The sequence below is a fragment of the Hyphomonas sp. KY3 genome (genome assembly GCF_017309975.1).
GTDB lineage: Bacteria > Pseudomonadota > Alphaproteobacteria > Caulobacterales > Hyphomonadaceae > Hyphomonas.
This window is the reverse complement of record NZ_CP022271.1, coordinates 279,026-331,562: the sequence shown is the minus strand read 5'-3', so window position 1 is coordinate 331,562 and position 52,537 is coordinate 279,026. Positions and strand designations below refer to the sequence as shown.

The 52,537-nt window shown below is 60.2% G+C and carries 67 protein-coding genes and 1 riboswitch (2 of these 68 cut by a window edge); of the genes, 39 read left to right on the top strand and 28 right to left on the bottom strand.

Annotation, left to right across the window (positions count from 1 at the left end):
- From CFA77_RS01785 to CFA77_RS01775, 3 genes are all read left to right on the top strand, one after another.
- Positions 1 to 497: the 3' portion of a formate--tetrahydrofolate ligase gene (locus CFA77_RS01785; RefSeq protein ID WP_206991999.1), read on the top strand. The gene continues 1,174 nt to the left of window position 1, outside the view; only the last 497 of its 1,671 coding nucleotides appear in the window; its start codon lies beyond the left edge, outside the window; it ends in the stop codon at positions 495 to 497.
- Positions 498 to 562: 65 nt separating this feature from the next.
- Complete coding sequence (hrcA, locus tag CFA77_RS01780) at positions 563 to 1,654, top strand: heat-inducible transcriptional repressor HrcA (RefSeq protein ID WP_206991998.1); 1,092 nt, start codon at positions 563 to 565, stop codon at positions 1,652 to 1,654.
- Entirely contained in the window at positions 1,651 to 2,265 is a 615-nt protein-coding gene (locus CFA77_RS01775; RefSeq protein ID WP_206991997.1) for a nucleotide exchange factor GrpE, read from the top strand. The genes hrcA and CFA77_RS01775 overlap by 4 nt, the downstream gene beginning before the upstream one ends.
- On the opposite strand, the gene CFA77_RS01770 is transcribed toward CFA77_RS01775, so the two are convergent.
- Both CFA77_RS01770 and CFA77_RS01765 read right to left on the bottom strand, forming a co-directional pair.
- Positions 2,266 to 3,102: an SMP-30/gluconolactonase/LRE family protein gene (locus tag CFA77_RS01770; protein ID WP_206991996.1), complete on the bottom strand. Its 837-nt coding sequence runs from the start codon at positions 3,100 to 3,102 to the stop codon at positions 2,266 to 2,268.
- Between the two features lie 77 nt (positions 3,103 to 3,179).
- Positions 3,180 to 3,392, bottom strand: a complete 213-nt coding sequence (locus CFA77_RS01765) for a DUF2061 domain-containing protein (protein WP_051608005.1) — start codon at positions 3,390 to 3,392, stop codon at positions 3,180 to 3,182.
- 304 nt (positions 3,393 to 3,696) lie between these two features.
- Between CFA77_RS01765 and dnaK the strand changes: the two genes are divergently transcribed.
- Positions 3,697 to 5,610 (top strand): molecular chaperone DnaK, encoded by a 1,914-nt coding sequence (gene dnaK / locus CFA77_RS01760; protein WP_034816917.1) that lies wholly within the window; start codon positions 3,697 to 3,699, stop codon positions 5,608 to 5,610.
- 74 nt (positions 5,611 to 5,684) lie between these two features.
- Here dnaK and CFA77_RS01755 read toward each other — a convergent pair whose 3' ends face one another.
- Both CFA77_RS01755 and CFA77_RS01750 read right to left on the bottom strand, forming a co-directional pair.
- On the bottom strand, positions 5,685 to 5,993 hold the full coding sequence (locus tag CFA77_RS01755; RefSeq protein WP_206991995.1) for a PilZ domain-containing protein: 309 nt from the start codon (positions 5,991 to 5,993) through the stop codon (positions 5,685 to 5,687).
- Positions 5,994 to 6,065: 72 nt separating this feature from the next.
- Positions 6,066 to 7,055: an NADPH:quinone oxidoreductase family protein gene (locus CFA77_RS01750; RefSeq protein WP_206991994.1), complete on the bottom strand. Its 990-nt coding sequence runs from the start codon at positions 7,053 to 7,055 to the stop codon at positions 6,066 to 6,068.
- Between the two features lie 99 nt (positions 7,056 to 7,154).
- On the opposite strand from CFA77_RS01750, the gene CFA77_RS01745 reads away from it, so the two are divergent.
- From CFA77_RS01745 to CFA77_RS01735, 3 genes are read left to right on the top strand one after another with little or no spacing between them, the layout of a single operon-like run.
- The gene (locus CFA77_RS01745; RefSeq protein WP_206991993.1) at positions 7,155 to 8,027 is read left to right on the top strand and encodes an isoaspartyl peptidase/L-asparaginase family protein; all 873 of its coding nucleotides are present in this window, start codon (positions 7,155 to 7,157) and stop codon (positions 8,025 to 8,027) included.
- Entirely contained in the window at positions 8,027 to 8,347 is a 321-nt protein-coding gene (locus CFA77_RS01740; protein WP_206991992.1) for a hypothetical protein, read from the top strand. Before CFA77_RS01745 ends, CFA77_RS01740 begins: the two co-directional genes overlap by 1 nt.
- Position 8,348: 1 nt before the next feature.
- On the top strand, positions 8,349 to 8,873 hold the full coding sequence (locus CFA77_RS01735; RefSeq protein ID WP_206991991.1) for an RNA methyltransferase: 525 nt from the start codon (positions 8,349 to 8,351) through the stop codon (positions 8,871 to 8,873).
- On the opposite strand, the gene CFA77_RS01730 is transcribed toward CFA77_RS01735, so the two are convergent.
- Complete coding sequence (locus CFA77_RS01730) at positions 8,874 to 9,548, bottom strand: cupin domain-containing protein (RefSeq protein ID WP_206991990.1); 675 nt, start codon at positions 9,546 to 9,548, stop codon at positions 8,874 to 8,876.
- 3 nt (positions 9,549 to 9,551) lie between these two features.
- On the bottom strand, positions 9,552 to 10,148 hold the full coding sequence (locus CFA77_RS01725) for a sigma-70 family RNA polymerase sigma factor (protein WP_233347860.1): 597 nt from the start codon (positions 10,146 to 10,148) through the stop codon (positions 9,552 to 9,554).
- 193 nt (positions 10,149 to 10,341) lie between these two features.
- On the opposite strand from CFA77_RS01725, the gene CFA77_RS01720 reads away from it, so the two are divergent.
- A complete protein-coding gene (locus CFA77_RS01720) occupies positions 10,342 to 10,842 on the top strand; it encodes an invasion associated locus B family protein (protein ID WP_242517449.1) in 501 nt (166 codons plus the stop codon).
- On the opposite strand, the gene CFA77_RS01715 is transcribed toward CFA77_RS01720, so the two are convergent.
- Entirely contained in the window at positions 10,839 to 11,732 is an 894-nt protein-coding gene (locus CFA77_RS01715) for a 1-acyl-sn-glycerol-3-phosphate acyltransferase (RefSeq protein ID WP_242517448.1), read from the bottom strand. The genes CFA77_RS01720 and CFA77_RS01715 overlap by 4 nt on opposite strands.
- On the opposite strand from CFA77_RS01715, the gene CFA77_RS01710 reads away from it, so the two are divergent.
- Positions 11,637 to 12,293, top strand: a complete 657-nt coding sequence (locus CFA77_RS01710; protein WP_206991987.1) for a DJ-1/PfpI family protein — start codon at positions 11,637 to 11,639, stop codon at positions 12,291 to 12,293. The genes CFA77_RS01715 and CFA77_RS01710 overlap by 96 nt on opposite strands.
- On the opposite strand, the gene CFA77_RS01705 is transcribed toward CFA77_RS01710, so the two are convergent.
- Entirely contained in the window at positions 12,290 to 12,934 is a 645-nt protein-coding gene (locus tag CFA77_RS01705; protein ID WP_034816901.1) for an OmpA family protein, read from the bottom strand. The genes CFA77_RS01710 and CFA77_RS01705 overlap by 4 nt on opposite strands.
- A 175-nt stretch (positions 12,935 to 13,109) precedes the next feature.
- On the opposite strand from CFA77_RS01705, the gene rlmN reads away from it, so the two are divergent.
- Positions 13,110 to 14,270 carry a 23S rRNA (adenine(2503)-C(2))-methyltransferase RlmN gene (gene rlmN / locus CFA77_RS01700; protein WP_206991986.1) on the top strand — a complete coding sequence of 387 codons (1,161 nt, stop codon included), beginning with the start codon at positions 13,110 to 13,112 and terminating at the stop codon, positions 14,268 to 14,270.
- A gap of 51 nt (positions 14,271 to 14,321) precedes the next feature.
- Here rlmN and CFA77_RS01695 read toward each other — a convergent pair whose 3' ends face one another.
- Positions 14,322 to 14,825, bottom strand: a complete 504-nt coding sequence (locus CFA77_RS01695; protein ID WP_206991985.1) for a PadR family transcriptional regulator — start codon at positions 14,823 to 14,825, stop codon at positions 14,322 to 14,324.
- 233 nt (positions 14,826 to 15,058) lie between these two features.
- On the opposite strand from CFA77_RS01695, the gene CFA77_RS01690 reads away from it, so the two are divergent.
- The 5 genes from CFA77_RS01690 to CFA77_RS01670 all read left to right on the top strand — a co-directional run bounded on the left by CFA77_RS01690 (position 15,059) and on the right by CFA77_RS01670 (position 17,778).
- Complete coding sequence (locus tag CFA77_RS01690) at positions 15,059 to 15,814, top strand: phosphodiester glycosidase family protein (RefSeq protein ID WP_206991984.1); 756 nt, start codon at positions 15,059 to 15,061, stop codon at positions 15,812 to 15,814.
- A gap of 51 nt (positions 15,815 to 15,865) precedes the next feature.
- Positions 15,866 to 16,246, top strand: coding sequence for a hypothetical protein (locus CFA77_RS01685; RefSeq protein ID WP_206991983.1), 381 nt, complete (start codon positions 15,866 to 15,868; stop codon positions 16,244 to 16,246).
- Positions 16,247 to 16,279: 33 nt separating this feature from the next.
- The gene (locus tag CFA77_RS01680; protein ID WP_206991982.1) at positions 16,280 to 16,636 is read left to right on the top strand and encodes an ArsC/Spx/MgsR family protein; all 357 of its coding nucleotides are present in this window, start codon (positions 16,280 to 16,282) and stop codon (positions 16,634 to 16,636) included.
- Positions 16,633 to 16,995 (top strand): MmcQ/YjbR family DNA-binding protein, encoded by a 363-nt coding sequence (locus tag CFA77_RS01675; RefSeq protein ID WP_206991981.1) that lies wholly within the window; start codon positions 16,633 to 16,635, stop codon positions 16,993 to 16,995. The genes CFA77_RS01680 and CFA77_RS01675 overlap by 4 nt, the downstream gene beginning before the upstream one ends.
- A gap of 72 nt (positions 16,996 to 17,067) precedes the next feature.
- Positions 17,068 to 17,778: a hypothetical protein gene (locus tag CFA77_RS01670; protein ID WP_206991980.1), complete on the top strand. Its 711-nt coding sequence runs from the start codon at positions 17,068 to 17,070 to the stop codon at positions 17,776 to 17,778.
- A gap of 4 nt (positions 17,779 to 17,782) precedes the next feature.
- Here CFA77_RS01670 and CFA77_RS01665 read toward each other — a convergent pair whose 3' ends face one another.
- The 3 genes from CFA77_RS01665 to CFA77_RS01655 form a co-directional block, all read right to left on the bottom strand.
- The gene (locus CFA77_RS01665) at positions 17,783 to 18,586 is read right to left on the bottom strand and encodes a hypothetical protein (protein ID WP_206991979.1); all 804 of its coding nucleotides are present in this window, start codon (positions 18,584 to 18,586) and stop codon (positions 17,783 to 17,785) included.
- A gap of 126 nt (positions 18,587 to 18,712) precedes the next feature.
- Positions 18,713 to 19,174 (bottom strand): SRPBCC domain-containing protein, encoded by a 462-nt coding sequence (locus CFA77_RS01660; protein WP_206991978.1) that lies wholly within the window; start codon positions 19,172 to 19,174, stop codon positions 18,713 to 18,715.
- A gap of 1 nt (position 19,175) precedes the next feature.
- The gene (locus CFA77_RS01655; RefSeq protein ID WP_206991977.1) at positions 19,176 to 19,529 is read right to left on the bottom strand and encodes a helix-turn-helix transcriptional regulator; all 354 of its coding nucleotides are present in this window, start codon (positions 19,527 to 19,529) and stop codon (positions 19,176 to 19,178) included.
- Positions 19,530 to 19,637: 108 nt separating this feature from the next.
- Positions 19,638 to 19,806, top strand: a riboswitch (TPP riboswitch).
- Between CFA77_RS01655 and CFA77_RS01650 the strand changes: the two genes are divergently transcribed.
- On the top strand, positions 19,803 to 20,129 hold the full coding sequence (locus CFA77_RS01650; protein WP_206991976.1) for a hypothetical protein: 327 nt from the start codon (positions 19,803 to 19,805) through the stop codon (positions 20,127 to 20,129). It overlaps the preceding riboswitch by 4 nt.
- Before the next feature lie 11 nt (positions 20,130 to 20,140).
- On the top strand, positions 20,141 to 22,018 hold the full coding sequence (gene thiC, locus CFA77_RS01645) for a phosphomethylpyrimidine synthase ThiC (RefSeq protein ID WP_206991975.1): 1,878 nt from the start codon (positions 20,141 to 20,143) through the stop codon (positions 22,016 to 22,018).
- Between the two features lie 51 nt (positions 22,019 to 22,069).
- On the opposite strand, the gene CFA77_RS01640 is transcribed toward thiC, so the two are convergent.
- Entirely contained in the window at positions 22,070 to 22,969 is a 900-nt protein-coding gene (locus tag CFA77_RS01640) for an HAD family hydrolase (RefSeq protein ID WP_206991974.1), read from the bottom strand.
- The gene (locus tag CFA77_RS01635) at positions 22,966 to 23,508 is read right to left on the bottom strand and encodes a hypothetical protein (protein ID WP_206991973.1); all 543 of its coding nucleotides are present in this window, start codon (positions 23,506 to 23,508) and stop codon (positions 22,966 to 22,968) included. Before CFA77_RS01635 ends, CFA77_RS01640 begins: the two co-directional genes overlap by 4 nt.
- Before the next feature lie 196 nt (positions 23,509 to 23,704).
- Between CFA77_RS01635 and CFA77_RS01630 the strand changes: the two genes are divergently transcribed.
- From CFA77_RS01630 to CFA77_RS01570, 14 genes are all read left to right on the top strand, one after another.
- On the top strand, positions 23,705 to 23,914 hold the full coding sequence (locus tag CFA77_RS01630) for a SlyX family protein (protein ID WP_206991972.1): 210 nt from the start codon (positions 23,705 to 23,707) through the stop codon (positions 23,912 to 23,914).
- 140 nt (positions 23,915 to 24,054) lie between these two features.
- Complete coding sequence (locus CFA77_RS01625; RefSeq protein WP_206991971.1) at positions 24,055 to 24,504, top strand: hypothetical protein; 450 nt, start codon at positions 24,055 to 24,057, stop codon at positions 24,502 to 24,504.
- An 86-nt stretch (positions 24,505 to 24,590) separates the two neighbouring features.
- A complete protein-coding gene (locus tag CFA77_RS01620; RefSeq protein WP_206991970.1) occupies positions 24,591 to 25,058 on the top strand; it encodes a phage tail protein in 468 nt (155 codons plus the stop codon).
- A gap of 119 nt (positions 25,059 to 25,177) precedes the next feature.
- Complete coding sequence (locus CFA77_RS01615; protein ID WP_206991969.1) at positions 25,178 to 25,705, top strand: hypothetical protein; 528 nt, start codon at positions 25,178 to 25,180, stop codon at positions 25,703 to 25,705.
- Positions 25,706 to 25,865: 160 nt separating this feature from the next.
- Entirely contained in the window at positions 25,866 to 26,162 is a 297-nt protein-coding gene (locus tag CFA77_RS01610; RefSeq protein ID WP_206991968.1) for a hypothetical protein, read from the top strand.
- Positions 26,163 to 26,379: 217 nt separating this feature from the next.
- Positions 26,380 to 27,708, top strand: coding sequence for a JmjC domain-containing protein (locus tag CFA77_RS01605; protein WP_206991967.1), 1,329 nt, complete (start codon positions 26,380 to 26,382; stop codon positions 27,706 to 27,708).
- Between the two features lie 83 nt (positions 27,709 to 27,791).
- Positions 27,792 to 28,010 carry a hypothetical protein gene (locus CFA77_RS01600; protein ID WP_206991966.1) on the top strand — a complete coding sequence of 73 codons (219 nt, stop codon included), beginning with the start codon at positions 27,792 to 27,794 and terminating at the stop codon, positions 28,008 to 28,010.
- Between the two features lie 87 nt (positions 28,011 to 28,097).
- Positions 28,098 to 28,727, top strand: a complete 630-nt coding sequence (locus CFA77_RS01595; RefSeq protein WP_206991965.1) for a fasciclin domain-containing protein — start codon at positions 28,098 to 28,100, stop codon at positions 28,725 to 28,727.
- Positions 28,728 to 28,805: 78 nt separating this feature from the next.
- The gene (gene ruvC / locus CFA77_RS01590; RefSeq protein ID WP_206991964.1) at positions 28,806 to 29,309 is read left to right on the top strand and encodes a crossover junction endodeoxyribonuclease RuvC; all 504 of its coding nucleotides are present in this window, start codon (positions 28,806 to 28,808) and stop codon (positions 29,307 to 29,309) included.
- On the top strand, positions 29,309 to 29,929 hold the full coding sequence (ruvA, locus tag CFA77_RS01585; RefSeq protein WP_371822997.1) for a Holliday junction branch migration protein RuvA: 621 nt from the start codon (positions 29,309 to 29,311) through the stop codon (positions 29,927 to 29,929). Before ruvC ends, ruvA begins: the two co-directional genes overlap by 1 nt.
- Positions 29,926 to 30,954, top strand: a complete 1,029-nt coding sequence (gene ruvB, locus CFA77_RS01580) for a Holliday junction branch migration DNA helicase RuvB (protein WP_206991962.1) — start codon at positions 29,926 to 29,928, stop codon at positions 30,952 to 30,954. Before ruvA ends, ruvB begins: the two co-directional genes overlap by 4 nt.
- Before the next feature lie 97 nt (positions 30,955 to 31,051).
- Positions 31,052 to 31,294, top strand: a complete 243-nt coding sequence (locus CFA77_RS01575) for a YdcH family protein (RefSeq protein ID WP_206991961.1) — start codon at positions 31,052 to 31,054, stop codon at positions 31,292 to 31,294.
- Between the two features lie 22 nt (positions 31,295 to 31,316).
- Positions 31,317 to 31,445 carry a hypothetical protein gene (locus tag CFA77_RS17180; protein WP_256434945.1) on the top strand — a complete coding sequence of 43 codons (129 nt, stop codon included), beginning with the start codon at positions 31,317 to 31,319 and terminating at the stop codon, positions 31,443 to 31,445.
- Positions 31,446 to 31,557: 112 nt separating this feature from the next.
- Entirely contained in the window at positions 31,558 to 31,881 is a 324-nt protein-coding gene (locus tag CFA77_RS01570; RefSeq protein WP_206991960.1) for a hypothetical protein, read from the top strand.
- A 733-nt stretch (positions 31,882 to 32,614) separates the two neighbouring features.
- On the opposite strand, the gene CFA77_RS01565 is transcribed toward CFA77_RS01570, so the two are convergent.
- From CFA77_RS01565 to CFA77_RS01555, 3 genes are all read right to left on the bottom strand, one after another.
- On the bottom strand, positions 32,615 to 32,917 hold the full coding sequence (locus CFA77_RS01565; RefSeq protein ID WP_206991959.1) for a GIY-YIG nuclease family protein: 303 nt from the start codon (positions 32,915 to 32,917) through the stop codon (positions 32,615 to 32,617).
- A gap of 315 nt (positions 32,918 to 33,232) precedes the next feature.
- Positions 33,233 to 33,799, bottom strand: a complete 567-nt coding sequence (locus tag CFA77_RS17255) for a thermonuclease family protein (RefSeq protein WP_206991958.1) — start codon at positions 33,797 to 33,799, stop codon at positions 33,233 to 33,235.
- Between the two features lie 11 nt (positions 33,800 to 33,810).
- Positions 33,811 to 34,908, bottom strand: coding sequence for an aromatic ring-hydroxylating dioxygenase subunit alpha (locus tag CFA77_RS01555; protein WP_206991957.1), 1,098 nt, complete (start codon positions 34,906 to 34,908; stop codon positions 33,811 to 33,813).
- A gap of 150 nt (positions 34,909 to 35,058) precedes the next feature.
- Between CFA77_RS01555 and CFA77_RS01550 the strand changes: the two genes are divergently transcribed.
- Positions 35,059 to 36,654, top strand: coding sequence for an AbgT family transporter (locus CFA77_RS01550; protein ID WP_206991956.1), 1,596 nt, complete (start codon positions 35,059 to 35,061; stop codon positions 36,652 to 36,654).
- Positions 36,655 to 36,754: 100 nt separating this feature from the next.
- On the opposite strand, the gene CFA77_RS01545 is transcribed toward CFA77_RS01550, so the two are convergent.
- Positions 36,755 to 37,249: a ferritin-like domain-containing protein gene (locus CFA77_RS01545; RefSeq protein ID WP_206991955.1), complete on the bottom strand. Its 495-nt coding sequence runs from the start codon at positions 37,247 to 37,249 to the stop codon at positions 36,755 to 36,757.
- Positions 37,250 to 37,432: 183 nt separating this feature from the next.
- Between CFA77_RS01545 and lepA the strand changes: the two genes are divergently transcribed.
- Entirely contained in the window at positions 37,433 to 39,238 is a 1,806-nt protein-coding gene (gene lepA / locus CFA77_RS01540; RefSeq protein ID WP_034817695.1) for a translation elongation factor 4, read from the top strand.
- Here lepA and CFA77_RS01535 read toward each other — a convergent pair.
- Positions 39,235 to 39,663, bottom strand: coding sequence for a helix-turn-helix domain-containing protein (locus tag CFA77_RS01535; protein WP_206991954.1), 429 nt, complete (start codon positions 39,661 to 39,663; stop codon positions 39,235 to 39,237). The genes lepA and CFA77_RS01535 overlap by 4 nt on opposite strands.
- 38 nt (positions 39,664 to 39,701) lie before the next feature.
- On the opposite strand from CFA77_RS01535, the gene CFA77_RS01530 reads away from it, so the two are divergent.
- Together CFA77_RS01530 and CFA77_RS01525 are read left to right on the top strand one after the other, a co-directional pair.
- Positions 39,702 to 40,580 (top strand): class I SAM-dependent methyltransferase, encoded by an 879-nt coding sequence (locus tag CFA77_RS01530; protein WP_206991953.1) that lies wholly within the window; start codon positions 39,702 to 39,704, stop codon positions 40,578 to 40,580.
- Between the two features lie 53 nt (positions 40,581 to 40,633).
- On the top strand, positions 40,634 to 41,440 hold the full coding sequence (locus CFA77_RS01525) for an enoyl-CoA hydratase/isomerase family protein (protein WP_206991952.1): 807 nt from the start codon (positions 40,634 to 40,636) through the stop codon (positions 41,438 to 41,440).
- 12 nt (positions 41,441 to 41,452) lie between these two features.
- Here CFA77_RS01525 and CFA77_RS01520 read toward each other — a convergent pair whose 3' ends face one another.
- On the bottom strand, positions 41,453 to 41,854 hold the full coding sequence (locus tag CFA77_RS01520) for a globin (RefSeq protein WP_206991951.1): 402 nt from the start codon (positions 41,852 to 41,854) through the stop codon (positions 41,453 to 41,455).
- Positions 41,855 to 41,873: 19 nt separating this feature from the next.
- Entirely contained in the window at positions 41,874 to 42,731 is an 858-nt protein-coding gene (locus CFA77_RS01515) for a hypothetical protein (RefSeq protein ID WP_206991950.1), read from the bottom strand.
- A gap of 76 nt (positions 42,732 to 42,807) precedes the next feature.
- On the opposite strand from CFA77_RS01515, the gene tsaD reads away from it, so the two are divergent.
- Positions 42,808 to 43,917 (top strand): tRNA (adenosine(37)-N6)-threonylcarbamoyltransferase complex transferase subunit TsaD, encoded by a 1,110-nt coding sequence (tsaD, locus tag CFA77_RS01510; RefSeq protein ID WP_206991949.1) that lies wholly within the window; start codon positions 42,808 to 42,810, stop codon positions 43,915 to 43,917.
- A gap of 226 nt (positions 43,918 to 44,143) precedes the next feature.
- Here tsaD and CFA77_RS01505 read toward each other — a convergent pair whose 3' ends face one another.
- The gene (locus CFA77_RS01505; RefSeq protein ID WP_206991948.1) at positions 44,144 to 44,764 is read right to left on the bottom strand and encodes a TetR/AcrR family transcriptional regulator; all 621 of its coding nucleotides are present in this window, start codon (positions 44,762 to 44,764) and stop codon (positions 44,144 to 44,146) included.
- A gap of 137 nt (positions 44,765 to 44,901) precedes the next feature.
- Here CFA77_RS01505 and CFA77_RS01500 point away from each other — a divergent pair, with 137 nt between their 5' ends.
- Complete coding sequence (locus CFA77_RS01500; protein ID WP_206991947.1) at positions 44,902 to 45,198, top strand: YciI family protein; 297 nt, start codon at positions 44,902 to 44,904, stop codon at positions 45,196 to 45,198.
- Positions 45,195 to 45,875, top strand: coding sequence for a glutathione S-transferase family protein (locus CFA77_RS01495; RefSeq protein ID WP_206991946.1), 681 nt, complete (start codon positions 45,195 to 45,197; stop codon positions 45,873 to 45,875). Before CFA77_RS01500 ends, CFA77_RS01495 begins: the two co-directional genes overlap by 4 nt.
- On the opposite strand, the gene CFA77_RS01490 is transcribed toward CFA77_RS01495, so the two are convergent.
- From CFA77_RS01490 to CFA77_RS01465, 6 genes are all read right to left on the bottom strand, one after another.
- On the bottom strand, positions 45,859 to 46,683 hold the full coding sequence (locus CFA77_RS01490; protein ID WP_206991945.1) for a sulfotransferase family protein: 825 nt from the start codon (positions 46,681 to 46,683) through the stop codon (positions 45,859 to 45,861). The two genes, CFA77_RS01495 and CFA77_RS01490, sit on opposite strands and share 17 nt — an antisense overlap.
- Positions 46,684 to 46,743: 60 nt before the next feature.
- Positions 46,744 to 47,283: a TerB family tellurite resistance protein gene (locus CFA77_RS01485; protein ID WP_206991944.1), complete on the bottom strand. Its 540-nt coding sequence runs from the start codon at positions 47,281 to 47,283 to the stop codon at positions 46,744 to 46,746.
- A gap of 47 nt (positions 47,284 to 47,330) precedes the next feature.
- Positions 47,331 to 49,487, bottom strand: a complete 2,157-nt coding sequence (locus CFA77_RS01480) for a PQQ-dependent dehydrogenase, methanol/ethanol family (protein WP_242517445.1) — start codon at positions 49,485 to 49,487, stop codon at positions 47,331 to 47,333.
- Positions 49,488 to 49,587: 100 nt separating this feature from the next.
- Positions 49,588 to 50,487: an orotidine-5'-phosphate decarboxylase gene (pyrF, locus tag CFA77_RS01475; RefSeq protein ID WP_206991943.1), complete on the bottom strand. Its 900-nt coding sequence runs from the start codon at positions 50,485 to 50,487 to the stop codon at positions 49,588 to 49,590.
- On the bottom strand, positions 50,484 to 51,305 hold the full coding sequence (locus CFA77_RS01470; protein WP_034817667.1) for a serine protease: 822 nt from the start codon (positions 51,303 to 51,305) through the stop codon (positions 50,484 to 50,486). Before CFA77_RS01470 ends, pyrF begins: the two co-directional genes overlap by 4 nt.
- Positions 51,306 to 51,324: 19 nt before the next feature.
- Entirely contained in the window at positions 51,325 to 51,756 is a 432-nt protein-coding gene (locus CFA77_RS01465) for a DUF350 domain-containing protein (protein ID WP_206991942.1), read from the bottom strand.
- A gap of 93 nt (positions 51,757 to 51,849) precedes the next feature.
- Between CFA77_RS01465 and CFA77_RS01460 the strand changes: the two genes are divergently transcribed.
- On the top strand, positions 51,850 to 52,537 hold the 5' portion of the coding sequence (locus CFA77_RS01460) for a 3-hydroxybutyrate dehydrogenase (RefSeq protein ID WP_206991941.1). It continues 95 nt past the right edge of the window; only the first 688 of its 783 coding nucleotides appear in the window; the start codon lies at positions 51,850 to 51,852; the stop codon falls past the right edge of the window.

Sequence of the window (52,537 nt, the reverse complement as noted above, 5' to 3'; positions counted from 1 at the left end):
TTGAAGCCTACTGTGCCCAACAGGACGTACCTGTCTCCGTCTGCACGCACTGGGCTGAAGGGGGGCATGGCGCCGAACACCTTGCGCACACAGTTGCCAATCTTGCGCGAAACGCACCGGCAGATTTCGAACCGCTCTATCCGCCGGAAATGCCTCTCTTTGACAAGATCGAAACCGTGGCCCGGCGCATCTATCGTGCCAGCCATGTCGAGACGACCCCTTCGGTACGCAACCAGCTGGAACGTTGGGAAAAGGCAGGCTTCGGCCATTTCCCTGTCTGTATGGCAAAGACGCCCTACAGTTTTTCAAGCGATGCCAAACTGATTGGCGCGCCCGAAGACCATGTTCTCAAGCTTCGTGACGTGCGCCTGTCTGCGGGCGCGGAGTTCGTCGTGGGAATCTGTGGTGACATTGTCACCATGCCGGGTCTTCCCCGCCAGCCTGCTGCGGAAAACATGCACCTCAACACCCTGGGTCAAATCGAAGGCCTTTCCTGATTGGTGCTCAGCAGGCGGGATGAAACCTGTTGAACGCAGCGCGGCACACGCCTAATCAATAAGGGATGATCCAGCCACTCGACACGCAATCCCTGTTGCAGCGCCTTGACCAGCGTTCACGCGACATTTTCCGTGAGATTGTCGAAGGCTATCTGACCACAGGCGAGCCTGTCGGCTCCCGCACCTTGTCGAAAAGCGGGATAGCCCTCTCTCCTGCCTCCATCCGCAATGTGATGGCGGATCTGACTGAACTCGGCCTGCTGGAATCGCCCCACATCTCTGCCGGACGCGCGCCGACCCATACCGGCCTGCGCCTGTTCGTCGACGGCTTTCTCGAAATCGGAGAGCCCAGCCGCGCCGACCGTATGGAGATTGATGACCGCCTCAAGTCGGCGGGCACCAATATCGAAGCGGTCATGGGCGAAGCCTCGAATATCCTGTCCGGCCTGACCGGCGGTGCAGGCCTGGTCACGTCCCCAACCCGCGACGCGGTGGTCAGGCATGCCGAATTCGTACCGCTCGGCGGACGCGAAGCGCTCTGCGTTATCGTCACAGAGGATGGCGATGTCGAGAACCGTATCGTTGAAGTGCCCGAAGGGCTGCCGGCAACGACACTGATCGAGGCGGGTAATTATCTCTCAACGCGCGTGCGCGGTCGCACCCTGACGGAAGTTGCCAGCGATATCCGTCAGGAATTGCGCTCGCATCGCGCCGCGTTGGATCAGGCCGCATCCTCGCTGGTGGAACAGGGACTGGCGCAATGGAGCGGTGATGCACCCGGACGGGGACGCTCCCTGATCGTGAGAGGCCGTGCCAATTTGCTCGAAGACGCACAGGCCGCAGAAGATCTCGACCGGGTACGCCAGCTGTTCAACGAGCTTGAACGCCAGCAAAGCTTGCTCGATATCCTCGACACAACCCGAGAAGCGGACGGTGTGCGGCTGTTCATTGGTGCGGAGAACCAGCTTTTCCCGCTATCGGGTTCAAGTGTGATTGTGGCTCCCTATATGGGAGGCGGAAAACAGGTTATTGGCGCACTGGGCGTGATCGGCCCCACCCGGCTGAACTATGCCCGCGTCATACCTATGGTCGATTATACGGCGAAAGTGGTCGGGGAACTCCTCTCCACACGCCGCAAAAAGGATACGCAAGGATGAGCGACGAAACCAAACCCGGCGAAACCGCTGAAATTGATTCCAATACTTCCAAGGCTGACCTCAAAGCGGCTGCGGACGATATCCTGAAGTCTGCGCCCAAGCAGGAAGACGCACCCGAAGCGCAAGCGGACGTGGATCCTGTGCAGCGACTTGAGATCGAGAAAGAAGAGCTGCGCGAGCAATTGCTGCGAACGCTGGCCGACCTCGACAATACGCGCAAGCGCGCCGAGCGTCAGGTGTCCGACGCGCGCGTCTACGCCATCGAGAAATTTGCCGGCGACCTGCTCAGCGTTTCGGATAACCTCTCCCGCGCCCTCGCCGCCCTGACCGATGAAGATCGCGCCGCCCTGTCAGAAGCTGGCCGGAACCTGTTCGAAGGCATCGAGATGACGGAGAAGGAGCTGCACACAGCCCTCGCCCGTCATGGCGTTACGGTGATTGCCGCCCTGCCCGGCGACACATTCGACCCGAACCTGCATCAGGCCGTCGCCAACATCCCGTCCGACCAGCCAAACGGCACCATCGCCTCCTGCTTCCAGCCCGGCTGGAAGATCGGCGAGCGCACCTTGCGCGCCGCCATGGTCGCCGTCAGCGCAGGCGCGGCGAACTGATCAACGCCCCACCTTCCACATCGTAACGGTGTTCTGCCGCCAGTTCGGCACGATGACCGTATCGCCGATCACCGTCAGGTCATTCTGAGAGACCGGTTCATTAAACAGGGTGGCGACCGCGCCATCCTCGCCGACATAGTGGATCTGGCCGGGCCAGGACGAGACGAGATAGCCGCCGCCCGGCACGAGCCCGATCCCGTCGGCATTTTCCATGCCGGCGGCAATCTCGGTCAATTCGCCCTCTGCGGTCACGCTGAACAAGCTGCCGGTTGTCATGGTAGAGACCAGCATCCGGTCGCCATCGCCCAACAGGCCATTCACGCCCGCCAGCTGCTCATCCTGCAGCCAAAGCTCAGCCGTACCGTCTGATATCCGGTAGATCGCCGCATCACCGGAATCCGACACATAGATCGCGCCGTTCCAGTCGGTCGCATCATTGAGAAATTTGGCGCCCTCAATGCGGACTGAGTCCAGTCGCTCGCCGTCTTCGACGTTGAACATCACCACGCTATCAATGTCGGCGGCATACAGAGTCCCGTCCAGCACGGCCATGCCCTTGGGCGCGTCCAGTTTCGCTGTCCAGTAGCGCGTCGTGACACTGCCGTCGGCTGCAAGATGAGAAATGTAGCCATTCCCATCCTTGTCAGTCCCCTCTCCGACCACGTTCGAAATGAAGTATCCGCCATCCGGCGCAGCAGCGACACCTTCTGGACTTTCAAAGCCTTCCGCAATCCAGGCCTGCTCAATGCTCGCCACAGAGAGCGCCTTGTTGACGGGCTCTGACGTGCAGGCCGCCAATAGACAGATGGAAAAGATTGGAACGAAGGTGCGGATCATCTGGAGCCTCCCCGGCTTCTGCTTTTTTGGCACTATGCCCGGCAGGATACCCAAACGTCCAGAAGTTCCGGGATAATTCAGCCCAGCGGCTCGGGCGCGGTGCGCCCACGGCCGGGCAGGCGCTCCCACAGCCGCTCATGAAACGTGTAGGCGAGGGTCTGCACGGCCGGTTCAATCATTCCGATGGCCAGCGCCGCATGCCAGTTACGCGTCAGGGCAAACGCCACGGCAATAGCGACCGTAAAGTGCATCAGGCTGTATGTGAGTGTCTTGATGAGTTGGCGCGGCATGATATTTCCTTTCACACCAACTGACATAGTGAGACTGAGAACCATTATCAAATAAATTGCTGTTGGGGTTGCTATAGGGCTGACCTATAGCAGCAATGCACCAAAATCCTGTACAGCTACGTATTGTTCCCCCCTTGAGACGCGCTAAACCCTTCCCATATCGCAAGACGAACCGGCGCACGGATCAAAACCGTTTCCGCCGCCTCATTTGAACCCTTGGAAAGAGCCACTGGCTGTCCGGGGCTGCTGAGCAGACCGCAACAGAACACGGCCCGTGGCGGCTTGATAAAAAGAGAGATGCAACATGAGCAAAATCATTGGTATTGACCTTGGAACCACCAACTCCTGCGTCGCCGTCATGGAAGGCGGACAGGCAAAGGTCATTGAAAACGCAGAAGGCCAGCGCACAACCCCGTCCGTTGTGGCCTTCACTGAAGGCGGCGAACGCCTGATCGGCATGCCGGCCCGGCGCCAGGCTGTCACCAACCCGGATTTCACCTTCTACGCCATCAAGCGTCTGATCGGTCGCCAGTTCGACGACCCAACCGCGCAGAAGGACAAGGAAATTTCCCCGTTCGAAATCGTCAAAGGCCCGGCAGGCGACGCCTGGGTCAAAGGTCGCGACAAGGATTACGCACCACAGGAAGTGTCTGCTTTCATCCTGACCAAGATGAAGGAAACGGCTGAAGCCTATCTCGGCAGCGAAGTGACCCAGGCGGTCATCACCGTGCCTGCCTACTTCAATGATGCGCAACGCCAGGCAACCAAAGACGCCGGCAAGATCGCGGGTCTTGAAGTCCTGCGGATCATCAACGAGCCAACCGCTGCGGCCCTCGCCTACGGCCTCGACAAGGACGAACAGTCCAAGACGATCGCCGTATATGACCTTGGCGGTGGTACGTTCGACGTCTCCCTGCTCGAAATCGGCGACGGTGTGTTCGAAGTGCTGTCCACCAATGGTGACACGTTCCTCGGCGGTGAAGACTTCGACCTCCGGATCGTCGACTTCCTTGCAGAAGAGTTCAAGAAGGATCAGGGCATTGACCTGAAAGCCGACAAGCTTGCCCTTCAGCGACTCAAGGAAGAAGCCGAGAAAGCCAAGAAAGAGCTTTCCTCTGCCAGCCAGTATGAAGTGAACCTTCCCTTCATCACGGCAGATGCGACCGGCCCCAAGCACCTCAATATCAAGCTGACGCGCGCCAAGTTCGAAAGCCTTGTCGAAGACCTCGTCAAGCGCACCATCGAACCGTGCAAGAAAGCGCTCGCAGATGCTGGCAAGTCTCCTTCCGACATCGACGAAGTCGTTCTCGTGGGCGGCATGACCCGTATGCCGGCGGTTCAGGAAGCCGTGAAGAAATTCTTCGGCCGCGAGCCGCACAAGGGCGTGAACCCGGATGAAGTTGTTGCCATCGGTGCAGCGATCCAGGGCGGCGTGCTGCAAGGCGACGTGAAAGACGTGGTCCTGCTTGACGTGACCCCGCTCTCGCTCGGTATTGAAACACTGGGCGGCGTGTTCACACGCCTGATCGACCGCAACACGACGATCCCGACCAAGAAGTCCCAGGTGTTCTCGACGGCTGACGACAATCAGCCTGCCGTGACGATCAAGGTCTTCCAGGGCGAGCGCGAAATGGCCGTCGACAACAAGATGCTCGGCCAGTTCAATCTCGAAGGCATCCCGCCAGCACCGCGCGGCTTGCCTCAGATCGAAGTGACCTTTGACATCGACGCCAACGGCATCGTGTCCGTGTCCGCCAAGGACAAGGCCACGGGTAAAGAGCAGCAGATCACCATCCAGGCGGACGGTGGCCTGACGGACGAGGACATCAAGAACATGATGGCCGACGCCGAAGCCAATGCGGGCGAGGACAAGGCACGCCGCGAACTCGTCGAAGCCAAGAACCAGGCCGAAGCGCTGGTGCACCAGACCGAAAAACAGGTCGAGGAGCATGGCGACAAGGTGTCTGACGAGGTGAAAGCCGAGATCAAGACGGCGTCCGACGAGCTGAAAGAGGCCCGTGAGGGCGACAACATCGCTGACATCCAGGCCAAGCATCAGGCCCTGATGACGGCCGCCATGAAGCTCGGCGAGGCAATCTATGCCAGCCAGCAGGATGAGGCGGCCACTGCGGACGCAGCCGCCGATGCGGCAGCCGACGGCGATGATGTGGTCGATGCCGACTTCGAGGAAGTCGATGGCGACCAGAAGTCTGCCTAAGGCGGCTGACTACACCTAAAAGAAAAACCCGCCGGATCGCTCCGGCGGGTTTTTTCGTCCCGGTTCCCAAAAGGCTAAGGGCGTGGCGGGCGCACGAACTTTGCTCCGACCAGAATACCGCTCTGCCAACGCTTCTCGCATGGCACAACCAGCTCCATTGAGCCGTCAGGCTTCAGTATCTGGAGTTCAAACGTCTCCGGCACCGCCCAGATTTCGGTCAATTTGAGTTTGGCTCCTGTCGATGACAGGTCTCGGATCCCCACATCGAACGAACTGTGGCGGTGGTTTACGACAATTCTCCCACGCCGCAACATCCGCATGCGCGGATCGTCACGTCCATTCGCAGGAGGTGCGTTTGCCTGTGTTTGGCTTTTATCTGACATGACAGAACTATGCGCGACACAGGCTTTGGTTCAGGCGTTAACTGTCATTCGCACGGCGAATGACAGTTGGAATCAGATCACGACCACCACCTTGCCCTGCGCTTTCCGGTCCATCAGCTCCTGAATGGCATCGGCTGACTTTTCCAGCGGATATGTATTCGAGATGTGCGGACGGATCTTACCTTCACCATACAGCTTGAACAGTTCAGCGACATTCTGCTGGTGAGCCTTCGGGTCACGCGCCACCGCTGCGCCCCAGAACACGCCGCGAATGTCGCAACTTTTCAGCAGGGTCAGGTTGAGCGGCAGCTTTGGGATACCGGCAGGAAAGCCGATCACGAGAAAACGCCCTTCCCAGTTCATGGCCCGCACCGAGGGCTCGGCATAATTGCCACCGACACCGTCATAAATAATGTCCACGCCGCCGCCGGACACTTCCTTGATGTCGTTGGAGAACGCTTTCTGACCGTCCCGATCAAGCTCACGCGCATAGACGAGGCCTTTGTCGGCGCCTTTTGAGAGGCAAAAATCCACCTTTTCCTGTGTCGAGCAGGCCGCGATCACTTCAAGGCCCATCGCCTTGCCAAGCTCAACGGCTGCAATGCCAACGCCGCCAGCCGCACCCAGAACGAGCAGTTTCTCACCCGGCTTCGGGTCAGCGCGGTCCTTGAGAGCATAATAGCTGGTGCCATACGTCATCAGAAACGCGGCCGCTTCTTCAAACGGCATGCCTTCCGGGATTGGCATTACGGCATGCTGGGCCGCGACGGCATATTCCGCCATACCGCCATTCCCGATCGAGGCCAGAACGCGGTCACCCACTTTCACATGGGAAACGCCTTCGCCCACTTCCTTGACGAACCCGGCGATCTCGCCACCCGGCGAGAATGGGCGCGGTGGCTTGAACTGGTACATGTCCTGAATGATCAGCGAATCCGGGAAATTCACCCCGCACGCCTTTACTTCTATCAGCACCTGACCTTTGCCGCATTCCGGCATCGGGGCATCTTCAATGACCAGACTGTCCGGTCCGCCTACTTCTTTGGAGAGCACTGCTTTCATGGCTGCGACTTCCTTCCCATCTTGTTGTTTCTGCTGTCAGACGGTAGCGGTGTGCCCGATAAAAGTCCAAGCCTGACGTAGCGGAGAGGTAGCAGTCAAATGGCAAAGAAATGGGCCCTGGCCCTGCATGGTGGCGCCGGGCCGATCCCGGGGAATGACTATTCCCTGCAGGAAGCCCATTTGGCGACCCTGTTGAAGAATGGTGCCGAACGCTTGCGGGACGGCGAAGCCGCTCTGGACGTCGTCGAAGTGATGGTTCAGGGGCTTGAAGAGTCCGGCCTGTATCTTGCCGGAAAGGGCGCTGCACCAAACCTCGACGGCGCGTATGAGCTGGACGCCGCCATCATGGACGGTCGCAACCGCACAGCCGGAGCGGTCGGCGCTCTGCAGGGATACCGCAATCCGGTCTCCTGCGCGCGCGCGGTCATGGAACAGACCCCCAATGTTTTGCTGATTGCAGACGGGGCCCGAAAGCTGCTGGCCAAATCGGGCCTGGTCATGATCGACGATCCGGACGCTTACTATGACCCCGTCGATGAACTGACGACACAGGACATGATCAACTCGACCGGAACCGTGGGGGCAGTTGCGCTCGACATTTATGGTGACCTGTCAGCTGCAACCTCTACGGCCGGCATTCGCGGCAAAACGCCCGGCCGGCTGGGCGATACTCCCCTGCCCGGCGCGGGCACATGGGCAGATGAACGTTGCGCCGTGTCGTGCACCGGACTGGGTGAATATTTCATTCGCGCAGCTGCAGCCGCAGACGTCTCGGCGCGCATCCGCTATGCCGGAGCCGGACTGGAAGCCGCCGTCCAAGGCGCATTGGATGATGTGCGCATGCTGGGAGGACAAGGCGGCATGATCGCCGTATCCGCCGAAGGAGACATATCCGCGCTCTGGAATTCGTCTGGCCTGAAACGCGCCATGGCGGATTCAAATGGACGATTTGAAGTGGGCACGTTCGGCTGATGAATATTCTTCTTTTCATAGTGTTGGGTTTGGCCGTGTTCGCCCTGATGCTCGCCCTGCAGATGCGCTGGATGATTTCGGTAGCGTTGCGCCGTGCTCTGACGGAAAAATTTGGCGGACTCCCCTCAGACATCGAGTACCGCGAAGGCGTCGCTGATGCCGGACGGCGTGTCTCGCATACGGATATCGCAACTCATCTCAACCAAACCTATCCGAACCAGCTCGGACACCTGCGCCTTGCGCGGCGCGTTTCGGTTTACACACTGCCTGTGATTATCGGCCTGCTCGTGATCCTCAGGTTTGGACTGGAGGCTTTCTGATATGCGCGGCTATTTTGCGATCGGCTCTGAACGTATCTCGAAACCCATGAATCTTGGCGCGCTGATGCGTACAGCGAATGCCTTCGGGGCAAGCTTTGTGTTTTCCATCAATGCCGAGCATCGCCTGCGGGCAGCCTACCAGGCCGACACGTCAAAAACTGCCGGACAAGTGCCTTACTATCAGTGGGACAATGTTGACGAAATGCAGTTGCCCCGCGGGTGTCAGATGGTCGGCATCGAGCTGACGGATGATGCTGTAATGCTGCCCACCTTCCGGCATCCTCCGCAGGCGGCCTATATGCTGGGCCCTGAAAAAGGGGACTTGTCACCCGACATCCTCGCGCGCTGTGATCATGTCGTGAAAATTCCGACCAAGTTTTGTATCAATGTCAGCCTTGCCGGCGCGCTCGTCATGTACGATCGCCATCTGTCGATGGGCGGCTATGCTCCGCGCCCGATCATGCCTGGCGGCACTGGCGGAGATGGCCTCAGCCGAACATATGTTCCCGGTCGCGACCGCAAATAGTCAGCGCCCCAGCACACGCTGGATCACACCCATGATCCCCGTGAACTGTAGTCCCGCATCCCGCACTGCAAGGGCGAAACAAACTTCGCCCGGATCACCGACGGGCTGGTGCGTGTCGTCCGGCCCCTTGACCGCCAGGTCGCCGGGACCGTAACTGCCGGTCTCATCCGAAAATCCGCCTGCCACCACGAGTGTGAACTCCGTACCGCCGTGCGAATGCCGGGGCACTTTGGCATTGGGCTGTATACGGTAAAGCTCGATCTCGAGGTCGCTGCCAACATCAAGTTTCATGCGTCGGATGCCCGGCGCGTTCGCCTGCCATCCGGCAGCATCAAATGCCTCCAACGCCTTGTCGCGCAAGGGCATGGGCAGGCACGCCAATTCGGCGTCTCCAGTGAAATCCGTAGCGGTCACGCTATCTCCGCTTTCGAGCGCATCAATCAGCTCAAGTGCGCGAGCCCCTGCTCCGGCTGACATCTGAACGGGCTCTGCTGTTTCCAGCATGAAACCGGACACCGCTTCACTTGCGGCAAGCGCGCCACGCACATCACGCCGTAACATGCTCTGGGTCTCGAGTAGCAACGCAAATGCCGGATCAAGCTGACCCGCCGCATAGGCCGAATAGAGCTCGCTATAGGATGAAGTAGCTGGCTGCTGCATCATGTCATGTTCCATTCACTACGTGTCGGCATCTCCGCCCTCCGGTTCCAATTGGCCACGCAGGCGGCCGAAAGCCAGCCGGATTCGTGACTTCACCGTTCCCAGGGGCAGGTTGAATTTTGTGGCGATTTCGGAATGCGACAAGCCCTCATAGAAGGCGGCCTGCAGCAATTCGAGCTGTTCGGGGGGCAGCTTCACCAACTCGGCCCGAACCGTCTCCTCGATCTGAACCCGATCCAGCGCCGCATCCGGCTGCTCTATATCCGGTGGCCGAAGCATGGGTTCATCCGCATCGAGGTCGGGCCGACTGGCCCGGCGGAATTTGTCGATGCGCCGATTGCGTGCGACACGGAAAATCCAGGTCGAGACCGACGCCTGTTTGCGGTCGTACATGCCCGCCTTGCGCCAGACAGTCACCATGACGTCTTGCGCCAGATCCTCGGCCTCCAGCGCGCTTGCGCCCAACCGCAACATGTAACTCTTCACCCGCGGGGCGTAGAAGTCGAACAATTCCGAAAAAGAGGCCCGACACTTATCGGAGGCAATCAGGGCCATGCAGTCTGCATGACGCTGTCGCACATCCGGGGAAATCGTCGTTGTTACAGTGTCGTTCACACAAGAACTTTCAGTTTACATGTTCCAGACACTATCGTGGCGGCTCACATGGAACGCAACCGCCTGAACGAACAAGCTGGCGTGATCTGCAGAGGCAGCTGACATGCCGTAGTTTAGCCTTAACCCTGTTGTCTTTATGATGCTGGGAATGCTCCGCGCAAATGGGAATGTATAGAATATGCAAACACTGAGATTGAGCCGGAAAACTCTGACCGTGCTGACCCTTGTGGCTGCGCTTGCCGTGCCCATGGCCTCTGCCAGCCCTTCGGCGATCGGTCGATACAAGGATTGGTCGGTCTTTACCGACACCGCGAATGGAGAAACCATCTGCTATGCAGCGACACAAGCCACCGACAAGGCCCCCCGCGCGGCCGATCATGGCGATGTGTGGTTCTATGTCACCAATTGGAAATCCGGTCGCGCGCGCAACCAACCGAGCTTGAAAGTCGGCTTTGACTTGCGGGAAGACCTGGCGCCGAAGGCCAGCGTAGGACGGTCGTCCTGGGCCATGTTTGGCGTCGGGCGTGAAGCGTTCGCAGATGATTCCGACGATTCCCGGATTGTTTCGGCCCTTCGCAAGGGGTCAGAACTCCGGATTGAAGCCGTTTCCCAGCGCAACACGCAAGTGGCCTATCATTTCTCGCTGAGCGGCTCGGCAGCGGCCATCGACAAGGCCTCCGCAATCTGCCGCTAAGACGCCTGACCCGGTAGACAGAAGCGCTCAGGATGGCGGCCTTTCGCATCGCGATAGTGCGAAATGATCACGTCCATATCGGTCTCGAAATCCCCGCCAGGCATGATCGGTCCCTCCAGCCGCATTTCCCTGGTTCCAAAATCAAGCACGGCGCTGAACAAGGGCACATTGGCGGATTGGGCGATATGCCAAAACCCAGTTTTCCAGACCGGATTTGCATTGCGCGTCCCTTCAGGCGCGATCGCGAGGTGGAGCGTATCCGCCGCGTCGAACGCCTCCTTCATCAGCGACACGACATCCTTCGATTTTGACCGCTCAACCGGCACGCAGCCTGCTCGCCGGAGCAAGCCACCAAACGGCCCTTGCACGAGGGAAGCCTTGCCCATCCAACTGAGCTTTTGTCGGTACCAGCCTGCAATGGCGAGCATGACCAGCCCGTCATAATTGGAGGTGTGAGGCGCGGCTATGATCACGGATTTGGAGACGTCCGGCCAGTCTGTGGCGACATGCCAGCCCGTCGCTTTCAGAAACATCCAGGAGAGCCCGCGAATGCCTTCGGAGAAGAGGCCCCGATAAGGCGCTGACTGACCGAAACGGCCTCGCGGATTATGGGTCGGAACGGAGTCCTGCATGTTCCGATCCTCTTCGCGTTCGGTGTTGAACGCTTGTATAGGTGCTGCGATCAGGAAAGTCGTGCAAATATCGACCGGCATCACGCCGCCGGACTCGCTACGACGTGTGGCGACTGCTATCAATACCGCACCGGCAATCTGGGGCTGGAATCGGAGTGCATCATGAATATCGGCTTTGTCCTTTTCCCGAATGTGACTCAACTCGATTTCACCGGCCCTCTCCAGATACTCCACCGTATGCCCGGCGCGGAAACCCATATTCTCGCAAAATCCCCTGATCCTGTGCCGAGCGATTGCGGCCTAGGCCTCGTGCCGACCGGCACATTCGCAGATGCGCCCGATCTCGACATGATCCTCGTGCCGGGCGGGTTTGGTGTGGTCGATGCGCTCGCTGACGGGGAAACGATGGATTTCGTTCACAAGGCCGGCGCGGCAGCAACCTATGTGACGTCCGTCTGCACGGGCGCTTTCATACTCGGTGCAGCAGGCCTGTTAAACGGCAAAAAGGCGACCACCCATTGGGCCTATCACCATCTGCTGCCGCTGGTCGGCGCTGTGCCCACCGAAGCGCGCTGCGTTCGGGACGGCACCACCTATACCGGTGGGGGCGTTACCGCCGGCATCGATTTCGCGCTTCAGATTGTCATGGAAATTTCGGGCCAGAACGTGGCCGAAGGAATTCAGCTGGCAGTGGAATATGATCCTGCACCGCCCGCCCATTCGGGCCATCCTTCCACGGCAAACGCGCAATTGCTCGCCGCCATGGAAAAACGGTATGCAGACCCCATCGAGGCGATGAGGTCTGCAATTTCAGCTTAGTAGCTTTCCTGCGTGATCGGCGTCAGGATGATTTCCACGCGGCGGTTGGCGGCGCGGCCCTCAGCAGTCGCATTGTCCGCGATTGGCTGGGTCTCACCCATACCAACAGCCGCAAGGCGAACTGGCGTGACACCCTGGTTCACGAGATAGGAACGGACCGATTCTGCACGGCGACGGGACAGGTCCATATTGTAGTCGTCCGGGCCGTCAGAGCTGGCATGACCAATGATATCCACGGCGGTCGATGGATAGTCGACCAGCGTCAGGCTGACATCGTTCAGCGCGCTATAGAAGTTCGGCTGGATCGTGGCACTGTTCACGGAGAAAGTGATGTTGGACGGCATGGTCAACGCGATCTGATCGCCCTGGCGCTCAACACCAATGCCCGTGCCAGCGGTTTGCTCGCGCAGGCGGCGCTCCTGTTTGTCCATATAGTCACCGGCTGCGGCGCCAGCAATTGCACCCACGGCTGCGCCAATTGCAGCGTTGCGGCCATCGTCGCCACCTGCAAGCGTACCTGCACCAGCGCCAAGAATGGCCCCGACGCCAGCGCCGGTCAGAACCCGTTGGCTCGGCCCGGTTTCACAGGCTGGAAGGGCAATCAGGGGAAGCGCAAGCAGCGCATAGGAAAGGCGTTTCATGTCATCAGCTCCTTTGGAAAGGACAGCCCGGAATTGGGCACGCTTATTAACGCGTGGGTCAGTCTTTCCGTTCCATCGATGACAAAACAATGGCGATCCTCATTAACTCCCCGTAATGTGAGGCCTGCAGCCAGCAATTCCTTCAACCGCTTCAGCGTGTTATAGGCGCCGCATCATGAAAATCGAACTTGACCTCACCCGGCGCGGCGACGCTGCATCCCCTGCCCCCCGCTCATTGGCGGGCCTGTCCCTTCCTGCTCTGAAAGCAGAGATGGAAGCGCTTGGTCTGGAGCCGAAGAAAGCTGGCATGCGCGCAAAACAGTTGCGCCGCTGGATGCACCATTTCGGTGTTCAGGAATTTGACGGCATGACCGATGTCGCCAAGGACCTGCGCGCGGAGCTGGGCGAGAAATTCATCCTCACCCGGCCCGAGATTGCAGATCACCAGGTCTCTCGCGATGGCACGCAGAAATGGCTGGCCCGCTTCGGCCCCGGCATCGAAGGCGAGAGCGTCTATATTCCCGATGTCGGCAAGGCAGGTGCTCTCTGCGTGTCCAGCCAGGTCGGCTGCACTCTGAACTGCACCTTCTGCCATACCGGCACACAAAAGCTCGTTCGCAATCTGACCGCACAGGAAATCGTCTCACAGGTATTGATCGCGCGGGACGCGCTGGATGGCTGGCCGAGTGATGAAGAAGACCGACGCCTGACGAATATTGTTTTCATGGGCATGGGCGAACCGCTCTACAATCTGGACAATGTCGCCGAAGCGATCGACACGATCAGTGACGGCGATGGCATAGCAATTGGCCGGCGCCGCATCACCGTATCCACGGCGGGTGTCGCGCCGAAGATCGTAGAGCTCGGCGAACGCACAAATGCCATGCTCGCCATCTCGCTGCACGCGACGAATGATGATCTGCGCAATGAGATTGTTCCGATTAATCGCAAGTACAATCTGAAGGAACTGTTCGAGGCGATCCGCGCCTATCCCGGCCTGGGCAATTCCCGCCGGGTGACGTTTGAATATGTCATGCTGAAGGGCGTCAATGACAGCCTTGCTGAAGCGCGCGACCTCGTCCGCCTTCTGAGAGGCGTGCCGGCAAAGATCAACCTCATACCGTTCAACCCCTGGCCGGGCAGCCCTTATGAATGCTCTGACTGGGACACAATCGAGGAATTCGCCGAAGTGCTGAATCAGGCGGGCTATGCGTCCCCGATCCGCACACCGCGCGGACGCGACATTCTCGCCGCCTGCGGACAATTGCGCTCCGAGAGCGTCAAGAAGTCCGCCGCTGAAAAGCGCCGCGAAGCGCTGGAAGCCGCTGCCGAATAGAAAAGGAGAGGCATCGCCTCCCCTTCTCCGCTGTGAATCCGGTCAAACCGGCTAGGCGCCTTTCAGCGCGGCGATCCGCTCTTGGGCATCCGTCAGGATATCCGCGATCGCCTTGCGCGTCTCGCCATCATTCGACGCCGACCGGGCCGCATCTCGCACGGCGTGGCGTAGTCGATGCATCGCCCCGCGCACATCCTGCGGATCTTCGGGTCGATCGCTCTCCTGAAGGTCGGCGAGACGGGCCTCGATCGCCTCGATTGTCGCGGCTGAATCTTCGCGCTCTTTGCTGCCGTCTTTCGTCAGGCGAAACGTCCGGCGCTGACCATCCATTTCCGCCTCGACCAGGCCGAGGTCCAGGAGGGCCTCCAGCGCAGGATAGATCACGCCGGGACTGGGGACATATGCCCCGCCCGTCCGGCTCTCGATCTCACGGATCAAGTCATAGCCGTGGCGGGCTTCCTCCGAGACAAGCCCCAGGATCAACAGGCGCAGATCGCCATGATTCAGGGGCCGACGGCGTCCGCCGCGATGACCATCCGCTCTACCATGTCTCATACCGCGTCGACCTCCATGCACGGGTCCATTTTCTCGTGTGCCGCAACCTGCGCCACGACGATGTTTCATGTTTCTATTTCGATACGTCATTTGAAGTCCTTTCGATATATCTAAACCTCAGATAATTTCGATATATCTAAATTTCAAGATTCGATATATCGAAAATATACCGATCCCCAGTCTCGTGGAATTTGTGCATGGCGCTAGATCCAGCCAGCCGCTAATTTGTCGGCATGCGTCTCTGGTTTGCCATTCTCGTCTGCACGGTTCTGATGCAAGCTTGCGCTCAGGCGGAAACCCCGTCGCCATGTGCCCCGGTAAAGCATCTCGGCCAACCTTATACGGTGTGCTCCTTTGAGGCGCCCACATCGGTAAACCTCTGGCTCACTCACCCCGATGGCGCGCCCTTCGGTCAGTTCGACCGGCTGGCCGCCCATCTCGCCGATCACGGCCAGACGCTTGAGTTTGCCATGAACGCCGGCATGTATCATCAGGACCGCCGCCCGGTCGGGCTTTATGTCGAGCAGGGCGAAAAAGTCGCCTCGCTCGTGACGCGTGAGGGGCCGGGCAATTTCGGCCTGCTTCCCAACGGGGTATTCTGGGTGGATCAAGACGGCACCCCCCATGTCACAGAAAGTCTCGCCTTTGAGGCCGAGGCACCGGACGCGCGCTTTGCGACACAGTCCGGCCCCATGCTGGTGATCGACGGTGCATTGCATCCGAGATTCAACGCGGACGGCCCCAGCCGGAAACGTCGCAATGGCGTGGGCGTCACCGCTGATGGCGCAACGCTCTATTTCGCCATCAGTGATGTGCCCGTGAACTTCCACAGTTTTGCCAGCCTGTTTCGCGACAAGCTGAACACGCCCAACGCCCTCTTTCTGGATGGATATGTCTCAAAGCTCTACGCGCCGGAGATCGGCCGCAACGAGACCGGTCTCGATATGGGCCCGATTGTTGGCGTGGTCCGCCCCTCCGATACGGACTGACCAACCCCGCCCGGCATGATATGCTGATCAGCGTATCCAGAGGAGCCTGTCATGCTCGCCCATACAATCCTGCTCGTCTTCGGCCTCTACTTCATGGCGTGTGGAGCCGGCCTGTTGGCAAACCCTAACCGCATGGCCCGCCTGATCGACGAATTGGAAGACAGCCCGGCGATCGGCTTTCTGTGCGGCGCGGTCATGATCTTTGCGGCGGGGGGAACCTTGTCAGTCCAGAACAGTTTCTCCACCGCAACCGATGGCATCGCAACCCTGATCATCGCAGGGGCGCTCGTCGAAGGTCTCCTCCTGGTGGCATGGCCCAAACCACTCTGGGCATTGGCACACTGGATGATGCCGGATGATGATCATTTGCGCGGATTTGGCATTGTTGCGCTCGCGCTTGGCCTGGTTGTGTTTGCCATCGGTGCGTTCTAGCCCTTTGAGGCACCACACTTAGAGGAGACCCCCATGTCGGCTGGCCCGGTTACGCTGTACGGATTGAAGAATTGCGATTCCTGCAAGAAAGCCCTGAAAGAACTTGATGCCTCGGACCGGGAGACCGCTTTTGTCGACATTCGCGAAGACGCCGACCTTGACCGGCTCTTGCCAGCCTGGCTGAAGGCCGTCGGCGCGGAAAGACTCGTCAATCGCCGTTCGACCACATGGCGTACCTTGTCAGAGGCTGAGAAGTCAGGCGCGCTGGGCGAAGGCGCCGCGGGCCTGTTGAAGGCGAATCCCACGCTGATCAAACGTCCGGTCATCGATACCGGTGCGGAAATCCTCGTGGGCTGGGACAGCGGCACGCAGCAGGCGCTCGCGCGGTGACACTGGAAGATTACAATTCCTATTGCGCAGGCCTCGGCCAGACAACGCATGTGGTCCAATGGGGTGGCTCCCATGTCTGGAAGATTGGCGGCAAGGTCTTCGCCATGGGAACACCGGACGGCGACCAGCTCGCCGCGTGCACGTTCAAGGTCCGCCCGATCAGCTTTCATATCCTGAAAGACCAGCCCGGCTGCCAGGGCGCGCCTTACCTTGCTTCACGTGGCATGAAATGGATCCAGCGTTTCTCGGACGAAACCCTGTCGGATGACGACCTCAAGGACTATGTCGCAGAATCCTTTCGCCTGATCGCCACTGCCCTCAGCAAGAAAAAGCAGCGCGAACTCGGTCTGCTCGATTAGCGCGCATCCTGCCTGCATGTCGCATTGACCTCACTCGCCGCTATCGGCATGCGCGCAGGACAGGAGTTGCCCATGTCCACACCGATCACCATCCTCGTGCCCGCCATGTTCAACGGCCCCCCGGGCTCGGCCAATGGAGGCATCTCGGCAGGTCTCGCCGCAAGCCAGATTGATGGTCCGGCAGAAGTTTCCCTGCGCGCGCCACCGCCGCTCGACATGGCGATGGAGGTTGTCCCAACAGGTGACGGATACGAAGTCCGGCATGGGGACCAGCTGGTCATGACCGCGCAACCTGCCGCACCGCTTGCCCCTCCCCCCGCTGCGCCAAACTTCGAGACAGCACAGACAGGCCCGGACAGTTTCCCCCCTGTCGAGACCCACGCGTTTCCCCGCTGCTATGTCTGTGGACCAGAGCGCACCGACGATGGCCTCTGCCTCTTCACCGGCAAGCCGAATGGCTATGACGGGGTGACAGATGTCTGGACACCGGATGAAAGCCTTGCCGGCGAAGACGGCTTGGTGCGCCCGGAAATACTATGGGCCGCGCTCGACTGTCCGGGCGCCTTTGCGATTGGCTTTCAGGACAATCCGATGGTGCTGGCCCGCATCACCGCGCAGGTGCATGCACGCCCCGCCCCCGGCGACGATCTGATTGTTGCCGGCTGGTCTCTCTATGATGACGGCCGCAAGCATGGCGCTGTCACCGCACTGTTCACGCGCGACGGCCAGCTGCTGGCTCAGTCGGAGCAATTGTGGATCGAACTGAAGCGGCCTGCAGCCTGACCAATCAGCGCCGACGGCGCGGGTTCAGGTAGAGATTGCGCTCCTGCGTGTCGAGTTGGCGCACGGCCCGCCCAAGATGCAGCTGTTCGACTTCTTTCGCCACATGCCGACGGGCGGCGCCGTTGAATTTCAGCAGGGCACAGAACATCTGCAACACGGCCTCCAGCTTGGCATAGCTTTCCGCCGCATCCACTTTAACGATCCATGATCCGCCCAGATTGATGATCCGGTGATCCAGCTTGCCGATCTTGCGACCCCGATCATCATACAGACTATAGTCTGCACCGATGCCTATGACGTTGCGGCGCAGGCGATAGAAGCGCGGGCCTTTCGTCGTGTCGATAAAAAAGGAAAATTTCTCCGGGAAAAGCGGCCACTTCTGCGCCGACCGTTCCAACTGGATAATCTGGTCATGACGGCTGATATTGACTGAATAGGACGGCACCGGTGTGCCCTTCGCCCCGATGCTCAGTTGCAATGACCGGCCCATCAACAATTCTGCCGTCCCGCGCCAGTGCATGCCTTCGGAAAACAATTTCAGCACCAGCCGGCGCTTCATGCCTTCCCCGGTTTTCCACATTTCCTTGCGATAGGCGAGAATGCCCGTCCGCTCGCGACCATCCTTGATCTGGCCAAAGATCTCCATGTCCTTGGTGAACTGGTCAGACGCGGCCTCATGCTGGGTCTGTTTCATGATGCCGATTTCGGTCGGGTTCAGATCGGTCGCCCAGAGGTCCACCTTGAAGGTCTTGTATTTCGGTTTTGCTTTGGTCTCTTCGGCGCCGCCGAATGTTGCAGTAAAGGCCATGAAGCACATCTCCGGGGTCGGGGTTTGCGCCCATCATCGCGATTCGGAGTCGCCATAAGGTTAACAAAATGCCGTCTGGGATTAATCAGCTGCTATTTCTGCAACTGAGTACAGCCCCAACCCGGATCAGCCTGCCTGCAACAATTCCTCCAGCCGGATCAGCGCGCTGCCCCAGCCCGCCTGCGCCTCCTCCAGCAGGGCCGATCCGTCCAGTGCCACGGTCTGCAGCGTCATGACCATACGCGTCCCTTCCCCTTCCGGCAGGAATTCCGCCGAGACGAGGCAGGCCCCTTCGGTTGCCTCCATGGAGGCGATGATCTCGGTATAGACGATGCGCTTGTCCGGCACGATGTCATGATAGCGGCCGCGCACCACGGCCACGGCCTCGCCGCCCGCCAGGCAGGTCGTCACATCTTCTCCGCCCACGGAAAAGTCGGCCGCATCGATGCGCATATCGATCTCGTCAGAGGGCGAGCCCCAGACCTTGCGCTGCTCCGGATCGGCCCAGGCCGCAAAGACGCGGGCCGGCGAGGCCGAAAGCCCCTTCTCCATTGTGGCGGTGCCATGCTGTACGGTATGATGAGTCATGTCAGGTGTCCTTTTCGGGGTCGTCTGCGTTCAGGAAAGCATCCAGCCGGTCGAGGCGCGCCGCCCAGGCCTGCTGATATTGCGTGATCCAGGATTTCAACTCTGCCAGCCGCGCCGCTTCCAGTCGGCAGTGCCGGACCCGGCCTTCCTTGCGGCTGGATACGAGCCCGGCTTTTTCCAGCACGCGGACATGCTGCAGGAAGCTCGGCAGCGCCATGTCATAGGGCTCCGCCAGCTCGGCAATGCTCGCCTCGCCGAGGCTCAGCTGCGCGATCACGCCGCGCCGGGTCGCATCGCCGAGGGCGTGGAAGGCCCGGTCGAGAGCGGCTGGATCGGAAGAAGAATAGTTAGGCATGCGCCTATCTATTGCGATGGACTGACGCCTGTCAAGACACTTAGGTAATCACCTATCTTTTCTCGCCAGCTGCCCCCTTTCCTTCCTCCCACAACGCGCCTATTCTCCCGGCCATCCGAGGGGCGCGTCTGGTAAGCGCTGAGATGGAGCTGAGGTCAGCGAGGAAAAGTGGGAACCGGTTTTCCGCCCGCGCTGACCGTTCGAAAGAACACCGCTCCAGCACCCTTTGAACCTGATCCGGCTAATACCGGCGCAAGGGACGGGAGTGAGCGCGTGGAATATATACGACTTCAGTATCAGGACTCCGCCTCCGCAATGCCGGAAGAGCGGTGGTTCGAGCTGAATCAAAACGCTGCAGTGAAACGCACGATCCACATTTGCGATACACGCGCCGTCAACAACAGTATTGCCATCCAGTCCCATCGTCAGGCAGCTTTCGCCGATTGGGCTTATACCTCCGACGATCCCTGCCTGTTCGCCAACGCCTATGCGACTCCTGCGGATCTTGTGCAGGAGTGGACCCGGAAAGGCTTCATCCAGCTGCCCGCCACAGCCGCCGACTTCAACAAGACATTCATGTCCGCCACACCGGCCATCTAAGGAATAGCCCCATGAACAAGCCCACAGACCAAAGCCAGTTCGAGACCCCAAAAGTCACCACCGGCGCCCTGCCCGCCAGCCGCAAGGTCTATTCCCACCCTGCCGACGCGCCGGACATTGCCGTGCCGCATCGCGAGATCGACCTCCACCCCAGCGCCAATGAGCCCGCCGTGCCCGTCTATGACACGTCCGGCCCCTATACCGATCCGTCGGTCACCATCGACGTGGAAAAGGGCCTCGCCCGCGACCGGCGCGCCTGGGTGCTGGAGCGCGGCGGCGTCGAGGAATATGACGGGCGCCATGTGAAGCCCGAAGACAATGGCGGCGCACAAGGCAAATACCTTGCCCGCGAATTCCCGGTCACGCACAAGCCGCTGCGCGGCCTGCCGGGCCACAAGGTCACGCAATACGAATTCGCCAAGGCCGGCATCATCACGAAAGAGATGATCTATGTCGCCACCCGCGAGAATATCGGCCGCGCCAAGGCCGTGGACGGCGCTGCGGAACAGATCGCGCAGGGCGAGAGCTTCGGTGCGCACATCCCGGAATTCATCACGCCGGAATTCGTCCGCCAGGAAATCGCCGCTGGCCGCGCCATCATCCCGTCCAACATCAATCATGCCGAGCTGGAGCCACAGATCATCGGCCGCAACTTCCTTGTGAAGATCAATGCCAATATCGGCAATTCAGCGGTCACGTCTTCTGTGGAAGAAGAAGTCGACAAGATGGTCTGGGCGATCCGCTGGGGCGCCGACAATGTCATGGACCTGTCGACAGGCCGCAACATCCACAACACGCGCGAATGGATCATCCGCAACAGCCCCGTCCCCATCGGCACCGTGCCGATCTACCAGGCGCTGGAAAAGGTCGACGGCGTCGCCGAAGACCTGACCTGGGAAGTCTATCGCGACACGCTGATCGAACAGTGCGAACAGGGCGTCGACTATTTCACCATCCATGCTGGCGTCCGCCTCGCCTATATTCACCTCACCGCCGACCGCGTCACCGGCATCGTTTCGCGCGGTGGCTCGATCATGGCGAAATGGATGCTGGCCCACCACACCGAAAGCTTCCTCTACACGCATTTTGAGGACATCTGCGACATCATGCGCGCTTACGACGTCTCGTTCAGCCTCGGCGACGGCCTGCGCCCCGGCGCAATTGCAGACGCAAACGACGCGGCCCAGTTCGCGGAGCTGGAAACCCTCGGGGAACTGACGAAGATCGCCTGGGAGAAAGGTTGCCAGGTAATGATCGAAGGGCCGGGACATGTGCCGATGCACAAGATCAAGGTGAACATGGAGAAACAGCTGCGCGAATGCGGCGAGGCCCCCTTCTATACGCTGGGGCCCCTCACCACGGATATTGCACCCGGCTATGACCATATCACGTCCGGCATCGGCGCGGCGATGATCGGCTGGTACGGCACGGCCATGCTCTGCTATGTGACGCCCAAGGAGCATCTCGGCCTGCCGGACCGGGACGATGTGAAAGTCGGCGTCGTCACCTACCGCCTCGCCGCCCACGCGGCAGACCTCGCCAAGGGCCACCCCGCCGCGCAGGTGCGCGACGATGCGGTCTCACGCGCGCGCTTCGACTTCCGCTGGGAAGACCAGTTCAACCTCGCCCTCGACCCCGAAACCGCCCGCGACTTCCACGACCAGACCCTGCCCAAAGAGGCCCACAAGGTCGCCCACTTCTGCTCCATGTGCGGCCCCAAATTCTGCAGCATGAAAATCACCGCCGAAGTGCGGGAATATGCGGCAGGCATGAGCGAAAACGAACGGCTGGATCTAGAAAAGCAGGCCGCCGAAGCGCGCAAGGGGATGGAAGAGAAGAGCCGCGAGTTTATGGCGCAGGGTGGCGACATTTATGTGGAGCGGGAATGAGGCTTAGCCGATGAGCTAGCAACCCATTCGAATAATTGAGAAATCGTTCGTCTAAGACCGAACAGAATGTTTCGACCTATTGGCCGCGCGATCTGTCGCTGCAAACATTGCCATGTTTGCCTTCAAATCCAACGGGGAGTCGTCCAACACAAAATCGGGTTTAGGTTGGTGCTGACGTGAAAGTTCAATGTTCTCTTTCACTTCATCGTCAGACCAGTGAGTGATAGAAACAAGGAACTTCATATTTTCTGGGTCATGCTTGGTACCGTATTTTGCCCAAGCGGAATTTACTCCGGCACTGACAGCCATTCCCACATCTCGAATTAGACTGTCACCCACATACCAAGTTTCAGAAGGAGTCAGCCCTTCAGCATCCAATATTTGTTGAAGCACTTCCGGGTTTGGCTTTCTCACCGAGCTATCGAGAAGCCGAATTTTCGACGGTTCGATGCGAGAGTAAAACTTATCGTTGTGCAAATCCGAGTCAGAAAAGCCGACTGATCGAACGCAGTAGATGACATCGAAGAACCGTTCCAATTCAAGCCTGGATAAGCGGTCGACGGTTGCTTCAATTCTCGCTTCCGTAAAGGCTAGAATTCTAAACTGTCGCCTTCTGAGATATTTGAATAATTTTTTGGTACCTTCATAGAGCTTTAAATTAGTTTTTCTGTGTACATTAAATGCATGGAACGCCGGATCGATGACCTTCTCGGCAGAACCTTCTGGTTGCTCGGCGAAAAAGTCTCTAATGCACTCAGCCTCTAGCATGGAGTAAGGGTGCTCAATGGTCCCTTTGGAGACATTCACTTTTCTTAGATCTCGAATAATCTCTTCTTCGGAGATCCCAGTAATTTCTGAGGTCTTTTCCACCATCTCTCGGATGGCCGGAACGATTGCGTCGACCCAATTATAGAGAGTGTTATCCAAGTCGAATATTACAGACTTCGTCATACAAACACCGCGATGAGAATGCCGATCGACGTCAGTACGAACACGACGACACAATAAAAATCACGGACTTTTTGACCAGCAAGCTTTTCCTTCTCAGAGGTGAATACTCCGTTCTCGTATTTTACATCTGAGTGGCGACTGTACTCACTGATGAACCTAGTCATTCCGTATTGAAGCGGTGAAAGGCGTGGTACAATAACTTTTTCGTCCAAATCTTCGACAAAAGCCACGCTCCCTCGGAGCATTTTGTGGTAGACACCGAGGTCTAGACGCCAAACGGCGACGACTGCAATCGCCGCGATAAACATGATCGCCGCGGAGATGTGAATCGACAGACAAGCGATGTTTAACCGAGCATCTTCAAAATTGGACAAAAGAACCACGTTAAGGCCGAGCGCAGCAACCACAAACGTAAGGCCTAATTGTCTAGATCGTACGCACAAATCATTGAAGTGCATCTGAGTGCTGATCGACTGCTTCCACAAATCAACAAGCTGCTCAGGTCCAAGTTGTGCGACAGGTGGCGAATCATCTGCCATAACAGTTACTCCAAATGACGACTGTGCGACTGTGAAATGTACAGTGGGGGAATTCGATTTCAGTTGCAATTCAATGTAATGTTCTTTTTATGTTCCGCAATAGGTGCGCCGCAATAGATACATGACCTCTCCTGTTGCATCATCTGTGCGCAAGATCTAATTGCCTCACCCCGCCCCTGCCGCTACCCCCCCCAACATGACAGACACATCCCGCCTCGACGAGCTTGAAATGCGTGTGGTTCATCAGGATCAGACGATTGAGGACCTCAACGCCGCCATCACGGCGCAATGGAAGCTGATCGAGCGGCTGGAGCGACAGGTTGCGCGCCTCGCCGAGCGCGTCGCCGACAGCGAGCGGTCACCCGGCGACGCGGCCCCCGTGGACCGGCCCCCGCCGCATTATTAGCGTCGCCCCGTAGGGCGGGTTAGCGGAGCGTAACCCGCCATCCGCTCTTGCCGTCTGGCGGGTCATGACCCGCGCGCTTCACGCCCGGGAAAATTCCGCCTAAGCTGCCTTCTGGCCCATAGCGCGACGGGGGACGCGGCATGACGAATTACGAACTCACCTATCTCTTCTACGAGGCCATCCAGGTCGGCAATGGCACGATGGCGAATTACATGACGCTGGTGTTCGGCATGCTGGTGACCAGCTATCTCGCCGCCCACCGGCTGGACCGGGTGATGATGTGGATCGCGCTGGTCATCTATTCCATGTTCGCCCTCGGCTTCTGCAACGAGATCTTCCAGTCCTATAGCGACTTTGCCCGCCTCGGCCTGTTGCTGGCCGAGCGGGGCCAGCTGCCAGACAGCGACCTTGGCTGGTTTGGTGCGGTCGCCGTGGGCGAAGAGCCATTCCATGTGATCCCGAAACTCGTCGCCCTCATGACGCTGGCCGCTTATGCTGGCTCCATTGCCTTCTTCTTCCGCGCCCGGAAGGCCAATCTATCAAAGGGTATTGGTCCCGTGGAGCCGGGGGATGCGGACAACGACGCCTGACCTATCCTCCATCGCCCCGCGATCCTTCTTCTTGCCACGCCCGCACAGCGTCATAGAGTGAACCCACCATATTGGGAGGACACGGAATGATTCGGAAATTTGCACTCACGGCAGCCCTGACAGGCGCACTCATGGCGGGGGCTGCGCCTGCAGCCCATGCGGGCCCGGACGCATATCTCGGCGAGATCATGACGGTGGGCTTCAATTTCTGTCCACGGGGCACGCTGGAAGCCGATGGCCGCCTGCTGCCGATCAATGAGAACACCGCCCTCTTCTCCCTGCTCGGAACACTCTATGGCGGCGACGGGCGCACGACGTTTGCCCTGCCCGATCTGCGCGGGCGCGTTGTGGTGGGCGCAGGCCAGGGCCCCGGCCTGACCGACCGCCGGCAGGGCGCGCGCGGCGGCACAGAGTCTAACATTGCCGGCCCGGCGCTTGCGCATGATGGCGCGGCAAACCCGCTCGGCGACTCCGCCGCCGGCAACAATATGCCACCCTGGCTCGCGCTGAAACACTGCGTGGTGACGCAAGGCATTTATCCGTCGCGAAGCTAGGCAGACCAGCGCGGCGATTGCGAACCTGCTGGATACATCCCGCGCTCTCCTCATGTGTCACCCCCGGCCGCGATAGCGGTCTGGGGGTCCAACTCTGAACGCGGCGACGGGCGCGTCCTGTGCAATCAGGCGCGCAGGCGCTGCAGAAAGCGCCGCGCGCTGCGGTGGCGAATTCCGGAGAGGGGTCCCCGGATGGCTTCGCCATCGGGGAGGATGACGGAGGCAAGATATCCGACAGGCCGCCCCACCATGCCACACTCCCCCGTATGGACCCGGCCTATCGCCCCTTCTTTGCCCATGTCTGGGCCTTCTGCTGGCCGTGGCTGTGGTGGAACCTTGCGCGGCTGACGGCCTGGCGCAAACGTACCGGGCGGCGCGTGTTCGTCTCGGTCGACAAATACGGCAATGTGGTCATCCGCTATATCGGCGATGCGCCGACACCGGACAATGCCTACACCTACACACCGCCGCGTGTGCCGCGCTGGCAGAGCCCGTCGCTGGCAAGCGACCTGCCCTGCGGCCTCGATGTACCGTCCGCATTTGTCCGGACCACTCCGTACATCTTATGGACACTTTATGGACCAGTTCGGGACCAGTTCGGCCATGCGCCGATCGGCCGAGTCAGCCCGGCCCGCGCCCCGCCCTGAGCCGGCTTTTTCCGTAATTCAGCCCAGACACCCGGACGGCCCCGCCGCTCCGGACGCCCGTGCTGGAACGAGTGCTGGCCGGAACCATTCGATTACAGCCCCGTTATGTTCGCAAGCGCGCTGAACTGCGCAACAAAGCACAAGAAGGAAGACCCAGAACATGAGTACAGGAAAAGTCATTGGAATCGCCGTCGCCGTTGTCGCCCTTGTCGGGGCCGTCTGGCTCGGCTCCACGCTGATCGATGTGGACCGGACAGAGCCCGGCAAGCTGCCGGATGTGGATGTCGCCATTGACGCCGAAGCTGGCAAGATCCCCGAATATGATGTCGATACGGGCGAAGTGAATGTCGGCACAGAAACCGAAACGGTGCTCGTGCCTGAAGTTGTGATGGTCGAAGAAGAAGTCGAAGTTCCAACCGTGGACGTTGAAGAACCGGAAGAAACTCCGGAACAATAATCGCCTCGGCGCGAATGCACTCCCCGCCCGGTACTCCGGGCGAGCAACGCCGATCCGATGGCAGGCCGCAGACGCGGTCTGCCATTTTTCGAATCTTCTGTCGGCGTCTGTCACGCCAACTCTTCCCCGCAATGCTTGTCCCATCGCCGGATTGGGATTATCTGCCTAGGTCTCAGGGCAATGCAAAAAGCGCCCGAGACCGGGGAGGTCCGACCGAATGACAGATTTCAGCTCGTTGCGCGATCCAGCCAGGCCGGCAAGCCCAGATGCGCCCGCCGCCCTGAACGGCCGCGAACTGGCAGAATTGTTAAGCCCGGTATCATGCGAAGACTTTGTGGGTCGCTATTTCGCGCGTCAGTCCCTGCATGTGAAAGGACATGCCGGGAAATTTGACCATATTTTCAGTATGGAAAGACTGAGGCTGGCTCTCGCAAGAGGGCAGCATATCGAAGATCCCCGCTTCAACCTGACCGCCTCATTCGCGGGCGGAGAAAAAGCTGGCAGCCGCAAGCCCATGTTTTCAGCGCAACTGGGTGAGGCCAGCGATCTGCTGAAATCAGGCGCCACGATCTGCATCACCAATATTCACATGGCCGATCCCTTCCTGGCCCGCTGGGCCCAGGCGATCCGCGCGCGACTCAGCTTTACCGGCACAGTTGGGGTCAATTGTTATGCCTCCCCAGACGGCGCCGGATTGCCCATGCATTATGATCGGCGCGTCGCCACGACGCTTCAGATCGCGGGAAAGAAACGCTGGATATATTCCACCGAGGCCGCCAAACGCTGGCCCGATAACAATGCGACCTATTTCGAAGGTCGCGCTGAGCCCGCCGACATTGATGTCGGGACCCTGCCGGACGATATGGCGTTTCAGGAAGTCGAGCTGAACCCCGGCGACCTTCTGTGCCTTCCAGCCGGCGCGTGGCACGCCGCCCGCGGCGTCGGGTATTCGCTCGCGCTGAACCTCTATTTTGCCCCCCGAAACCTGTTCGACCAATTGGCCCCCCTGCTCCAGGAGTTCGCGGCGTCTCGCGACAGCTGGCGCGGAGGACCTCCCGTCACATTGGATGACGCGCACGGGAACCTTCCTGACACGGTGTCAGACTATATGCGCGACCGCCTTGCCGAATTTCAAACCCTGGTGAGTGAAACGCTGGCCGAGCCGGAATCGATGAGCACTCCCTGGCTGACATCACTGACGCAAGGACCCTATACCGGATGGCAACCCGATCCGGTATTGCCCCTGCCAGCCGCGTCGGCGACGGACAGGTTTCTTGTGGTGATGCCGCCGCTGCGCTTCATCGCATCCGGCGGTCGGGTGAGCCTGCCGTGCGACAATGGTCTGCTGGACTTCCCCGCGAACTTCGCGCCCATCCTTCGTCGCCTATCCTCTGAACCGGCGGGGTTTTCAATCCCTGACATCATCGCTGGAACGCAAAGCGCCGATGCCCCTCCGCAAGCGGAGGTCATCGCCCACTTGCAGACATTGTTTCGAAACGGAATAATTGCAAAAAGCGATGCACCACACATGGCACAGCAGACGTGAATTTGTTTTCGCAGCAGATACGCGCGCAACCTTCTCAAATTTCCGGCGTTCTACCGGCTCTCTCCCACAGAAAGCCACAGGACATGTTCACCCAGCTCAATCCACCTATCCCGCTGACCGTCACGGACCGGGGCGACGGCTTCGCCATTGGCGTTATTGACTACGGCCAGGAGCACAACCTCATATGGGTCACGGTAATCACCGCGACCGGCGAAATCTGGTGCGCGCCGAACCCCTCCGTACGCGGCGTCGTGAATTGGACAATGGGTCGCCCTCGTCCCGCCACAGATAGCGCCCATTGAGAGATAAATTTTGCTCGATGCCGCTGAACCAAACCCGAAGGCGCGCGTTACCTGATCATTGCCTGCCGGAGGAAAGGATCCCCGCTCATGAAACGCCACTTACTCATTCCCGTTGCGTCCGCACTATTCCTGGCTGCCTGTTCCGGCGAGTCTTCAGACACGCGCACACTACCGCAAGACCCTGTCCAGCCCTATGCGGATGATGTCGACATTACCCCTTCCCCGGATGCGGGCGAAGAGGAAATCTATGCCGACACAATGGATCGCGACCAGATGGTCACCTCCGGCCCGAACGTGTTGGACACGATCGCCGCTGATCCGCGCCTGTCGACACTCTATGGTGCCATTGAAGCCGCAAGTCTTGACGAAACCCTCGCCACCGGCGGCCCATACACCATCTTCGCGCCGACCAATGAGGCATTCGATGCCCTGCCCACTGGCCAGCTGGAAGACTATCTGAAGCCAGACAATGCCGACAAGCTCGTCCGCGTGCTAGAATACCATATCGTCGAAGGATCCGTGCGCGCCTCCAATGTGCCCCCCGCAGATGAAGGCGTACCAACAGCCAGTCTGAACGGCCTCGACCTTTCGGTCCGCGACATGGGCGGCGGCAAACTGATGATCAATCAGGCCAGCATTCTCGAAACTGATGTCGAGGGCGGCAATGGGGTCGTACACATCATCGACTCGGTACTGGTGCCACGGGAAACCGAATAGGGTCCTGCTGCAGTCGATGTGAACAAATAGAGAAAATGCAAGGTGTCATTAACCCATCCCGCTGATAGGATGGGCGTCATGACAGCCACGATTCGCATTCTCGGCATCGACCCCGGCCTCCGCCATACTGGCTGGGGTGTCATCGAGCAGACCGGCGCCCGGCTGGCTCATATTGCGCATGGCGTGATCTCGGTAGACACCAGTCTCGCCATGTCGGAACGGCTCGGCGGCATCTTCGAGGCGGTCGGAGAACTGGCCCGGCATTACGGACCACATGCCTCAGGCGTTGAAGAAACGCTGGTCAATGCCAATCCCCGCTCGGCGCTGAAACTCGGCCAAGCGCGCGGCGCGGCCATGGCGGCGCTTTCCATGGCCGGTATTCCTGTCGCCGAATTCGCCCCACGCAAGATCAAGCTGGCCATTGTCGGGACGGGCACAGCGGACAAAGACCAAGTGGCCTTCATGGTCAAACGCCTCCTGCCCCGCGCCGGAGACATGAAATCGGACTCGGCTGATGCGCTCGCCTGCGCAATCTGTACCGCGCACCATTTGCCGCTGGAATTGAAACGAGGCGCCGCATGATCATTGGCAGGCTGACCGGAACCGTTGCCGCGCTCGGCACGGACAACATCCTGATTGACGTCAATGGCGTCGGCTATGTCTGCATGGCCGGCACGCGGCTCTTGTCCAGGGTGCATGTCGGCGAGACCAGTGTCCTGCATGTCGAGACCAAGGTCAGCGAAGCGGCGATCACACTCTACGCCTTCGGCTCTGACGAGGAACGCGCCTGGTTCGTTCGTCTTCAGGATGTGCATGGTGTGGCCGGCAAGGCCGCAATGGCCATCCTTGACGCAATCACACCGGCAGAATTGATGGACGCGATCGCCCTCGGCGATGCGTCCGTGCTGACACGCGCAAAAGGCGTTGGCAAGAAACTGGCCGAGCGGATTACCGGCGAACTGGCTGGCAAGCCACCGCCGATGGGCCGGTTTGGCAAGTTCGAAACCGCCCAGGTCGCAGGCCTTGCCAGTGCGCCCGTCGCCGCCACGACTGGCGTGCGGAGCGAGGCGATCTCGGCGCTTGCAAACCTCGGCTATGCCCAATCAGATGCCGCCCGCGCCGTGGCCAGCGCTGCGAAAGATGCCGGCGATAGCGATGTCAGTACTCTGATCAAGGCGTCGCTGAAGGAACTGGCGCGATGAGCCGCGAGGGCGAACTCTCAGACCCCAATGCCCAGGGCGGCGATGCGCTGGACCGCGCGCTGCGGCCGCAGGCGTTTGAGGATTATGTCGGCCAGCGCAAGGCAAAATCGAACCTCAAAGTCTATGTCGACGCGGCCCGCAAGCGCGAAGAGGCGCTGGACCATGTCCTGCTGTTCGGCCCGCCGGGGCTTGGCAAGACGACGCTGGCGCAAATTCTCGCCCGCGAAATGGGCGTCGGCTTCCGCGCGACCTCCGGCCCGGTTATTGCCAAGGCCGGTGACCTCGCGGCGATCCTGACCAATCTCGAACCCAATGACGTCCTGTTCATTGACGAAATCCACCGCCTGCCTCCGGTCGTGGAGGAAATCCTCTATCCGGCGATGGAGGATTACGCCCTCGATATCGTTATTGGCGAAGGCCCGTCGGCGCGGTCTGTGCGGCTGGATCTTTCCCCCTTTACCCTGGTCGGCGCCACCACACGGGCCGGCCTGCTCGCCACGCCGCTGCGCGACCGGTTCGGCATACCGCTGCGCCTTGAATTCTATGAGCCGGAAGAGCTGGCCCGGATCGTCATGGCGGCGGCCCGCAAGCTGACTGCGCCGATCACGGAAGATGGCGCCATCGAGATCGCCAGTCGCGCGCGCGGTACGCCGCGCATCGCGCTGCGCCTGTTGCGCCGCGTGCGCGACTTTGCCGAGGCAGATGGCGGCACGATCACTCAGGATTCCGCCAGAAGCGCGCTGAAACGACTGGAAATCGATTCAGACGGCCTTGATGCGCTGGACCGGCGCTACCTTCATGCGCTGGTAAAAACCTATGCCGGGGGGCCGGTCGGCGTGGAGACGCTGGCGGCGGCCCTGTCGGAAGCGCGGGACGCGGTGGAGGACGTGATCGAGCCTTACCTGATGCAAAAGGGCTATGTCGCGCGCACGCCGCGCGGCCGGGTCGCAGCGCCGCTGGCCTATGAACGCCTCGGCCTGCCGAATCCGGGCGGTCAGCAATCCGGCCTGTTCGGCGAGAAATAGGCCCCTGCCCGCAAGGATACGTAGTTTCCCCGATTCCGCGTGGCCGCGCCTCATGACCTGATAGTGCCAGACACATCTTATCAGGGAGCGACCCAATATGTCCCACACACCGCACGAACTCGCCGAAGAATTCCCGGACGCGACAGACCGCATTCATGTGCTGAAGGAAACGGATGGCCATTTTGCCCGGCTGGCCGACGAATATCACGCAGTGAACCGCCAGATTCACCGTATCGAGACAAATGTCGAGCCCGCCAGCGATGTCTTCCAGACGCAGCTGCGCAAGCACCGGATGGCCCTGAAAGACGAGATCAGCGCCATCCTGAACGCCCCGGCCTGAAAAGCCGTCAGGAGGACCGGGCATGGGTAATCTGAGTGTAGATGCATTGGCGATTGCCGCCCTGGTCGGGTTTGCCAGCCTGTTGCTGATCGGCGCGGGCCTGACAGCTTGGTTGTGGAAGCAATCGGGCAAGTCCGAAGGCGAGTTGTAGGGCGCGCAGAGCGCCCTGCACAAATATCTGAAATAAGGGAAGACATTTCAACCCAGAGATGCTACACAAAATACAATCGTTTGGATTTTGGGCATAACTTGGGGACACTCACATGGCTCATTCCTTTGCAGGCCTGGCGGGCGAATTCCCGACCGCCGTGCCGGAAATCTTCGAACTGGCATCCATTGATCCGGTTTTCGCGCATCGGGCAGAAGCGTTCGAGGAGATCACGCAGGTGCTGGCCGAGGCCGAGACCAGCATTGAGGATGTGACCCCGCAGGATCGCCGCGCGCTGGAGGCCCGGCGGGCCGAGCTGCGCGCGCAATTATACACCGCGCTTTGTAACGTCACCGGCGATGATCGCTGGTGTGACGAGGCCGCCGCTGGCACGGAAGGGCCCTCCCCCCCGCCCCTTCCGCGCCGGTCGGCGGCCTGATACGTCCAGCCCGGCGGCCGTCATACGCTGACAGGCAGCACCCAAAGCCGGACTGGCGCGCGCCATCCGGGTATCTCGTGTTCCAGCTCCATCTGGCGAAGCCGAGGCGCGGCGGGCGCCGTGGCGCTCCGCCTGATGATTTGGAATGGCTACGGAATGGAGCGTTACCGCCCGCCGCGCCGGACAGGAGTTTCGGCGAGCACCCGCATGGGGGCCCATGGTCCCGGGTCTTCGTTACCGGCGCCGCGCGAACGATTCCACCGTGCTTTCACACGCATGGCTCATCCGGGGATTTCTCCCGTGCGACCGGACGAGGCGGATTCCCGACCGAGCTTCCTCGGCTCACCCTGGCCTGACCTGCCTAGGCGCGCATCGGACCGTCGCCCCAACCCGCACCATCCTGTCCCTGCCCCCACAACCAGAACGGTACCTGATCCGGCTCCTGTGAGGGCAGATGCTTAGTATGGGGCAGGGAGTTCTCAGACGGATTGGAGACCAAACCCTCACCCCGAAGATACCTGCGCAGGCAGGTATCCATCTCCTGAAGCTGCCTCATGTGCATGGGTAGAAGTCCCGAGATGGACCCCTGCCTGCGCAGGGGTCATCGGGGGGAGGAGTGGTCTCTATCCCACAAACCGTATCCCCGGCGCATGCCGGGGTCTCCTGCTGCCAGGGAGTGGAGCCAGCCGGACGAGACTCCGGCATGCGCCGGAGAAGCGGGGGCGGAAAGGCCCTACCCCGTAATCTCGAACCACAAATCCTTCCAATGGGGATTGCGCTCCGTGATCAGATTGATCTTGTTCTTCCGCCGATAGGATTTGAGGGATTTCTCACGCGCAATCGCTGTGCTGATCTCGTCATGCAGCTCATACCAGACGAGCGTCTTGCAGCCATGTTTCTGCGTGAATCCTCCGAAAATGCCTTCACGGTGTTGCCAGACGCGCTGGACAAGGTGGGACGTGACCCCGGCATAGAGCGCGCCCTGCTTGCGATTGGCCATCATGTAGACGGCAATTATGCGGTCCTCATTGGCCATGCTCAGCACTCCTTCCCCAACCTTCCTACACAAGAACAAAAATTGCGTCATTCCCGATGGCCGCAGGCCATCTGGGAACCCATCTCTGAACGATCTTGCAGAGTACGTCACGTGCCGTGTGGGGATACCCGCACGCCCCCGCACCGGACGCACCCGGTTGCCCCGTTCAGCGATGGGCCCCCAGACGCTGCGCGTCGGGGGTGACGCCAGGAGGAGGGAAACAGCGTAGGGCGGGTCATGACCCGCCATGCTGCGAGATCGGACGGCGGGTTACGCTTAGCCAGCCCGACCTACAGTTTCGTCAGCTATTCATTGTTATTCGCAGGTACACCCATCATCCCTTTGACTCTTACGCCAATCCCACGGTGTTTGATGCTTTGTAGCGAAAATCCCTTTGCCTTCGCGTCTGGCAGTTTGTTCAGCCTCGACAAAAAGCTTGCCATGATATCGGTCCGCATATGCCCAACCATTCCGCACTATCTGCATATTTACATCCATGTCACCGACATAGCAGGAAGCAACATATCGTCCGTATCGGACCCAAGGCTTGTTCTCCCCATCTCGAACATAGATCTCACATCTGAAATCTTTGTTCTCCGTGAACGTCCGGAGAAATTCTGAAGCACCAGATGCGCAATACGTTCGAGATTCGCCAGTTATCTCACAGCCTTGTTTCGATTCGAGAGCATCGATTCCATACAATCGGATCTGATGAATTCCGATCCATAAGGTGTCTCCATCCACCACTTCGATTTTTTCATCAACTGGGGAGGGAACCAATAACCGATCATTGCTTATTCGTTCAAACTGAATGGATTGGGCAGTCGCTGACAGCGCGATACCCACCAACGTAGCAGAAACACAGCCTATCTTCCCAATCATCACACTACCCCCTAACTCATCCACCTAAGCACCCTAGCCTCAATCGGGTTCGCAAACTCGCGGCCTTCTGAGCGGCACTCCGTCCACTCACGTTTCAGGCGCTGATACCATTTGGCCTGGATGTCGATGTCGTCGATCCACATCATGGCTTTCTGGTGGGCCATGCCCTGGTTCTGCAAATCCACCATGTCGCCATCCTGGCGGAGGAATTTGCGGGCCATAGGCTTGGCGATGGGTACGGCGAGGTGGAGCAGCGGCGCGCCGGTCCACCAGGTGAACTGGGTGATCCGTGTACGTTTCGGGGCCTCAGGCGTCAGGCAGGTGAGCGTCAGCAGGCGAGCGGTGTCATTCGAGATGATTTCCCAGCGATAGCCGGGCAGCTGGAACCGGATCTCGGTTTCCACATCATCCCCGAACACCCAGCGATAGAGTTTCGAGTTCGAACTGGGCGCGTGGCGGTCAATTGCCCAGCCGCGCTCGGTCGGGATGAAGGGCTTTTCTTTCAGCTTCAGACCCACAGAAGGCGGACGCCACCACCATTGATTGTGCACGAAGGGCACATGGGCCGGGTCCATCAGGCCGACCACGGCATCATCCATATGGGCGTTGAACACGTCATGGATGACAAAGCCGGGCTTGTCCGGCAGCGGGCCGAATTCCGGCGGCGGCACGGCAGGGGGCGCAAGCTCACGGGGATTGTGGGCGACATAGAGATAGACCGCGCCATTGGCCTCATGCACCGGATAGCGGCGCACTTTCACCTTGGACGGGTCATAAGGGCTGTCGTCGGTGAGGGATGGCATCAGCTTGCAGCCGCCATCGGTGCCGAAGCGCCAGCCATGATAGGGGCATTGCAGTGTCCACTCGCCATCGGTTTCCAGCTGCTGGCCCGCAGACAGCGGGACGAGGCGATGGGGACAGATGTCGCGCAGGGCGAAGGGTTCGCCCTTGGGCGTGCGGCCGACGACGACGGGTTCGCCCAGCACCATGATGCGGTGCTGCTTGCCGGCGACGAGGTCGGTGGACGGCGCGGCCAGATACCAGCTGTCGGTGAGGTAGCCTTCGTCGGTAATGCCCTGTTTGGGCGCGGCGTGTTGTGTATCGGGCATGGGCGGGACCGGTCTTGTAACGATGGCCCCTGATTAGCGCATTTGGCGGGGGGTCACCAGTGCGCGGGCTGCGGCGGATATGGGGCGGAATATTGCCAGCGCGGCAATTGGCAATAAGGTGTCCCGCTTGATCTGGTTTTGACAGGGGAAATGGGCATGGCCGAGGCAGCGACCAATAAGGGATTCCTGGGATGGGTGGAGAAGACGGGCAACCGCCTGCCCGATCCGGTCTTCCTGTTCTTCTATCTGATCATCGCCCTGATGGCGATTTCACAGATTGCGGCCTGGGCCAGTTTCAGCGCGCCGCACCCGACGCAGGTGACAGACGGGGGCACGCCGCTGGTCATTGAGTCGGCGAGCCTGTTCTCGGCCGAGAACATACAGCGCCTCTGGGTGGATATGCCGAAGACGTTCACGCACTTCCATCCGCTCGGCTATGTGCTGGTCGTGATGCTGGGCGCGGGCGTGGCAGAGCGCTCAGGGCTGTTTTCGAGCGCGATCCGGGCGGCGGTGCGCAATGCGCCGAAATTCCTGCTGACGCCGCTGGTCGCGCTGGTGGCGATGCTGTCGAACCATGCCGCCGATGCGGGCTATGTGGTGATGATCCCGCTGGCGGGCATATTGTTTGCCTCGGCCGGGCGCCACCCGCTGGCCGGGATTGCCGCGGCCTTTGCGGGCGTGTCGGGCGGGTTTTCCGCCAATATCTCGCCGGGCCAGCTGGACGCGCTGCTGTTCGGCATCACCGAGGCCGCCTATGGCGCGAGCAATATCGATGCGGGCTGGACGATGAACATTGCCGGCAATGCGTACTTCATTGCGGCGTTGCTGTTCATCTACCTGCCCGTGATCTGGTTCGTGACCGACAAGATCATCGAGCCGCGCCTCGGCAAATGGGTCCCCAGCCCGGAATCAGCCGTACAGGCTGGCGATGAAGACGAGCCCCTGACCGCCGAGCAGCAGAAGGGCCTGCGCATGGCGGGGCTCGCCCTGCTGGGCGTGTGCGCCTTGTGGGCGTTCATGACGTTCGGACCAGGCACGCCCCTGCTGGCCGATGGGCCGGGCACAGAAGGCAATCCGTGGTACCAGAAGGCCGGGCCGTTCTTCCGCTCGCTCGTCGCGGGCTTCCTGGTTCTGTTCCTTGCTGCGGGCTGGGCCTATGGCGCAGCCGCCAACACGATCAACAATCACCGCGACCTGGTAAACATGATGGCCGAGGCGATGAAGGACATGGGCTATTATCTGGTGCTGGCCTTTGCGGCGGCCCATTTCGTGGCGATGTTCGGCTGGTCCAATCTCGGCCTGATCTCGGCGGTGCATGGCGCGGACGCAATCCAGAATAGCGGATTGCCGCTGCCGATCGTGCTGGGCCTGATTGTCCTGTTCTCAGCGCTGCTGAATCTTTTCGTCGGCTCGGCCAGCGCAAAATGGGCATTGCTGGCGCCGGTGCTTGTGCCGATGCTGATGCTGTTGGGGATCAGCCCGGAAGGCGCGACCGCCGCCTATCGCGTCGGCGATGGCGCGACCAACATCATCACGCCGCTGATGGTGTACTTCCCGCTGATCCTGGTCTTCGCGCGTCGCTGGCAAACTGATTTCGGGCTTGGCAGCCTGACGGCGATGATGATCCCGTATTCGGTCTGGATGCTGATCACGGGCGTCGCGCTGATGATGGGCTGGATCTTCCTGGGGCTCGATTTCGGCTTTGGCGCCCCGGCGCACATCACCGTACCCGGCGCGGGGGGATAGCGCGCACGGCAAACCCGGCCTGGCAGTGCCAGACCGGGCTCCCACCCCGTGGAGGCCAGCCGGAGTTACTGTTCAGCCAGCCCGCCTTGGGGGGGTGGAATCAGGCCGCTTCGCGGTTCACTTCGCCTTCAGCCAGCTGCGACATCTCGCGGTCACCGGAATAGGTGTTGTCGAGACAGGTCTGGAGCTGTTCGGCGTCGTCCTTGAAGCCAAGGCGACGGGCAAAGGCCAAGACGGTGCCATAGCCAGCAAGGGCGTAATGGGTCATGCGCTGATATTGCGAAATGATAGAGGCATCGCGGACATCCTCGTCCTCGATCTCGGCGTCGATGGCGTGGGCTTTCGCTTCTTTGACGAGGCCTTCCATGCCCTGACAGAATTCGCCGCGCGGGTCGGCCTTGTGCTTGCGGATCAGGCCTTCGACGGCGTTGATCCCGTCCTCGATGCCGCTGACGCCGCGTTTCAGCGCGTCCTGCAGCTTCGGATTATGGGCCTTTCCAGCGAGCTTCTCAGTCACCTTGAGGGATTGGCGATTGGCGCTGTAGAGGTCTTGCAGCTGGTCAATATAGAGGTCTTCGAGCGTCTGGATGCTCATGGGAAAATCCTTCCTGAGTGCGTGTTTGTGTGACGCAGAATCAATGGAAGGCACGTCGACTTGTTCCGGAGTTTCCTGATTTTAATGGAAATCCGCGACATTCTGCACCTCAGGGCGCCAGAACCGGCCCCCGCCTGAACGAGAACGCTTCCCGCGAGGCCAAAGCGCGGTTATATCCCGGCCATGATCTCACGTGACAAAATCCGCAATTTTTCCATCATCGCCCATATCGACCACGGCAAGTCGACGCTGGCGGATCGCCTGATCCAGCATTGCGGCGGCCTGACCGAACGCGAAATGAAGGAGCAGGTGCTCGACTCGATGGATATCGAGAAAGAGCGCGGCATCACCATCAAGGCCCAGACCGTACGCCTGACCTATGAGGCACAGGATGGCGAGACCTATGTCCTGAACCTGATGGACACGCCGGGCCATGTCGACTTTGCCTATGAAGTCAGCCGCTGCCTCGCCGCCTGTGAAGGCTCGCTACTGGTCGTGGACGCCTCCCAAGGCGTCGAGGCGCAGACGCTGGCAAACGTCTATCAGGCCATCGACCAGAACCATGAGATCGTGCCGGTTCTGAACAAGGTCGATCTGCCAGCTGCTGACGTCGAGCGCGTGAAAGCCCAGATCGAGGACGTGATCGGACTTGATGCCTCTGACGCCATCGAGACGTCGGCCAAGACCGGTCTCGGCATTTCTGAAACGCTGGAAGCCATTGTCCAGCGCCTGCCTGCGCCAAAGACCGGCGAAGTCGACGCGCCGCTGAAGGCTGCCCTGGTGGACGCCTATTACGACCCCTATCTCGGCGTGGTCGTCATCGTGCGCATTCATGATGGCGTGCTGAAGAAGAAGCAGAAGATCAAGATGATGCGCACCGGCGGCGTCTATGAAATTGACAAGGTCGGCACGTTCAATCCGAAACTCACCGACGTTGAGGCGCTTGGGCCGGGCGAAGTCGGCTACTTCGTGGCTTCGATCAAGGAAGTCGGCGAAACGGCCGTGGGTGATACGATCACGGAAGACAAGCGACCCTGTGACAAGGCCCTGCCCGGCTATAAGGAAGTTCAGCCGGTCGTCTTCTGCGGCCTGTTTCCGATGGATGCGGGCGACTTTGACGATTTGCGCGCGGCGATGGGCAAGCTGCGGCTGAATGATGCAAGCTTTACATGGGAGATGGAAACCTCTGCCGCGCTCGGCATGGGCTTCCGCTGCGGCTTTCTCGGCCTGTTGCATCTCGAAATCATTCAGGAACGCCTCAGCCGCGAGTTCGACCTCGACCTGATCGCGACCGCGCCGAGCGTTGTCTATGAAATGACGATGACGGACGGATCGGAAATCGAACTCCACAATCCGGCAGACATGCCCGATGTCGTGCGCGTTGCCGAAATCCGCGAGCCGTGGATCAATGCGACGATCTATACGCCGGACGAATATCTTGGCGGCATCCTGAAGCTCTGCCAGGATCGGCGCGGCATCCAGACCGAACTGTCCTATGTTGGCGGACGGGCGATGGTGAAATATGAACTGCCGCTCAACGAGGTCGTGTTCGATTTCTATGATCGTCTCAAATCGATCAGCCGCGGCTATGCGAGCTTTGACTATGAGATTGTCGGCCACCGCGCCGAGAATCTCGTCAAACTGCAGATCCTGGTCAATGACGAGCCGGTCGATGCGCTCGCCATGCTGGTGCACCGCGACCGCGCCGAAAGCCGCGGCCGGCAAATGTGCGAGCGTCTGAAAGACCTGATCCCCCGCCAGATGTTCAAGATTCCGATTCAGGCAGCCATTGGCGGCAAGGTGATCGCGCGCGAAACCCTCAGTGCCATGAGGAAAGACGTGACCGCGAAATGCTATGGCGGCGATGCCAGCCGGAAACGGAAACTGCTCGACAAGCAGGCCGCAGGCAAGAAACGCATGCGCCAGTTCGGCAAGGTCGAGATTCCTCAGGAAGCGTTTGTGGCCGCGTTGCGGATGGATGGGGATTAGCCCTTTCGGTTTGCCAGCCCAACCGGATTGCCCTTCGCTGAGATTCTCCCCGTCATGGCGGCGCGGAGGATGCGGCGGAAGCTGGGGCATTCCATGTGGCTGGGGGCGCGGCAATTGGCAGCGTGGCGCAGGCCGTCGCGCATGATCGTCATCTGACGGATCTTCTCGTCCAGTTCGTCCGCCTTTGACATGAGCGTCGCACGCTCGATGCGGGGCCCCTCTTCCGACATCATGGCGGCGATCTCGTCCAGCGTGAAACCTGCGGCGCGGCCGAGCGAGATCAGGCCGAGCCGTTCCAGAACGTCTTCATCAAATAGGCGCCGGAGGCCGCGTCGCCCCGTCGAGCGGATCAGGCCGCGTTCTTCATAATAGCGCAGGGTGGAGGCCGGGATCCCGGATTGTTTGGCAACGTCGGAAATTTCCATGATAGGCTCTTGACCTCAAGTCGACTTGAGGTGGCAGGATGCCTCCACAAGATCGCAATGACAAGGAGCGCGGTACGATGAGAATGGCAAACAAGGATCAGGAAGAGATGTGGAATGGCGCGGGCGGAAAGGCCTGGGTGCGCGCGCAGACGCTGCTGGATACGGCCTTCCAAACCTTCGCGGACATCCTCGTCGAGACGGTGACGACGGCCAACGCAAATTCTGTCCTTGATATCGGCTGTGGCACCGGCGCGACAACGCTCGCCATGGCGGAAGCGCTGGGGCCGGATGCGGACTGTCTTGGCCTCGACATTTCCGAGACCATGATTGCCCATGCTCGCAAGCGCGCCGCCGAGTCCGGATCACACGCGGAGTTCCTGGTCGCCGATGCGCAGATGCACGATTTCCCGTCGAGCACATTCGACATGATCACGTCCCGGTTCGGGGTGATGTTCTTCGAGGATCCGGTTGCCGCCTTCCGCAATCTGAACCGCGCCGCGCAGCCGGGCACACAGCTGCTCATGTTCAGCTGGCGTGACCCGGCGGAGAACCCGTTCATGACGGCGGCTGAGGCTGGCGCCCGCCCCCTGCTGCCCGGTCTGCCCGAGCGGGAGCCGAATGCCCGTTGCCAGTTTGGCTTCGCAGACGCCGCGCGCGTGGAGCATATCCTGTCCGAGTCCGGATGGCAGGACGTGGTGAGTGAGAAACTGGACGTGGAATGCCGCTTTCCCCTCTCGGCCATGGACCTTTATGTCTCGCTGATGGGCCCCGTCGGCTATGCCATCGCCCAAGGCGTGGATGAGGCGACCCGGGAGAGAGTCATCGACGTGGTGCGCGCCGCCTTCATGGAGTTTGCTGATGGCGACGAAATTGTCTTCACGGCAGCCTGCTGGAAAACTGCCGCGAGGGCAGCCTAGGCCGACCTGCCCCTCCACGCTACGCTCGCCTCAAAACAAGAGGGAGACACGCCATGCCGGACACAGAAACCAAGACTGCCGAAATTCTCTATGAGGTCGCAGACCATGTCGCGACCATCACCCTGAACGCGCCGGAGCGGTTGAACACGATTTCCGGCCCGATGCTGGATGAGTTGTGCAAGGCCTTGCTGAAGGCAGATGCCGATACGGATGTGCGTTGCGTCATCCTGACCGGGGCGGGCCGGGCCTTCTGCGCGGGTTTGAACCTGGAAAGTGCCACCAAGGGCGAAGGCATCGGATCCGGCGCTGTGGCCAGCGCCACGCTGGATCTGCGCAACACGCCGCCGACCGTATTGTTCAATATGGACACGCCAACCATCTGCGCCATCAATGGCGGCGCGGCAGGCTATGGCATGGACACGGCGCTCGGCTGTGACATCCGCATCATGTCGGACAAGGCCAAGATGGCGGCAGCCTTCACCAAGCGCGGCATCCTGCCGGAATCCGGCGGCACCTGGTTCCTGCCGCGCATGCTTGGCTGGGAGAAGGCCTGCGAACTGATCTTCACCGGCCGCACCCTGACCGCCGAAGAATGCCTGGCCGAGCAATTGTGCGCAAAAGTGGTGCCGCATGATACGCTGATGGACGAAGCACGCGCCTTGGCCGCCGAGATCGCCGCGAACGCGCCACTGGCCGTACAGGCCTCAAAACGCCTGATGCGGATGGGCCTGTCGGAGCCTTTCACCGAACATGTCCATCACGTCTTCCTGCAATTGCTGCCGCTGCTGAAAACGGAAGACGCGCGTGAAGGCATGATGGCGTTTCTTGAGAAGCGCCCGGCGGAATTCAAGGGGCGTTAGCCTCGGCCCGTGTCAGGCTGGCGTGAACCCCATTCGCGCAATCTCGGCCAGCATCTCCGCCCATGCGGTTTCCATGGCGGGCGTCCACTCCCCTGTCAGCGCTTCCCGGCAAGTGTCGCGGATGGCTGTGAACATGTCATCCAGTTGGGATTCCGGCACGCCATACCCCTGGTGCGACAGGCGGGCAGACTGAAGTTCAAAGCGCGGCAATCGACTGCCCTCGGTAAGACCGATGATGCAGTCGAAGCAGGTTGTCAGCATGGAACCGCGCACGCCACCATCCGTGTCCATCGCGAACAGGTCTTCAAATTCGGGATGCTGTGCGAAGAGGCGCCGATAGATCAATGGCGCGGGATCAGCGCAAATCTCTCCGAAGCGTTCAAGCGAAAGCATGATGGGTTCAGATACAGCCATTCCATATCCTACTGTCGGCTCAGCCCCCGCGCAATCGCAGGACAAGGCGACGCGTGGCGCGCTGGCTCATCTTGCGGTGTCGCGCAATCCGCTTTGCAAGATTCTGGCGTTCCTCGCGGGTGCGACCAAGATCATAGAGCTGCGCCGCAAAGCCCAGCGCAGCCTGCTGGTCGCTGTTCGGTCGGCGGGCGGCGCCCTCCTCCTCCGCCCAGCGGCCCGGATGAAAGCTGGCGGTCACTTTGGGCTGATCATTGCCGAGATAATGGAGGAAGGCTGCAGGCGCGGAAACATTTCGAATGATCGCATCCGGAATGAAATGCAGCCAGTCCTGATGCTGTTGCCAGCGCCAGGTGTTGGGGGAATTCTTTGTGCGCACGCGCAGCCCGATGATGCGTAGGCGGCGCTGAACGGCGGTCCAGTCTTGTCCTTCCCGCTCGGCTTGCAGTTTCATGAGGCGGATCAGGCCCTCCATCGTTCGGCCGGAGGCAACAAAGTCGACCAGGGCAATGGGGCGCGAACCGGTGGCGATCGCCTTGGGGCCGAGACCTTCGGCGGTGAGATACTCGAACAGACCCTGCAATGCCGGTTCCGGCAATTGATCGACCGCGCTTGCATTGCGCAGAGAGTACTGGATGAGGTGAAGCCGCGGCGTGTCGCGCAGCCCTTCGAAACAGCCAGACAGATAATCATACAGGTTTTCGGGCGTCCTCCCGATAAAGGCGAGGTCCGACCGGTTCGCATGTGCCAGAATGCGGGCAGCCGTGGATCGCAGGGATTCAAGGAACATGTCGTTCAATGAGCGCGTCTCGGTCGCGCCTGTAATCAGGCCGCCCAGTTGCTCGCGCTGTGCGATGTTCCATCGAAACGGTTTCGCCAAACTTCTGCCTCCCGGTCTTTTCCTTCGACTATAGGGCCTGCGGGGGGCGCTTTCCAAATCCGTTCTGGGGTCCTACATGCAGCGGATGAGCAAGACGCTGACAGTTCTGGGCATCGAGACAAGCTGTGACGAGACGGCCGCGGCTGTGCTGCGCCTGACCGATGGCCGGGCAGAGCTGGTCTCGGACGTGATCCGCACGCAACTGGAAGAACACGCGCCCTATCTGGGTGTGGTACCGGAAATCGCTGCGCGCGCACACGCCGAACTGGCTGATTTGACCGTGAAAGCCGCGATGCATGAAGCAGGCATTTCCTATTCAGCGCTAGACGGGATCGCCGCCACGTCCGGTCCCGGCCTGATCGGCGGCGTGCTGGTGGGCATGATGACCGGAAAGGCCATCGCGCAGGCGGCCGGAAAGCCCTTCATTGCGGTCAACCATCTGGAAGGGCACGCGCTCAGCCCTCGGCTCGGCAATGATTGCCCGTTCCCCTATTTGCTGCTGCTTGTTTCGGGCGGGCATTGCCAATTCCTGGAAGTGCGCGGCCTCGGAAATTATCGCCGGCTCGGCTCGACGATTGATGATGCGGTGGGCGAAGCCTTCGACAAGACAGCCAAGACGCTGGGGCTCGGATTTCCCGGCGGGCCTGCGGTCGAGCTCCTCGCAGAGGGGGGCAATCCAGAGGCTTTTGCCCTGCCCCGCCCGCTGCTGAACAGGCCGGGTCTCGATATGAGCTTTGCAGGGCTGAAGACGGCTGTTGCACGCGCCGCAGCCGAAGACGAGATGAATGAGGATCGGATGAAGGATCTCTGCGCGAGTTTCCAGACGGCGGTGACCGACATTCTCGCCACAAAAGCCGCGCTGGCGCTTGAGGCGTTTGATCCGGGTGAGGATGGCACGAAGCGGTTCGTCGTGGCGGGCGGCGTCGCGGCCAACAAGGCCATCCGTGCCGCACTGGACGACGTGGCCAAAGGCGCAGGTGCGCGCCTGATTGCGCCGCCCCTGAGACATTGTACGGATAATGCCGCCATGATCGCTCTGGCCGGAGCGGAAAGACTGGCGGCGGGCCTCGTCAAAGGCGAGGCCGGGGACCTTGGCACCGGGGCGAGACCCCGCTGGCCGCTCGATGAAGCGGCGGCGCAATCAGCGCCCGTCTATGGCACGGGCCGCCGGGGCGCCAAGGCCTGATCAGGCCGCATTCTAAACCGCGAATTCAGCAAGCGAATAGGTCGCCGCAAGGATGGCGATGGCCATAGGAAGCGCCGCAAGCAAGGCGGCCAGGGACTGGCGAGCTTCGGTCTTGGACAATGTCATTGATTTGGTCTTTCAGCATTTACCGACAGCGACCATCGCTGCCGTTGACTACCATATAGCAATCATCTGAATATTTATCAATGAACAAAAACGAAATTATTCAGAATTTATCTATCTGACGCTCCGGAACGACCGCGCCAGCTGACAATCCAGCCAGAACCAGGTCCATCACACCCGCCAGTTCACGCTTCAATTTCGGCAATGTCAGGTGCGAGAACATCTGGGGAAAGCGAAACTTCATCATCGATGCCTGAATCATTTCCGCCGTCTCTTCCTTTCGGTCGAGCGGACGAAACTCACCGGCCTCAATGCCGTTCTCGAGAATCTGAACCAGATAGACCCGCTCCTGGGCCAGCTGTTCATTCATGAACAGAGGCCGCTCATCTGCCAGCGTCTCGGCAAGCTCGACCAGCTTGTCCTTTTCTTCCAGTGCCTCATAGGTACGCACCATGCTGAACTCAAAAAACTGGCGCAGACGATCTGCCGCCGTGATTGGCTTCCGACAGATGCTGGCATAAGTCTGGTAGAGTTCTGAATTGAACTTGCGACCGATGGCTTCGGCAATATCGAGTTTGGACGCGAAGAAGCGGTAGATATTGCCCGCGGACATGTTGCAGTCCTTGGCAATCTCCGACATCGTCGTCTTGGAATAACCGTAGTGAACGATGCGTTCCATCGCGGCTTCCAAGATCTGTTGGCGGGTGTCTGTTGTATCGTTCATGGCGCCACCATACTCCCTGTTACTGAAGGATCAATGATTCATTCAGCCCATTTGTTCCACTATTGCGGACTCTGGGCAGGTTGCAGGCATTGTGCAATACGAACAGGAAATCTTGCCTTCATTCGGAGTCGTTCGTCATGCGCCTTTTCTGTTTTCACAATCTGGACAATGAAACCAATGGTGCCGAGTTGCGCGCCGCGACCCGGCCGGCCCATCTGGAATGGGCTGCAGGATTGGGGGACCGGCTACGCATGGCCGGGCCGCTGCTGTCCGAGGATGGCGCGATGATCGGGTCTGTCTTCCTGGTCGAGGCCGATGACCTGGCTTCGGCCAAGGCATTGGCCGAGCAGAACCCGTATAACAAGGCAGGAGTGTTCGACCGCGTGGACGTGCGCGAAACGAAATGGCTGATCGGGCAAGGAAAGCGCGCATGAGACAGCTCGTCCTTGGAAATCTGAACTATTCCAGCTGGTCGATCAGGCCATTGCTTGCCGCGCGGCGCGTGGGCCTGCCGGTGGAAGAAGTGATCGTACCGCTCGATTTTCCCGACACATCGGCAAAACTGAAAGAGATCAGCCCGACAGCAAAAGTGCCACTGTTGATCTGGGATGATGTCACGGTCTGGGAAAGCCTTGCGATCACGGAATGGATCGCCGATTGGGCGCCGACTGGAGAGGTCTGGCCAGAAGATGCCGCCAAGCGGGCGATTGCCCGCGCGGTGACTTCCGAAATGCATGCGGGTTTCCCCGCCCTGCGCAAGGCTTGTCCGATGGATATTCGCGGCCGGGAAGCCACGCCGGAAATGACCGAAGGTCTTGAGGCTGACATTGCCCGCATCCAGACCATGTGGGACCAGATGCGCACTGAACATGGCGATGGCGGCTCATACCTGTTCGGCAAATGGAGCGCTGCGGATGCGTTCTACACGCCGGTTGTGACGCGGTTCCGCACCTATGGCCTGCCCCTGACAGGGGCTGCGGCCGAATATTCGGCGGCCATCCTTGAAGACCCGGTCTTCCTTGAACTGGAGAAACAGGCGGAAGCCGAACCGTGGTGGATCAAATACACCGCCGACGGACGCTCAAGCGGCTATCTCAAGCCGGAAGGCTGAACAGGTCATAATCCAGATCATGCCGGAACAGCGTCCGGATATGATCTGTGTAGATATCCAGTGCTTCGCCTGTGAAGAGTTCCGTAAGCGGTGTCTTGCGGTTCTGCAGCACATTGGGCTCCGCATCCGGATCGATCTTCTGCGCCATGGCGTCCTTCGTGCCTGCCGCGAGCGCTACATTGATGGCATCGGCACTGAGCCCGAGAGACCAATGCTTCGAGACCGCTTCCAACGCAGCGCGGGGGTCTTTCTGGGTCCGCTCATACTGGATCAGCTGGATCGAGTCGCCATGACGCGCACGAATATCACCCCAACGGTTCCAGAAGCGCGCGAGCCAGTAGAGATCGCAGCGATACTTCGATCCGCCCGGATCGCCCTTCAGATAGGTCAACCAGTCGACCTTGATGTCGTATTCCCATTTGGCGTGGTGACTGGCCAGGATCGCCATCGGGTGTCGTACAGCCAGCACATATGGCGGCAGGCTGGCGAGACTGCGGGCCCAGCCCCATTCGGCCAGATGGTGGGGGATCGTGTGACTGAACGCCAGGCGCGGCAGTTCCGGAAAGGTCTCATCGTCCTTCGGCCAACCGATATAGGGGCGCACTGCGTTTTCCGAAAAGTATTGCGGGTGAGGAATGCCATGGGTTTCCGCCAGCGCCACTGCCAGCATGTATTTCAGCCAGTGCGTACCGGAATTCTTGGAGGTAACGAGCAGGCCATCAAACCGGCCATGACGCAGGACGGAAAAATTCGTCCAAGACTCATTGAGAACCTTGGCGCGGTATTCGCTGGGAAGTGACTTTGACATGGCCAAATTCCCTATTGTGCCAGGGCGAAAGGCGCAACTGTTCTTGAGCGGTTGGAAGACTCAGGTCTTGAGGCCTGCCTTGTCCCGGAACACTTGCAGGAGGGCCAGTTGTTCGCGCGTCGGCACGCCTTCCGCCTCGGACACCGCCACCAGCATCGCGTCGAGATCGACAATTTCCTTTGGGCCAAGCTGCGGGGAACTGACGATCAATTCGCTCAGCTTGCGCATGGCGCGCTGGGGATCCGGCGCGGAATTGGTGACCCAAGCCGCATGGGCGGACAATTCATCAGCCTCAGCCTGAGTGAAGCTGAAATTCTGCATCATCTCATCATCTATGATGCGCGCCTGTCGTTCGGTCAGAGGCCCTTCCCGGCCACGGGCAACTTCCATCATCATGACGGCGGCGGCTTCGCGCGGGTCTTCGATCAGGCTGATGCCATTGCGGCCTGCCTTGTATTTGAAGGCAAAGCGGCGAGGCGTATTCGTAAGCGTGCGCGCCGCATCCATCGCCACTTTCGCGCCGCGGCGGGCCATCTGGATACGCCACGACCAGATGCCGATCGTTGTCAGGATACCCAGAATGAGGATGACTATATGCATCCGGCGTATGTAGCGCGGCCCGGCAGGCCGCGCTACTCACAATTCGATCATTCGCCCCCGGAGCCAGCCGGGACAGCGGCATGGGCCTGCGCCAGCACATAGGCGCGGATCGACTCCACCTGATCCGGCGTCAGATGATCTGCGAACGAGACCATGCCATTGGCGGCGAGGTTTCCGTCGATCACCACACCTTTCCACGCCATTTCGTTGCCACTGATCGCCGACCAGCGCAGGTCCGGCAGAACGCCTGAGCTGACCGCCAGCGGACCGTGGCAGACGGTACAGTTACGGGCATAGTGAACCGATCCCTCGGCGATCATAGTCTCGTCCCCGAACGAGTCGGCTTTCGGGGTCTTGTCGATCATCGGGAAATCCGGGTCGGCGATTTCGCCCGTGCCGCCCAGCTTGAAGGTGACGACCTTGCCGACTGTAGAGGGCACGGTCTCGTCATAGGCGAAGCCTGCAGAGAGACCAAAGGCACTGCCCCAACCAGTCGTAATCGTGACGTATTGCTCACCATCGATCATGTAGGTGCCGGGGCCGGACGCGCCGCCGGATTTGAGTTCATGATTCCAGAGCTTGTCGCCCGTTTCGGCATCATAGGCGACGAAATCGCCATTCAGCTTGCCCTGGAAAACCAGACCGCCTGCCGTGGACAGCACGCCGCCATTCCAGGCATTGCCATGTTCCACCGACCAGCGCGCTTCGCGGGCAATCGGATCCCATGCGATCAAGCGTCCCTTGAGGGTTGAGCGCAGGAATTTGGCGACTTCCGGCGGCGCGATCGGCGGGACGCCAGCAGAGAAGTCTGCGCCCGTATTCCAGCCGACAGGCTGGGTCTCGAAGCGCGGATCGCGAGCATAGGCCTGAGGAATTTCCTGCGCTGGAATATAGGCGAGGTTCAAATCCGGATTGAAGGCCATCGGATGCCAGTTGTGTGCACCGAGGGGGCCTGGCAGCTGCTCGTAAGGGACGGCGCCATACCGTGCATCGGCGATTTCAATCGGACGACCGTTTTCGTCGAGGCCCTCTGCCCAGTTCATCGGCACGAACGCATCGCCGGAGATGAACTCGCCGGATTCCGCGTCCAGTACGTAGAAGAAGCCATTCTTCGGAGCCTGCATCGCGACACGGCGCGCTTCACCATCTTCGCCAACAGGCAAGTCTGCCAGAATGATGGTCTGCGTGGCTGTATAGTCCCAATTGTCGCCGGGTGTGGTCTGGAAATGCCACTTGTACGCACCGGTTTCGGCATCCACCGCAACGATGGAGGACAGGAAGAGATTGTCGCCACCGGACGGATCACGGAATTCCCGGTTCCACGGCGAACCATTGCCGACCCCGAAGATGATCTGGTCGTTGACCTCATCATAGACGATGGAGTCCCAGACAGTTCCACCGCCACCATCGGTGACCCAGGCACCTTCATCGCCCCAGGTGACATTGCCGATGTCTTCAAAGGCTGCATCCGAGATTTCGCCGTCTGGCTGTTTCTCCGGGTTCGGAACAGTGTAGAACCGCCAGACCTTGTCTCCGGTATTGGCATCATAAGCCGAAAGATAACCGCGCACACCGAGCTCGGCACCGCCATTGCCAATCAACACTTTGCCATTCACCACACGCGGCGCACCGGTGATCGTATAGGGCTTGGACTGATCAACGGTGACCTTGCTCCAGACAACTTCGCCCGTTTCGGCATCAAGCGCTTCGAGCCGCCCATCAATCACGCCTACGAAGACCTTGCCGTCATAAACAGCCACGCCACGGTTTACGACATCGCAACAGGCTTTCACGCCGACGGCGCGGTCCACATCCGGATCGTAAACCCACAATTCCTCACCCGTCTTGGCATCAAGCGCATAGACCAGCGACCAGGCAGAGGTGACGTACATCACGCCGTCCACGACAATCGGCGTCGATTCCACGCCGCGATTGGTGGCAAGGTCATAAGTCCACGCGACGCCCAGGTCTGCGACGGTTTCCTTGTTCACATCTATCAGGCTCGAATGGCGCTGCTCGTCATAAGTCCCACCATATGTCAGCCATTCGTCAGCTGCGCTCGCGGTACTTATCCGGTTCGTGTCGACCGCCGCAAAGGCTTCCGGTTCCGAAAGTGTCTCAGTGTCTGCTGTTTTTGCCTGCCCGCAGGCGGCAAGGATTGCGAAGGATGCTCCCGCAATCAAGGTGGACTGCCAGTTCGCCATGGCCGTTTCACTCCCCTGTCTGTTTCCTCAAAACGGTCTTACGCCGCGCTCAGAGGAAAGAGTAGATGAGGCAGGCCGATTGTCGAGGCCTGTCTTAAGGTCAGCCCGACGCTACAGGCACGCGTCCGGCATGCATGGAGAGATCGGTCTGAGCAGCTTCAATGGCGGCCACAATAAGCGCGTGCCAGTCGGCTTGGCTTTCTACGGTGTCTGATCCGGCCGGGAATGTGACGGAACGCGATGCATTCACGACGCCGCCTTCGAGGCGATTTGAAACCGCCTTGAATCCCGCAAGCGCATCTTCGGCCCCGCCGCCCTGCGCGCCATAGCCCGGCACCAGAAACAGCGCGTCCGGCGCGAGCTGTCGCAATTGGCGGGCCTCATCCGGGCCCGTCGCGCCCGCCACCAGCATCAGGCTGGACCATTCGCCCGCCCCCTTCAGGCGCTGGATCGCCGGGGCGAGCGCCTCAACGACGCGTGCATAGAGTGGGGCGCCCTCAAGATCTTTCGCCTGAAAATCGGCTGAGCCGGGATTCGACGTGCGCGCGAGCACGACGACCCCCTTGCCGTTTGCCTCGGCCTCTTCGAGGAAGGGCTCCAACGTATCGAGGCCCATATAAGGGTTTACCGTCACGGCATCGGAGGGGAATGGCGCCGCTTCTGACAAGTATGCGGCTGCATAGCCTCTGGCTGTTGTCCCGATGTCGCCGCGCTTGGCATCCGCGAGAACAAGAAGGCCCGCCTCTCTTGAAGCTTCGCAGACGCGTTGCAATGCGCGCATTCCGTCAGGCCCGTGCCGCTCAAACAGGCCGACTTGCGGCTTGACCACGCAGGCGCGTCCGGCCGCCGCCGCCACGACTGCTTCGCCCCAAGCGGCCACCCCTTCGGGCGTGTCCCCGCCGAACAGGTCCGGGATACGGCCAGGATGCGGGTCGATACCCACGCAGAGTGGGCCCAACTGGCGCGCGCCAGCGATGAGGCGAGAGGCAAAGCTGGTCATGGGGTGACCCGGCAGGCCACTTTCACGACCTGAAGACGGCGGCGGGCATTGTCTGACATCGGGCCGTAAGTCTCCTCGGCAAAAATCTCGGTCGGGCCATCCTCGCGTTCCACGCTCAGGCTGGTCAGGAAGGCATCTATAGATGTCGGCGCAGCCGTATAGATACGCCCGCGCCGCGGGCTCTCGGCCACGATCACGCCGCGCACAGTCCCCCCCGCATCAAAGACCGGTCCGCCAGAAATTCCCCCCAACGAACCGTTCAAGCCACGCGTCCGGCCAATCTCGGCCCAGGCAAGAATAGGTTCAGCGCCTTCCCGGCGCCCGCGCGTGATGAGTTTCGAGCGGGACATGAGTTTCGTGGCCACTTCTCCCGGTCGTCCCTGAGGGTAGCCAACATGATAACCATGCGTGCCGATGCGAAGCGGAGATACGAGATCAAGTTTTACCGAGTTGGGGCTGCGACCTGTTGAAAGAAGGGCAAGGTCATGATCCGGATCAACGACGATGCTGTCGACCGGCACATATTGCCCGGGCGCCACCAGCAGGCCGACAGAGTTGCAACCGTCCACGACATGCCGGGCCGTGATCCACTGACCATTCTTGTTCACGGCGAAAGCAGTGCCGATCCCGTCCTTGGGCTCGCTGACCTGGACGAGCACCTGTTCGTCCAATGGCGACGGCGGCGGCAGGGTCGGACCTTCGGATTCCAGGACGGTTGGCGGCGGCTCAGGTGCGTCAGCTTTTGGATCCTGCGAAAACATGGTCCAGACGACGACGCCCAGAACCAATGCATAGATCACCCAGTCAAACGAACGCATCACTGCCTGAGTACCTCCGTTAGAACCTCTGCAGGACCGGGTCCCAGAGACCCGCTGCAATGATCAGGGCTGATGCCAGCTTTGCCGCAACAAGGACGACGGCTGCGCCAGCCTCCTCCTTTTCAATCCGTTTGGGAATATCGGTGAGCAAGACATCGACGAGACGGTAGACGAGGAGCTGGATCAGGAGTGAGACGACACCCCAGATGGCCAAGTCTATCAGGGTGACACTGGAGGCCAGACAGGAGGCAATGGGGATCGCAAGACCAACAATGGCCCCGGCCAATGCAAATCCTGCGGCCGAATTGCCTTCCTTTACGAGCGCCAGCTCCTTCCACGGGGTCAGCAGCACGTATATGGTGCTGGCGATGGCAAGCATCGCGCCAGCCGCTGCTGTCCACAACAGAAAGCGTGGGAATGCCTCGACAAAGGCAAGAGTTTCACCGCCCATAAACGCTCACTATTTCCTCTAATATCAATCGGCTCTATCAGAGCCAGACCTATTCCTACCCATAGCACGCCACAGCCTCAAGGAGACATATTCATGATCAAGGGGAAAACCGCCCTCGTTACCGGCTCCACCAGCGGGATCGGGAAGGCTATTGCAGACCGTCTTGCACAGGAAGGCTGCAATGTCGTGCTGAACGGATTTGGCGACGCCGATGAGATCAAGGCCCTGCAGGCTGAAATGGGAAAGGAACACGGCGTACAGATCGGCTATTCAGGCGCTGACCTGACCAATCCGGACGCGATTGAAGAGATGATGGCCTATGTGACAACCGATTTTGGCGGTACCGATATTCTGGTCAACAATGCCGGCACGCAATTTGTGTCACCCCTCGAAGAATTCCCAGTGGCCAAATGGGATCTGATCATGGCGCTGAACTTGTCAGCTGCCTTTCACACGACCCGGATGGCGATTGGACCCATGAAAGAAAAAGGCTGGGGCCGCATCATCAATACCGGCAGCGCCCACGCCAAGGTCGCTTCCCCGTTCAAGTCAGCCTATGTCGCGGCCAAGCATGGGCTTTCCGGCCTGACCAAGGTGACGGCTCTGGAGGGTGCGGAACACGGCGTACGGTGCAATCTGGTCTGTCCCGGCTATGTCCACACGCCGCTGGTCGATGGCCAGATCGACGATACGGCAAAGGCGCGCGGCATGACGCGTGATGAAGTTGTGAAAAACGTGCTGCTCGCCGCCCAGCCAACCAAGGAATTCGTGACTGCCGAGC

What these genes read in the sequence shown, in the direction of transcription:
- pyrF (WP_206991943.1), bottom strand. Translation starts at nt 50,487, where the DNA reads ATGACCAGCTTTGCCTCTCGCCTCATCGCTGGCGCGCGCCAGTTGGGC.
- CFA77_RS01470 (WP_034817667.1), bottom strand. Translation starts at nt 51,305, where the DNA reads ATGCGTTCGTTTGACTGGGTGATCTATGCATTGGTTCTGGGCGTCGTC.
- CFA77_RS01755 (WP_206991995.1), bottom strand. Translation starts at nt 5,993, where the DNA reads ATGTCAGATAAAAGCCAAACACAGGCAAACGCACCTCCTGCGAATGGA.
- CFA77_RS01640 (WP_206991974.1), bottom strand. Translation starts at nt 22,969, where the DNA reads ATGACGAAGTCTGTAATATTCGACTTGGATAACACTCTCTATAATTGG.
- CFA77_RS01765 (WP_051608005.1), bottom strand. Translation starts at nt 3,392, where the DNA reads ATGCCGCGCCAACTCATCAAGACACTCACATACAGCCTGATGCACTTT.
- CFA77_RS01535 (WP_206991954.1), bottom strand. Translation starts at nt 39,663, where the DNA reads ATGGAAATTTCCGACGTTGCCAAACAATCCGGGATCCCGGCCTCCACC.
- CFA77_RS01525 (WP_206991952.1), top strand. Translation starts at nt 40,634, where the DNA reads ATGCCGGACACAGAAACCAAGACTGCCGAAATTCTCTATGAGGTCGCA.
- CFA77_RS01745 (WP_206991993.1), top strand. Translation starts at nt 7,155, where the DNA reads ATGGCAAAGAAATGGGCCCTGGCCCTGCATGGTGGCGCCGGGCCGATC.
- CFA77_RS01575 (WP_206991961.1), top strand. Translation starts at nt 31,052, where the DNA reads ATGTCCCACACACCGCACGAACTCGCCGAAGAATTCCCGGACGCGACA.
- thiC (WP_206991975.1), top strand. Translation starts at nt 20,141, where the DNA reads ATGAACAAGCCCACAGACCAAAGCCAGTTCGAGACCCCAAAAGTCACC.
- CFA77_RS01680 (WP_206991982.1), top strand. Translation starts at nt 16,280, where the DNA reads ATGTCGGCTGGCCCGGTTACGCTGTACGGATTGAAGAATTGCGATTCC.
- lepA (WP_034817695.1), top strand. Translation starts at nt 37,433, where the DNA reads ATGATCTCACGTGACAAAATCCGCAATTTTTCCATCATCGCCCATATC.
- hrcA (WP_206991998.1), top strand. Translation starts at nt 563, where the DNA reads ATGATCCAGCCACTCGACACGCAATCCCTGTTGCAGCGCCTTGACCAG.
- CFA77_RS01710 (WP_206991987.1), top strand. Translation starts at nt 11,637, where the DNA reads ATGAATATCGGCTTTGTCCTTTTCCCGAATGTGACTCAACTCGATTTC.
- CFA77_RS01520 (WP_206991951.1), bottom strand. Translation starts at nt 41,854, where the DNA reads ATGGCTGTATCTGAACCCATCATGCTTTCGCTTGAACGCTTCGGAGAG.
- CFA77_RS01715 (WP_242517448.1), bottom strand. Translation starts at nt 11,732, where the DNA reads ATGGGTTTCCGCGCCGGGCATACGGTGGAGTATCTGGAGAGGGCCGGT.
- CFA77_RS01530 (WP_206991953.1), top strand. Translation starts at nt 39,702, where the DNA reads ATGCCTCCACAAGATCGCAATGACAAGGAGCGCGGTACGATGAGAATG.
- CFA77_RS01750 (WP_206991994.1), bottom strand. Translation starts at nt 7,055, where the DNA reads ATGAAAGCAGTGCTCTCCAAAGAAGTAGGCGGACCGGACAGTCTGGTC.
- CFA77_RS01620 (WP_206991970.1), top strand. Translation starts at nt 24,591, where the DNA reads ATGATTCGGAAATTTGCACTCACGGCAGCCCTGACAGGCGCACTCATG.
- CFA77_RS01545 (WP_206991955.1), bottom strand. Translation starts at nt 37,249, where the DNA reads ATGAGCATCCAGACGCTCGAAGACCTCTATATTGACCAGCTGCAAGAC.
- CFA77_RS01705 (WP_034816901.1), bottom strand. Translation starts at nt 12,934, where the DNA reads ATGAAACGCCTTTCCTATGCGCTGCTTGCGCTTCCCCTGATTGCCCTT.
- CFA77_RS01480 (WP_242517445.1), bottom strand. Translation starts at nt 49,487, where the DNA reads ATGGCGAACTGGCAGTCCACCTTGATTGCGGGAGCATCCTTCGCAATC.
- CFA77_RS01740 (WP_206991992.1), top strand. Translation starts at nt 8,027, where the DNA reads ATGAATATTCTTCTTTTCATAGTGTTGGGTTTGGCCGTGTTCGCCCTG.
- CFA77_RS01735 (WP_206991991.1), top strand. Translation starts at nt 8,349, where the DNA reads ATGCGCGGCTATTTTGCGATCGGCTCTGAACGTATCTCGAAACCCATG.
- CFA77_RS01770 (WP_206991996.1), bottom strand. Translation starts at nt 3,102, where the DNA reads ATGATCCGCACCTTCGTTCCAATCTTTTCCATCTGTCTATTGGCGGCC.
- CFA77_RS01485 (WP_206991944.1), bottom strand. Translation starts at nt 47,283, where the DNA reads ATGCATATAGTCATCCTCATTCTGGGTATCCTGACAACGATCGGCATC.
- CFA77_RS01570 (WP_206991960.1), top strand. Translation starts at nt 31,558, where the DNA reads ATGGCTCATTCCTTTGCAGGCCTGGCGGGCGAATTCCCGACCGCCGTG.
- CFA77_RS01565 (WP_206991959.1), bottom strand. Translation starts at nt 32,917, where the DNA reads ATGGCCAATGAGGACCGCATAATTGCCGTCTACATGATGGCCAATCGC.
- CFA77_RS01655 (WP_206991977.1), bottom strand. Translation starts at nt 19,529, where the DNA reads ATGCCTAACTATTCTTCTTCCGATCCAGCCGCTCTCGACCGGGCCTTC.
- CFA77_RS01730 (WP_206991990.1), bottom strand. Translation starts at nt 9,548, where the DNA reads ATGGAACATGACATGATGCAGCAGCCAGCTACTTCATCCTATAGCGAG.
- CFA77_RS01550 (WP_206991956.1), top strand. Translation starts at nt 35,059, where the DNA reads ATGGGCATGGCCGAGGCAGCGACCAATAAGGGATTCCTGGGATGGGTG.
- CFA77_RS01635 (WP_206991973.1), bottom strand. Translation starts at nt 23,508, where the DNA reads ATGGCAGATGATTCGCCACCTGTCGCACAACTTGGACCTGAGCAGCTT.
- tsaD (WP_206991949.1), top strand. Translation starts at nt 42,808, where the DNA reads ATGCAGCGGATGAGCAAGACGCTGACAGTTCTGGGCATCGAGACAAGC.
- ruvB (WP_206991962.1), top strand. Translation starts at nt 29,926, where the DNA reads ATGAGCCGCGAGGGCGAACTCTCAGACCCCAATGCCCAGGGCGGCGAT.
- CFA77_RS01595 (WP_206991965.1), top strand. Translation starts at nt 28,098, where the DNA reads ATGAAACGCCACTTACTCATTCCCGTTGCGTCCGCACTATTCCTGGCT.
- CFA77_RS01670 (WP_206991980.1), top strand. Translation starts at nt 17,068, where the DNA reads ATGTCCACACCGATCACCATCCTCGTGCCCGCCATGTTCAACGGCCCC.
- CFA77_RS01500 (WP_206991947.1), top strand. Translation starts at nt 44,902, where the DNA reads ATGCGCCTTTTCTGTTTTCACAATCTGGACAATGAAACCAATGGTGCC.
- CFA77_RS01625 (WP_206991971.1), top strand. Translation starts at nt 24,055, where the DNA reads ATGACGAATTACGAACTCACCTATCTCTTCTACGAGGCCATCCAGGTC.
- CFA77_RS01690 (WP_206991984.1), top strand. Translation starts at nt 15,059, where the DNA reads ATGCGTCTCTGGTTTGCCATTCTCGTCTGCACGGTTCTGATGCAAGCT.
- CFA77_RS01775 (WP_206991997.1), top strand. Translation starts at nt 1,651, where the DNA reads ATGAGCGACGAAACCAAACCCGGCGAAACCGCTGAAATTGATTCCAAT.
- ruvC (WP_206991964.1), top strand. Translation starts at nt 28,806, where the DNA reads ATGACAGCCACGATTCGCATTCTCGGCATCGACCCCGGCCTCCGCCAT.
- CFA77_RS01605 (WP_206991967.1), top strand. Translation starts at nt 26,380, where the DNA reads ATGACAGATTTCAGCTCGTTGCGCGATCCAGCCAGGCCGGCAAGCCCA.
- CFA77_RS01490 (WP_206991945.1), bottom strand. Translation starts at nt 46,683, where the DNA reads ATGTCAAAGTCACTTCCCAGCGAATACCGCGCCAAGGTTCTCAATGAG.
- rlmN (WP_206991986.1), top strand. Translation starts at nt 13,110, where the DNA reads ATGAAAATCGAACTTGACCTCACCCGGCGCGGCGACGCTGCATCCCCT.
- CFA77_RS17255 (WP_206991958.1), bottom strand. Translation starts at nt 33,799, where the DNA reads ATGATTGGGAAGATAGGCTGTGTTTCTGCTACGTTGGTGGGTATCGCG.
- CFA77_RS01685 (WP_206991983.1), top strand. Translation starts at nt 15,866, where the DNA reads ATGCTCGCCCATACAATCCTGCTCGTCTTCGGCCTCTACTTCATGGCG.
- CFA77_RS01665 (WP_206991979.1), bottom strand. Translation starts at nt 18,586, where the DNA reads ATGGCCTTTACTGCAACATTCGGCGGCGCCGAAGAGACCAAAGCAAAA.
- CFA77_RS01695 (WP_206991985.1), bottom strand. Translation starts at nt 14,825, where the DNA reads ATGAGACATGGTAGAGCGGATGGTCATCGCGGCGGACGCCGTCGGCCC.
- CFA77_RS01495 (WP_206991946.1), top strand. Translation starts at nt 45,195, where the DNA reads ATGAGACAGCTCGTCCTTGGAAATCTGAACTATTCCAGCTGGTCGATC.
- CFA77_RS01465 (WP_206991942.1), bottom strand. Translation starts at nt 51,756, where the DNA reads ATGGGCGGTGAAACTCTTGCCTTTGTCGAGGCATTCCCACGCTTTCTG.
- CFA77_RS01600 (WP_206991966.1), top strand. Translation starts at nt 27,792, where the DNA reads ATGTTCACCCAGCTCAATCCACCTATCCCGCTGACCGTCACGGACCGG.
- CFA77_RS17180 (WP_256434945.1), top strand. Translation starts at nt 31,317, where the DNA reads ATGGGTAATCTGAGTGTAGATGCATTGGCGATTGCCGCCCTGGTCGGG.
- dnaK (WP_034816917.1), top strand. Translation starts at nt 3,697, where the DNA reads ATGAGCAAAATCATTGGTATTGACCTTGGAACCACCAACTCCTGCGTC.
- CFA77_RS01630 (WP_206991972.1), top strand. Translation starts at nt 23,705, where the DNA reads ATGACAGACACATCCCGCCTCGACGAGCTTGAAATGCGTGTGGTTCAT.
- CFA77_RS01660 (WP_206991978.1), bottom strand. Translation starts at nt 19,174, where the DNA reads ATGACTCATCATACCGTACAGCATGGCACCGCCACAATGGAGAAGGGG.
- CFA77_RS01555 (WP_206991957.1), bottom strand. Translation starts at nt 34,908, where the DNA reads ATGCCCGATACACAACACGCCGCGCCCAAACAGGGCATTACCGACGAA.
- CFA77_RS01610 (WP_206991968.1), top strand. Translation starts at nt 25,866, where the DNA reads ATGAGTACAGGAAAAGTCATTGGAATCGCCGTCGCCGTTGTCGCCCTT.
- CFA77_RS01505 (WP_206991948.1), bottom strand. Translation starts at nt 44,764, where the DNA reads ATGAACGATACAACAGACACCCGCCAACAGATCTTGGAAGCCGCGATG.